The 57,671-nt window shown below is 55.6% G+C and carries 49 protein-coding genes and 2 pseudogenes (2 of these 51 running past the window's edge); 34 read left to right on the forward strand and 17 right to left on the reverse strand.

Annotated features, from left to right (window positions below; all coding sequences use genetic code 11):
- A protein-coding gene (locus QMX93_RS00550; protein ID WP_042561909.1) for a thioredoxin domain-containing protein crosses the window boundary here: on the forward strand, positions 1 to 387 show its 3' portion. It extends 258 nt beyond the left edge of the window; only the last 387 of its 645 coding nucleotides appear in the window; its start codon lies off the left edge, out of view; its stop codon occupies positions 385 to 387.
- A gap of 81 nt (positions 388 to 468) precedes the next feature.
- On the opposite strand, the gene QMX93_RS00555 is transcribed toward QMX93_RS00550, so the two are convergent.
- Positions 469 to 993 carry a hypothetical protein gene (locus QMX93_RS00555; RefSeq protein WP_162184570.1) on the reverse strand — a complete coding sequence of 175 codons (525 nt, stop codon included), beginning with the start codon at positions 991 to 993 and terminating at the stop codon, positions 469 to 471.
- Between QMX93_RS00555 and QMX93_RS00560 the strand changes: the two genes are divergently transcribed.
- The 4 genes from QMX93_RS00560 (at position 935) to QMX93_RS00575 (ending at position 5,212) form a co-directional block, all read left to right on the forward strand.
- Entirely contained in the window at positions 935 to 3,028 is a 2,094-nt protein-coding gene (locus QMX93_RS00560; RefSeq protein ID WP_042561908.1) for a heavy metal translocating P-type ATPase, read from the forward strand. The two genes, QMX93_RS00555 and QMX93_RS00560, sit on opposite strands and share 59 nt — an antisense overlap.
- A gap of 177 nt (positions 3,029 to 3,205) precedes the next feature.
- Positions 3,206 to 3,562 carry a zf-TFIIB domain-containing protein gene (locus QMX93_RS00565; RefSeq protein WP_080896081.1) on the forward strand — a complete coding sequence of 119 codons (357 nt, stop codon included), beginning with the start codon at positions 3,206 to 3,208 and terminating at the stop codon, positions 3,560 to 3,562.
- 158 nt (positions 3,563 to 3,720) lie between these two features.
- The gene (locus tag QMX93_RS00570; protein ID WP_042561907.1) at positions 3,721 to 4,635 is read left to right on the forward strand and encodes a cation diffusion facilitator family transporter; all 915 of its coding nucleotides are present in this window, start codon (positions 3,721 to 3,723) and stop codon (positions 4,633 to 4,635) included.
- A gap of 61 nt (positions 4,636 to 4,696) precedes the next feature.
- Entirely contained in the window at positions 4,697 to 5,212 is a 516-nt protein-coding gene (locus QMX93_RS00575; RefSeq protein WP_155401179.1) for an ATP-dependent zinc protease, read from the forward strand.
- Between the two features lie 239 nt (positions 5,213 to 5,451).
- On the opposite strand, the gene QMX93_RS00580 is transcribed toward QMX93_RS00575, so the two are convergent.
- Together QMX93_RS00580 and QMX93_RS00585 are read right to left on the reverse strand one after the other, a co-directional pair.
- Positions 5,452 to 7,137, reverse strand: a complete 1,686-nt coding sequence (locus QMX93_RS00580; RefSeq protein ID WP_042561906.1) for a phosphoethanolamine--lipid A transferase — start codon at positions 7,135 to 7,137, stop codon at positions 5,452 to 5,454.
- Positions 7,138 to 7,193: 56 nt separating this feature from the next.
- Complete coding sequence (locus QMX93_RS00585) at positions 7,194 to 7,337, reverse strand: hypothetical protein (RefSeq protein ID WP_155401178.1); 144 nt, start codon at positions 7,335 to 7,337, stop codon at positions 7,194 to 7,196.
- A 952-nt stretch (positions 7,338 to 8,289) separates the two neighbouring features.
- Here QMX93_RS00585 and QMX93_RS00590 point away from each other — a divergent pair.
- The gene (locus QMX93_RS00590; protein ID WP_042561905.1) at positions 8,290 to 8,967 is read left to right on the forward strand and encodes a heavy metal response regulator transcription factor; all 678 of its coding nucleotides are present in this window, start codon (positions 8,290 to 8,292) and stop codon (positions 8,965 to 8,967) included.
- Between the two features lie 596 nt (positions 8,968 to 9,563).
- Here QMX93_RS00590 and QMX93_RS00595 read toward each other — a convergent pair.
- Positions 9,564 to 11,003 carry a heavy metal sensor histidine kinase gene (locus QMX93_RS00595; RefSeq protein ID WP_042561904.1) on the reverse strand — a complete coding sequence of 480 codons (1,440 nt, stop codon included), beginning with the start codon at positions 11,001 to 11,003 and terminating at the stop codon, positions 9,564 to 9,566.
- Positions 11,000 to 11,674 carry a heavy metal response regulator transcription factor gene (locus QMX93_RS00600; RefSeq protein ID WP_080896080.1) on the reverse strand — a complete coding sequence of 225 codons (675 nt, stop codon included), beginning with the start codon at positions 11,672 to 11,674 and terminating at the stop codon, positions 11,000 to 11,002. Before QMX93_RS00600 ends, QMX93_RS00595 begins: the two co-directional genes overlap by 4 nt.
- A 409-nt stretch (positions 11,675 to 12,083) precedes the next feature.
- Between QMX93_RS00600 and QMX93_RS00605 the strand changes: the two genes are divergently transcribed.
- The 5 genes from QMX93_RS00605 (at position 12,084) to QMX93_RS00625 (ending at position 18,643) form a co-directional block, all read left to right on the forward strand.
- Positions 12,084 to 13,313: a TolC family protein gene (locus tag QMX93_RS00605; protein WP_225138954.1), complete on the forward strand. Its 1,230-nt coding sequence runs from the start codon at positions 12,084 to 12,086 to the stop codon at positions 13,311 to 13,313.
- A gap of 88 nt (positions 13,314 to 13,401) precedes the next feature.
- Positions 13,402 to 14,625, forward strand: coding sequence for an efflux RND transporter periplasmic adaptor subunit (locus QMX93_RS00610; RefSeq protein ID WP_042561903.1), 1,224 nt, complete (start codon positions 13,402 to 13,404; stop codon positions 14,623 to 14,625).
- 26 nt (positions 14,626 to 14,651) lie between these two features.
- The gene (locus tag QMX93_RS00615; RefSeq protein ID WP_042561902.1) at positions 14,652 to 17,819 is read left to right on the forward strand and encodes a CusA/CzcA family heavy metal efflux RND transporter; all 3,168 of its coding nucleotides are present in this window, start codon (positions 14,652 to 14,654) and stop codon (positions 17,817 to 17,819) included.
- A 142-nt stretch (positions 17,820 to 17,961) separates the two neighbouring features.
- Positions 17,962 to 18,159 carry a co-regulatory protein PtrA N-terminal domain-containing protein gene (locus QMX93_RS00620; protein WP_042561901.1) on the forward strand — a complete coding sequence of 66 codons (198 nt, stop codon included), beginning with the start codon at positions 17,962 to 17,964 and terminating at the stop codon, positions 18,157 to 18,159.
- A gap of 151 nt (positions 18,160 to 18,310) precedes the next feature.
- Positions 18,311 to 18,643, forward strand: coding sequence for a DUF2790 domain-containing protein (locus QMX93_RS00625; protein WP_042561900.1), 333 nt, complete (start codon positions 18,311 to 18,313; stop codon positions 18,641 to 18,643).
- A gap of 373 nt (positions 18,644 to 19,016) precedes the next feature.
- On the opposite strand, the gene QMX93_RS00630 is transcribed toward QMX93_RS00625, so the two are convergent.
- Entirely contained in the window at positions 19,017 to 20,342 is a 1,326-nt protein-coding gene (locus QMX93_RS00630; protein ID WP_042561899.1) for an OprD family porin, read from the reverse strand.
- A gap of 326 nt (positions 20,343 to 20,668) precedes the next feature.
- Between QMX93_RS00630 and QMX93_RS00635 the strand changes: the two genes are divergently transcribed.
- From QMX93_RS00635 to QMX93_RS00665, 7 genes and pseudogenes are all read left to right on the forward strand, one after another.
- Entirely contained in the window at positions 20,669 to 20,842 is a 174-nt protein-coding gene (locus QMX93_RS00635; protein ID WP_230679402.1) for a hypothetical protein, read from the forward strand.
- A 141-nt stretch (positions 20,843 to 20,983) separates the two neighbouring features.
- Positions 20,984 to 21,543 (forward strand): annotated as a pseudogene (locus QMX93_RS00640) (arsinothricin resistance N-acetyltransferase ArsN1 family B).
- A 107-nt stretch (positions 21,544 to 21,650) separates the two neighbouring features.
- Complete coding sequence (locus QMX93_RS00645) at positions 21,651 to 22,043, forward strand: hypothetical protein (protein WP_140396033.1); 393 nt, start codon at positions 21,651 to 21,653, stop codon at positions 22,041 to 22,043.
- Between the two features lie 383 nt (positions 22,044 to 22,426).
- Positions 22,427 to 23,626, forward strand: a complete 1,200-nt coding sequence (locus QMX93_RS00650; protein WP_282351446.1) for a Fic family protein — start codon at positions 22,427 to 22,429, stop codon at positions 23,624 to 23,626.
- Between the two features lie 11 nt (positions 23,627 to 23,637).
- Positions 23,638 to 24,564, forward strand: coding sequence for a LysR family transcriptional regulator (locus QMX93_RS00655; protein ID WP_282351447.1), 927 nt, complete (start codon positions 23,638 to 23,640; stop codon positions 24,562 to 24,564).
- A 104-nt stretch (positions 24,565 to 24,668) separates the two neighbouring features.
- The gene (locus QMX93_RS00660; RefSeq protein ID WP_282351449.1) at positions 24,669 to 25,295 is read left to right on the forward strand and encodes a glutathione S-transferase; all 627 of its coding nucleotides are present in this window, start codon (positions 24,669 to 24,671) and stop codon (positions 25,293 to 25,295) included.
- Positions 25,296 to 25,340: 45 nt separating this feature from the next.
- Positions 25,341 to 27,371, forward strand: a complete 2,031-nt coding sequence (locus QMX93_RS00665; protein WP_282351451.1) for a pyridoxamine 5'-phosphate oxidase family protein — start codon at positions 25,341 to 25,343, stop codon at positions 27,369 to 27,371.
- A gap of 137 nt (positions 27,372 to 27,508) precedes the next feature.
- Here QMX93_RS00665 and QMX93_RS00670 read toward each other — a convergent pair whose 3' ends face one another.
- Genes QMX93_RS00670 through QMX93_RS00705 form a run of 8 tightly spaced genes read right to left on the reverse strand, consistent with a single transcriptional unit; the run spans position 27,509 to position 36,519 of the window.
- Entirely contained in the window at positions 27,509 to 28,639 is a 1,131-nt protein-coding gene (locus tag QMX93_RS00670; protein ID WP_282351453.1) for a glycosyltransferase family 4 protein, read from the reverse strand.
- A 1-nt stretch (position 28,640) separates the two neighbouring features.
- Positions 28,641 to 29,771 carry a glycosyltransferase family 1 protein gene (locus tag QMX93_RS00675; RefSeq protein WP_282351455.1) on the reverse strand — a complete coding sequence of 377 codons (1,131 nt, stop codon included), beginning with the start codon at positions 29,769 to 29,771 and terminating at the stop codon, positions 28,641 to 28,643.
- Entirely contained in the window at positions 29,755 to 31,131 is a 1,377-nt protein-coding gene (locus QMX93_RS00680) for a glycosyltransferase family 1 protein (protein ID WP_282351458.1), read from the reverse strand. Before QMX93_RS00680 ends, QMX93_RS00675 begins: the two co-directional genes overlap by 17 nt.
- Positions 31,128 to 32,393, reverse strand: a complete 1,266-nt coding sequence (locus QMX93_RS00685) for an ABC transporter ATP-binding protein (protein ID WP_053125265.1) — start codon at positions 32,391 to 32,393, stop codon at positions 31,128 to 31,130. The genes QMX93_RS00680 and QMX93_RS00685 overlap by 4 nt, the downstream gene beginning before the upstream one ends.
- Positions 32,393 to 33,190: an ABC transporter permease gene (locus QMX93_RS00690; protein ID WP_053125263.1), complete on the reverse strand. Its 798-nt coding sequence runs from the start codon at positions 33,188 to 33,190 to the stop codon at positions 32,393 to 32,395. Before QMX93_RS00690 ends, QMX93_RS00685 begins: the two co-directional genes overlap by 1 nt.
- The gene (locus QMX93_RS00695; protein WP_053125261.1) at positions 33,191 to 34,633 is read right to left on the reverse strand and encodes a mannose-1-phosphate guanylyltransferase/mannose-6-phosphate isomerase; all 1,443 of its coding nucleotides are present in this window, start codon (positions 34,631 to 34,633) and stop codon (positions 33,191 to 33,193) included. It lies immediately after the preceding gene.
- A 3-nt stretch (positions 34,634 to 34,636) separates the two neighbouring features.
- Entirely contained in the window at positions 34,637 to 35,608 is a 972-nt protein-coding gene (gmd, locus tag QMX93_RS00700) for a GDP-mannose 4,6-dehydratase (RefSeq protein ID WP_011336673.1), read from the reverse strand.
- Positions 35,605 to 36,519, reverse strand: a complete 915-nt coding sequence (locus QMX93_RS00705) for a GDP-mannose 4,6-dehydratase (RefSeq protein WP_282351471.1) — start codon at positions 36,517 to 36,519, stop codon at positions 35,605 to 35,607. Before QMX93_RS00705 ends, gmd begins: the two co-directional genes overlap by 4 nt.
- A gap of 427 nt (positions 36,520 to 36,946) precedes the next feature.
- On the opposite strand from QMX93_RS00705, the gene QMX93_RS00710 reads away from it, so the two are divergent.
- The 7 genes and pseudogenes from QMX93_RS00710 (at position 36,947) to QMX93_RS00740 (ending at position 45,156) form a co-directional block, all read left to right on the forward strand.
- On the forward strand, positions 36,947 to 38,581 hold the full coding sequence (locus QMX93_RS00710) for a glycosyltransferase (RefSeq protein WP_282351473.1): 1,635 nt from the start codon (positions 36,947 to 36,949) through the stop codon (positions 38,579 to 38,581).
- The gene (locus QMX93_RS00715; RefSeq protein ID WP_282351475.1) at positions 38,575 to 39,879 is read left to right on the forward strand and encodes a glycosyltransferase; all 1,305 of its coding nucleotides are present in this window, start codon (positions 38,575 to 38,577) and stop codon (positions 39,877 to 39,879) included. The genes QMX93_RS00710 and QMX93_RS00715 overlap by 7 nt, the downstream gene beginning before the upstream one ends.
- Positions 39,876 to 40,751, forward strand: a complete 876-nt coding sequence (locus tag QMX93_RS00720; protein WP_212545412.1) for a class I SAM-dependent methyltransferase — start codon at positions 39,876 to 39,878, stop codon at positions 40,749 to 40,751. Before QMX93_RS00715 ends, QMX93_RS00720 begins: the two co-directional genes overlap by 4 nt.
- Positions 40,748 to 40,837: pseudogene (locus QMX93_RS00725) on the forward strand (hypothetical protein); the annotation flags it as partial. The gene QMX93_RS00720 and the pseudogene QMX93_RS00725, both read left to right, overlap by 4 nt.
- A 32-nt stretch (positions 40,838 to 40,869) precedes the next feature.
- Positions 40,870 to 41,709, forward strand: a complete 840-nt coding sequence (locus QMX93_RS00730; RefSeq protein WP_282351478.1) for a class I SAM-dependent methyltransferase — start codon at positions 40,870 to 40,872, stop codon at positions 41,707 to 41,709.
- Between the two features lie 137 nt (positions 41,710 to 41,846).
- On the forward strand, positions 41,847 to 43,031 hold the full coding sequence (locus QMX93_RS00735; protein ID WP_282351480.1) for a DUF3142 domain-containing protein: 1,185 nt from the start codon (positions 41,847 to 41,849) through the stop codon (positions 43,029 to 43,031).
- Positions 43,018 to 45,156, forward strand: a complete 2,139-nt coding sequence (locus tag QMX93_RS00740; RefSeq protein ID WP_282351482.1) for a hypothetical protein — start codon at positions 43,018 to 43,020, stop codon at positions 45,154 to 45,156. Before QMX93_RS00735 ends, QMX93_RS00740 begins: the two co-directional genes overlap by 14 nt.
- Here QMX93_RS00740 and QMX93_RS00745 read toward each other — a convergent pair.
- Positions 45,153 to 45,782 (reverse strand): LysE family translocator, encoded by a 630-nt coding sequence (locus tag QMX93_RS00745; protein WP_282351485.1) that lies wholly within the window; start codon positions 45,780 to 45,782, stop codon positions 45,153 to 45,155. The genes QMX93_RS00740 and QMX93_RS00745 overlap by 4 nt on opposite strands.
- A 144-nt stretch (positions 45,783 to 45,926) precedes the next feature.
- On the opposite strand from QMX93_RS00745, the gene QMX93_RS00750 reads away from it, so the two are divergent.
- A complete protein-coding gene (locus tag QMX93_RS00750) occupies positions 45,927 to 46,400 on the forward strand; it encodes an Lrp/AsnC family transcriptional regulator (RefSeq protein WP_053125245.1) in 474 nt (157 codons plus the stop codon).
- Between the two features lie 84 nt (positions 46,401 to 46,484).
- Here QMX93_RS00750 and lpdA read toward each other — a convergent pair whose 3' ends face one another.
- A complete protein-coding gene (lpdA, locus tag QMX93_RS00755; RefSeq protein ID WP_282351491.1) occupies positions 46,485 to 47,885 on the reverse strand; it encodes a dihydrolipoyl dehydrogenase in 1,401 nt (466 codons plus the stop codon).
- A 211-nt stretch (positions 47,886 to 48,096) separates the two neighbouring features.
- Between lpdA and QMX93_RS00760 the strand changes: the two genes are divergently transcribed.
- The 8 genes from QMX93_RS00760 to cfaB all read left to right on the forward strand — a co-directional run bounded on the left by QMX93_RS00760 (position 48,097) and on the right by cfaB (position 57,365).
- Positions 48,097 to 50,058: a protease modulator HflK gene (locus tag QMX93_RS00760; RefSeq protein ID WP_282351493.1), complete on the forward strand. Its 1,962-nt coding sequence runs from the start codon at positions 48,097 to 48,099 to the stop codon at positions 50,056 to 50,058.
- The gene (locus QMX93_RS00765) at positions 50,055 to 51,095 is read left to right on the forward strand and encodes a protease modulator HflC (RefSeq protein WP_282351495.1); all 1,041 of its coding nucleotides are present in this window, start codon (positions 50,055 to 50,057) and stop codon (positions 51,093 to 51,095) included. Before QMX93_RS00760 ends, QMX93_RS00765 begins: the two co-directional genes overlap by 4 nt.
- The gene (locus tag QMX93_RS00770; RefSeq protein WP_282351497.1) at positions 51,092 to 52,141 is read left to right on the forward strand and encodes a protease modulator HflK; all 1,050 of its coding nucleotides are present in this window, start codon (positions 51,092 to 51,094) and stop codon (positions 52,139 to 52,141) included. The genes QMX93_RS00765 and QMX93_RS00770 overlap by 4 nt, the downstream gene beginning before the upstream one ends.
- The gene (locus QMX93_RS00775; RefSeq protein WP_282351499.1) at positions 52,138 to 54,045 is read left to right on the forward strand and encodes a heavy metal translocating P-type ATPase; all 1,908 of its coding nucleotides are present in this window, start codon (positions 52,138 to 52,140) and stop codon (positions 54,043 to 54,045) included. Before QMX93_RS00770 ends, QMX93_RS00775 begins: the two co-directional genes overlap by 4 nt.
- Positions 54,046 to 54,156: 111 nt before the next feature.
- Positions 54,157 to 54,408, forward strand: a complete 252-nt coding sequence (locus QMX93_RS00780; protein WP_053125233.1) for a hypothetical protein — start codon at positions 54,157 to 54,159, stop codon at positions 54,406 to 54,408.
- Between the two features lie 62 nt (positions 54,409 to 54,470).
- Positions 54,471 to 55,316, forward strand: coding sequence for a DUF692 domain-containing protein (locus QMX93_RS00785; protein ID WP_282351504.1), 846 nt, complete (start codon positions 54,471 to 54,473; stop codon positions 55,314 to 55,316).
- Positions 55,307 to 56,092, forward strand: a complete 786-nt coding sequence (locus QMX93_RS00790; RefSeq protein WP_282351506.1) for a DNA-binding domain-containing protein — start codon at positions 55,307 to 55,309, stop codon at positions 56,090 to 56,092. Before QMX93_RS00785 ends, QMX93_RS00790 begins: the two co-directional genes overlap by 10 nt.
- 85 nt (positions 56,093 to 56,177) lie before the next feature.
- The gene (gene cfaB / locus QMX93_RS00795) at positions 56,178 to 57,365 is read left to right on the forward strand and encodes a C17 cyclopropane fatty acid synthase CfaB (protein ID WP_282351509.1); all 1,188 of its coding nucleotides are present in this window, start codon (positions 56,178 to 56,180) and stop codon (positions 57,363 to 57,365) included.
- A gap of 31 nt (positions 57,366 to 57,396) precedes the next feature.
- Here cfaB and cls read toward each other — a convergent pair whose 3' ends face one another.
- Positions 57,397 to 57,671 carry the 3' portion of a cardiolipin synthase gene (gene cls / locus QMX93_RS00800; protein ID WP_053125224.1) on the reverse strand. It continues 1,165 nt past the right edge of the window, so the window shows 275 of its 1,440 coding nt (coding positions 1,166–1,440); its start codon lies off the right edge, out of view; it ends in the stop codon at positions 57,397 to 57,399.

Raw genomic sequence — 57,671 nt, forward strand, 5'->3', positions numbered from 1 at the left:
CCAGGCGATGTTCGCTTAGTGCTGCGCTATGTGAAGCTTCACGTAGGGTCTGAAGAAGCCATACGTCTGCTCGAGGCTTCACGTAAGCAGGGTGTTTTTGTGCCGGTACTTGAAGCTGTCCTCGCTGCTCAACCGCAGTGGCATGACGATGCGAAAGCATCAGCAGCTTGGGACGTAGCGGCCCAAGCGGGCTTGGACGTGGCTAAGGCTCGTGAGGACATGATGTCGCCGGAGATCACCGCCACGATAGAAAGAGATGCCGCTGATGCCAAAACTGTAGGTGTGAAGGGAACACCGACATTTTTCGTTAACGGTAAACCCCTGACTAACTTCGGCGCTCAACAGCTCTACGATCTGATTTGGAGCGAAATCAACCAAGCTCGTTAATAAGGGCGCGTGCGGAATGCGGAATGAAAAAAGCTCACCGGGCTCGACAATCCGCTTGACCTTATAGTGGCTATAGGGTGTTCACTCTTCACAATAAATTGTGGAGAGTGCCTTTATGAAAAGCTGTTGCGGTGATGAACAAACACCGAAAAGTGACGCCGCCGTTGAGGTATTTGACCCGGCAGCACCGACCGGCTGCTGTGCACCTGCCGCGACTATGTGTAATACAACTACAGCACAGTCCAACAGTAGTTGCTGCTCCGCGAAAACTTTGGACGTCAGCTCAGCGCCTTCTTCAGTAAAGGGCGCGGGTTGCTGCTCCCCTGGCTCCGATATCAGTAAATCGAACTGCGCTGTCGTAGCACCGCCATCTGCCCTGTACAGCCTTGCCGAGCCGAGCCAGCCTGCTGCTACGGTTGATAATGACCTTTTTATCGATGCTTGCTGCCCACCATCTGCTGCGGGTAGTCCCAAAGTCGGCATCGAAAACGTGTCTCCCACCAATACCGACGAAGCGACTCGTTTCAGCAGTTTCAGGATTGGGCAGATGTGCTGTCCTTCCGAGCAGACCATGATCGAGGACAAGCTCGCGAAGATGAGCGGCATTCAAAAGCTCGAGTTCAACATGATGAACCGCACGATGGCTGTCTGGCACGAGCTACCCGACACCTTGGGTATCGAGGCAGCAGTGCTATCGCTGGGCATGCACGCCGAACCTTTGACGGCTAATGGCAATGCAACCAGCGCAGATACGCCAGAAGTCCTTCCCCAGGCGGAATCACCTAAGAGCACATGGTGGCCATTAGCGCTTTCCGGTGTCGCTGCCGTGGGTGCTGAAGTCCTGCACTTCACTAACTCCGCGCCTGAATGGGTGATAGCGGTCATAGCCTTGTTCGCCATCGTGCTCTGCGGGCCTACGACCTACAAGAAGGGTTTGATCTCGATCAAACACCTCAACCTGAACATCAACGCGCTGATGAGCATCGCGGTTACCGGAGCGGTGTTGATCGGACAGTGGCCAGAAGCCGCGATGGTCATGTTTCTCTTCACCGTTGCGGAAATGGTCGAAGCGAAATCGCTGGATCGTGCGCGCAATGCGATCAAGGGGCTGATGGACTTGACCCCTGAACGAGCTACCGTGCGCCAACCCAACGGTAGTTGGCTGGAAGTCGATGTAAAAACGGTCGAGATTGGGGCCTTGGTTCGTGTCCGCCCCGGCGAACGAATTGGCCTGGATGGTAAAGTCTCTTCTGGTAACTCTACTGTTAACCAAGCGCCCATCACGGGCGAGAGCTTGCCCATCGAAAAAGATGTCGATGATCCTGTCTATGCCGGCTCCATTAACGAATCCGGCTCCTTCGAGTATCGAGTGACAGCTGAGGCCAACAATACGACCCTTGCTCGAATCATTCACGCGGTTGAAGAAGCCCAAAGTTCGCGAGCTCCAACCCAGCGGTTCGTTGATAAGTTTGCCAAAATTTATACGCCAGGGGTGTTCTTTTTCGCCGTCGCGATTGCGGTATTCCCACCACTGTTTATGGGCGGATTGTGGACTGACTGGATCTATCGTGCACTGGTGCTTCTGGTGGTTGCTTGCCCTTGTGCGCTGGTCATTTCCACTCCGGTGTCCATCGTCAGTGGTCTGGCGGCAGCGGCTCGCAAAGGCATTTTGGTTAAAGGCGGCATCTACCTGGAAATAGGCGCCAAGCTGAGTTTCGTCGCGCTCGATAAAACCGGCACCATTACCCATGGGAAACCGGTTCAGACAGACTACATTCCGGTAGCCGAAGACTCAGAGGTACATCCTCAGATTGTTGCCGCCAGCCTCAGTGCACGCTCGGATCACCCCGTATCACAGGCAATTGCCAAGTACGAAGGCTCGGACGCATCAACGTTCCTGCAAGTGGAGAGTTTTGAGGCCCTTCCCGGTCGCGGGGTAAAGGGGATGATTGAAGGCCAGCTCTTCTACCTGGGCAATCACCGACTGATCCAGGAGTTGGGGCTCGGTACTTCGCAGTTGGACGAATCTCTGACTAGCCTGGAGCGCCAAGGCAAAACAGTCGTAGCCTTGACCAGCGCCAGTCAGGTTTTTGCGTTGTTTGCTGTAGCCGATACCGTAAAGGACTCAAGCCAGACAGCGATCAAGGAGCTGCATGCATTGGGTATCAAGACCATGATGCTTACAGGCGACAATTCGTACACGGCTGATGCGATTGCCAAACGAGTTGGGATAGATGAGGCGCGGGGAAACTTGTTGCCCAGCGACAAGTTTTCAGTAATTGATCAATTGAAGGGCCGTAAGCACGTGGTGGGGATGGTCGGTGATGGGATAAACGATGCACCTGCATTGGCCAAGTCTCAGATCGGATTCGCCATGGCCGCGGCTGGCACGGGAACCGCTATTGAAACGGCTGACGTTGCTTTAATGGATGATGATCTGCGCAAGATTCCGGCCTTCGTCCGCCTGTCACGCGAGACAGCTGTGATTCTTAAGCAAAACATTTTGTTCGCCTTAGGTATTAAGGCCATTTTCCTTGTGTTCACCCTCATGGGTTTGGCCACCATGTGGATGGCTGTTTTTGCAGACGTTGGAGTGAGCATACTTGTCGTGCTCAATGGACTTCGATTGCTAAAGAAGTAGATCGCGAGGTGAGGATGAAAGATAAAAGCGTCTTCGCCCGGCCAAGCAACTTTGTGGATGGCTCTTTTCGCCGATATGGGGACGAGCCCGCTTGTGGTATTCAATGGACCACAACTATTGCGGTATTGATTCGAAAGCTACATTGTCAAAATTGATTACTCACATAAGGAATTAAATATGCAATGTCCTATCTGCAAAGATATAGCTTTAGTAATGACTGAGCGCCAGAGCATAGAAATTGACTATTGCCCGCAATGCCGCGGTGTCTGGCTTGACCGAGGTGAACTCGACAAGATTATTGAGCGTAGTCAGCGACAAGAGACCGTTAGATTGCTTCCACAGAACCTCACATCACCTGTCCAAAGTTCGACGCCAGCAGAACAACCTGGTTACAACCAGTACGGGAATAAGCATGGTCATGGAGATCGAGGGAGCCACAGCGGTGGATGGAAAGAAGGTGGCCATCAAAGTCAAAGTGGGCATCAGGGACAACCGAGTCGCAAAAAATCGTTTTTGCAGGAACTATTTGATTAAGATGGCGATTTCTCGCTTATGATCTGAATACTACATCAAACCAGTATCCACCTTTGAATGATTGGTTTGATGATATGGAACGGTTTGGGTGCTAGTAGGTCTTTATATTCTACAGTCCACTCGTTGGATCTTCATTAGGCTACATTTGGGGAAAAATCATGAGTTCAGGGCACAGTCACGGTCAAGTACGTGCGGGTCATGAAAAGATGTTATGGATCGCACTCGCCCTGACGACAAGTTTTATGATTGCTGAGGTCATCGGAGCCTTTGTCACGGGCAGCCTAGCCTTACTGTCGGATGCTGCGCATATGCTGACAGACGTTGTGGCTTTGGCAATATCCTTGCTGGCTATTCATATTGCCAAACGCTCTGCTGACAGGAAGCGCACGTTCGGGTATGCACGATTCGAAATACTTGCAGCCACATTCAATGCTGTCTTGTTGTTTTTAGTCGCTATATACATTGTCTATGAAGCGTATCTTCGACTTAACGCCCCCGCAGAAATTCAGTCGACGGGCATGTTAGTAATTGCAGTGATGGGACTGATAGTTAACCTCATTTCAATGCGTCTGTTGAGTGCCGCTAGTGGGGAAAGTCTCAATGTGAAGGGCGCTTATTTAGAGGTTTGGAGCGATATGGTGGGGTCTATTGGCGTCATCATTGCAGCGCTTGTAATCCGCTTCACCGGTTGGAGTTGGGTTGATTCACTTGTTGCAGCAGGTATCGGATTCTGGGTGCTGCCTAGGACTTGGTCACTGCTCAAGGAAAGCATGAATATATTACTGCAGGGCGTTCCAGAGGGCATCGATATTCAAAAGGTGGAGGCGAAAATATACGGAATCGTAGGAGTAAAAAATGTGCACGATTTGCATATATGGGCTTTAACCAGTGGTAAGAGTGTAATGAGCGTTCACCTGGTCGCTGACTATACCTCCCGCAGTGAACAAGATATTTTAACTGAAGTCACGTCGCTTATGAGTGAAGAGTTTCAGATCAGTCATACTACTGTACAAATGGAAAAAGCAGATTTCCATAGCCAATTAGTTGACGATTATGAAGGCAAGGTCCACTAATTGAGTTCCATTTTTAAGACAAGTTGTTATTTCGGGGATCCACCCCAGAGGGCTAGTTAAAATGAAAAAAATTATTTTAAATTGTGCTCTGCTGATAATGCTTTTGTCTCTAACAGTAGAGCCGGTTTTGTCGAGCCCGGCTAGACCAGAAAAGGTATTCGGGTGGATTGAAGAAGGGATACTTTTACCAGAAAATATCGCCGTGAAAATAAAGTTGGATACTGGGGCTCTTACGTCATCCATGGATGCGAAGGACTTAAAAAGATTCCAAAAAGATGGAGAAGAATGGATTCGGTTTAACGTTAAAGTCAAAGACACCAAAACTAAGAAGGTGAGTAGCGCACTCTTCGAACGACGGATTGAACGAAATGTAAAAGTTAGAGGTGCCGGCGGCGCTGAACATCGTCCAGTCGTCATGATGACGATGTGCATAGGAGATAAAATTTATAAAGAGGAATTTTCTCTGAAAGATCGAGGCGAGATGAACTATCCCGTACTGATAGGACGCCGAACATTGGAAGCTTTGGGAGCGGTCGATGTTTCGCGCAAATTCACCGAGGAACCCCACTGCAGTTAATTTTAAATATATTTATATTATAGTTTTAGAGTTACTTTATTTGCAAAGCACCTGGAAGGCATACTCGTATTGAGTGTTGCAAAGGCCGACTGAATCGTCAAATAAAAAGACGGACAGTCGGTCGCAGTTTTTTTAGATGCTTGAAAACTTACCATTCTAATATGAATGGCTCTGAGTGGAGTGTGCGTTAATTTTAATGATGATCTTTAGACTTCATTCTTGCCACTAGTTGGCTGCTATTACTGCTGCTGGCCAGTCATTGAAGTAAGTTTTAATGAGGCCAAGGCTTTGGATTGACATGCGCTAAACAGATCAAGCTCAGGTCGATATGCCGAAGTTTGGATATTCATCAATCCTAATATCGAATGGAATAAGTTGTCATGGGATAGTGATGCGCCTCGCTGTTCCCTCAAGCATTGAACGTCTAGTTTTTGACGAGATTGCATGTTTTTGGAGATCCAGAGAACCATGGGAATGCTAGTCTGCTCTTTGGGCGCCATAGCATAAGGCAGTCCGTGCAAGTATATCCCGTTCTCGCCGAGAGACTCACCGTGATCAGAGACGTAAAGCATAGCCGTATCAAAGCGCTCAGCGTTGCGCTTTAGCAAGTCAATCGTTTGTCCAAGTACATAGTCTGTATACACGATACTGTTATCATAGGCACTGACTATGCTCTCGCGCGTACATCGCTCTAGTTGGTTATTATCACAAACGGGACCAAATCGCTCGAATTCGCGTGGGTAGCGCTTGTAGTAGGATGGGCCGTGACTACCTTTCATGTGGAGAACCACGACTGAATCACCCTGTTGTTGATCCAAGTAAGCTTGCAGGTCTTGCAATAAGACTTCGTCGTAACACTCGCCTGCTCTGCATAATCCTGATGTTTTCTGATTGTTCAATTTCTCATTTTTTACTCGGTCACAAATACCTTTACAACCCGAATTGTTATCTCTCCAAAGTACCGATACTCCGGCCCGCTGCAACACGTCTAATAAGCCTTCTCTCCGTAACGCCATACCGTCTTTATAGCCTTGTTTACCCGCATCCAAGAACATGCAAGGTAAGGAGATTGCCGTAGCTGTTCCACATGAACTGACATTGGTAAAACTTAAGACACCACGCCGAGTCAATTCCGGATTGGTATCGCGTGTGTAGCCATTAAGCGAGAAGTTCGCGGACCTAGCGGTTTCACCCACAATTAACAACGTCAGGCGTGATTTTTTTACACTCGCAGTAGTTTCTCCTTGGCGGGCATCAGCACCAATGATTTTTAGTTCTGTGGGCTGTGCTAGCTGGCGACGCATATACCCATGGATTGCCGAAACCACATTCGAAGGAACTAACATCAATCTGAGTTCGCGATGGTTACGTACGAGCGATGCATAAGATTGGTAAAGCGTAAATACGATGATTGCCAAACAGGTAAGTGCTACCGCCAGCCCCATCAATCGATGAGCAAGCGCGCGGGTGCGCGATCGTTGTATCAAACGGACTCGGGTGATAAGCAGCACCGGTAGAACACCAAAACCCAGCATCCATCGCAGTAACTCCCAGTTCAGCAGGTCCGTGGTCTCAGAGATGTCTGTTTGAATAACATTCGTTAGCATGCTGTAGTCAATTACAATGCCGTAGCTATTCATAAAGTAACTCGCTGCTGCCGCAACCAACAGAACAATGGCTAGCACAGGCTTTATGAAGCGTCCCCAAGCCATCGCGCTGAGTAACACGTACAGCCACATCAACACGAACCAAGGCAGGCTAAGCACAAATAAGATGCTTCCGTCTTGTAGGCCTCCCACGCTTTTCCAAACAACTCGCCAAAATGGCCAGTTACTGAACAACAGAAGCCAAGTTGAAACTGCAATAATTAATTGATTGCTACTGAGTATAATTTTCGTACTCAGAATTGGTATTTTTTTATTCATGGGTATCTCGGAATATCTCGACATGATCGTGCGCGCAAACTGTCACTGGACTGCCGCTACGTTTTAGGGAAGAAAAAATCAGCAACAGAGCGATGTAATTCATGGATGCACCAGTGACCCTCAACGCTTTCCTCGGTTGGTTGAAGCTCCACGATTAGCCAAACCGCCAAAACGCCAAAACCGATGAGGATTTTTTTCATGAGATGCCCCCCAAGTAAGTGTTGTACTGATAGATCCGCTCGACTTGACTTAAAAAACAATTTTTTTTGGAGCGAAATGATGGTGGTTGGGTCGCGGGGGTATGGTTTTCTTGCTGACGTTGCGCATCTGTCTTAGTATCGAAGGCATAGGTGATGAAATTGTTTAGATCACTATTCTGATAGGCGCGACTAGTTGTCTAAAAAGGAATTCTAGTTGCGGATGAGAGACCAAAGCGGTCTTGATGCGCTTACCAAGTTCACCACTTTCGAATGCCGATAATCCTCATTGCGCGAAACATCGCCGTACTCGCATAACGCACACTCCTCGGAGTCAGGCGACGCCTTGCAGTTGATTTCAAATATTCGTTGAAAGCTTTGGCAGCCGTTTTTAGTACGGCATCGGGGTTCAAACTCTGTTAAAGCCTGGCTGCGCTATTCTGTATTTCCCGCTCGGCGTCTGCGAGTCTTGGCTCATTTGATAATACGGGTTGGTGACTGTTCCTCGTCTTACATTGGCTGGCTCATGCGCGGTCGTCATCAATGATTCCCGAGGCAGGGAATCAGCCGACCACAACATTTTTCTAATGCGAGATGGCATCACAAAATTTTCGCCCCCAAGGCGCGCCGTTTTCATCGTTTAACAGTAGGGACATCTGCAGCGTCTAGAGTGTTTAGATATATTGCATGCTCAATGTACTGCATAAGAGTTATCGCGAGGGTGACTGAAGAATTACAAATTTGTAATAAGACCATCTATCGTCATCAAGTAGTCTAAAATCCATTTGCCGTATGGTCGTGTGTCTCAATTCACTCATTTAACAGATACTGAAAAAATGCGCGATATTCTGTAATGGCTTAACTCATCCAGTTGAGATGCTAAAGTGAACCGGTGAGTAAAGTTGCCTAAATGAGTGTTGTGGTATTTTCAATTAGTATCGAGACTTTATAATAAATGCGTATCTTGATAATAGAAGACGATCCGAAAACCGCTCATTATTTGCGCCAGGGTCTGACTGAAAGCGGCTTTATCGTTGATTGCATACAAAACGGAATCGATGGCATAAACTTAGTCTCCCAACAGGCTTATGACCTTGTAGTACTAGACGTAAACCCCCCGCAAAGTGACGACTGGGATCTACTTGTAAGTATTCGCGAGGTAATTATTACCCCGATCATGATGCTTACCGAGAAAGGTAGTGTTGAGGATAAAGTCTTGGGTTTTGATCTAGGCGCTGACGATTACATGGTCAAACCAATTGAGTTTCCTGAGTTGTTAGCTAGAGTCCGTACTTTAATGCGTCGAACTGGGTCGTCGGCATCGCTAAATGTGCTTCGCGTTGGCGATTTGGAGCTCGATCTGGGTAGGCACAGGGCCTTTCGCGCTAACCAGCGAATTGACCTGACTAACAAGGAGTTCGCCTTGCTACACTTTTTGATGTGTCAATCAGGCACGACGCTATCGCGCACGCAGATTAAGTCTTCTGTCTGGGGTCTGAGTAGTGATTGCGACACGAACGTTGTTCAAGTAGCAATGAGGAGGCTTCGAGCTAAAATTGATGATCCTTTTGACGACAAGCTTATCCATACATTGCGAGGTGCTGGATATGTCCTTGAGTCGCGTGCCCATTAACCCCGTTTAGCCATTCTTATTTTGATATTGTGCGAAATAATTGGATTGCACTAAATTAAACGCGCTGAAAATATTGATTATAGAAAGGCAGTTATGTAATCTCTAAAATTGTCTCAGGAAGCGGAATGGTTCTGCAGTAGGTATTTAATTTTGCACCAAGCGCTTAAGATAACGTTAAAATCTAGATTGCACGAAAGTCTATACGATTTGCAGTTTAGAATAAACATGCTGAATTTAGCTTAATTCCGAAGTAGGGGGTTGCGACGCTATATCTGCAAAACCACACACTCTCGAGTGATTATCCATGAAGGCATGATCAACCTGCGTAATAGGTGGGTGTCACAAAGATCGGTACCAATAGATGTTCACGTTGGATTGCTCTTGGGCACTAGTAATGTATCTTGACGAAGGTTATATTTTGCACAGGGCTATTAAATCTTCACTATCCATTGGTGAGTCATCGGTTTCATCTCTGGCTGAGCAAAAAGAGTAATGTTGTCTTTGGGTTTTTAAGCATCGATCCCCACTTATATATTACCTAGTGATCTGACTCGTGCAGCCAAGCTGTTTTATATTGCTTTTGATTAAATTAAATCCTAACTAAAAACCTCCCCCGGTCTTTGAGAGTTTAAGTTACTAGTTGAAATGTTCTTCGGGAATGTAATTCTGAAGGTTGTCGGATGCCCTGGTATACTAAAGACATCTGCTGTTCCATGATGGAGGCTCATGATAGATCGGACAATAGCCAATCCTAATCCAGTGCCACCTTCAGCTCGTGAGCGACTATTATCCACTCGATAGAAACGATCGAAGATATTAAGCAAGTGATGGCGTTCAATTCCCACTCCGGGATTGCTTATTGAAAGGGAGACTTCTTCGGTTCGCGTTTCAATGGAAATAACAACCGACTCTTCTATCGGGCAGTGACGAATGGCGTTTGATAAAAGATTCGAAATGGCGCGCTGAATCATGAGTCGATCGCCTGAAACTTTGCCCTGACCACTGACGGTTATGCCGACGCACTTTTCTTCAGCCGAAAGAGAAAAAAGATCAATTACTTTTAAAGCTTCGTCTTCCAGCAAAATGTTTTCGAATGGTACAAGTGCGGCTGGGTGACTTACTTGGGCTAAAAAAAGCATATCAGATATAATTCTAGTGACTCGCCCCAACTCTTCGGTGCAAGACTCTAGTACAGACTTATACTCCTTTACTGAGCGATCACGAGAAAGAGTTACCTGTGCTTTCCCCATAAGGTTCGTAATCGGTGACCGCAACTCATGCGCCAAATCATCTGAAAACTGAGTGAGTTGTTGGACTCCGCTATCAAGTCGGTGAAGCATGAAATTTATGCCATGAGCTAGCTCACTGATCTCTTGGGGCATATTGACAACGGAGAGTCGGTGACTGAGATCTTGGGTTGATACCATTCCCGCAACTTCACAGAATTCCCGGAGTGGGGACAATCCGCGTTGCACTATCGCCCAAGCACTGATACCAATAAGGATCAACAACAGCGGAACCGCTACGATGGTTGAACTCAAATAAGAGCTTAACAGTGATTCATCATTCGAGCGGTCCATAGTCAGCAAGACTGATACGAATTCACCATCTTTTAGCCTCATGAGTTTCGCTGCTGTGAGGATGTGATTTTCGCTTTCCTGTGCCGAGGAGTAGTAAGAAATCTTAGTGCTATCGGTTGCTCCGATTTTGCTCCTAGAAACTACGGTTATATCTGCTCCAAAACTCAGGACAGGGACACTCAGATTTTCATCATCAAAAATAGTGAGATTAAGATTGTCATGCCCTAGCACTTGATCTAATAGTGCGTGTGGCTTTAGGCTCATGTTGCTAGTACTGATATCCATCAGTAAACTGTGCTCAATTTGATTCATTTTCTTTTCTAAGCTGTTTTTTGCACGCAAATCAAGCTCGTGGGTAAGCGCTAAATAGGCCAGAATCGCTAAAGAAACTACTAGTACTGCTCCCATTATACTTACTGTCAAACCCAATCGCATTGACAGGCTGACTTGCTTCATTTTCTCTCCTCCAGTACATAACCTACGCCGCGGAGCGTATGGATTAATTTAGTTTCAAATGGGTCATCTATTTTAGCTCTGAGCCTACGTATCGAAACTTCGACAACATTGGTGTCGCAATCAAAATTCATGTCCCAAACCAATGAAATGATCTGAGTACGAGATAACACCTCTCCAGATTGACGCATTAATAGATGGAGCAGTGCGAATTCTTTCGTCGTCAAATCTATGCGTTGTTTTCCGCGAAATGCGCGATGCCTTCCTTGATCAAGTTCAAGATCAGCAACTTTTAACACTTCTTGAATTGGTATGTGTTCGCTACGACGCATTAGAGTGCGTACTCTTGCCAGCAACTCTGGAAATTCAAATGGCTTGACAAGATAGTCATCAGCCCCCAGATCCAATCCTCTAATTTTATCTTCTAAGCGTCCTCTTGCAGTAAGCATCATTACCCTAGTACTGCTAGACCGCCGAATATTTTCAAGAACGTCCCATCCGTGCATTTCAGGAAGATTTACGTCAAGTAATACCAGATCATAAGCTTGCTGCCGTGCCAGATGGAGTCCATCAGCTCCTGTCGATGCGCAATCTACAATATAGCCACTTTCAGTTAGACCCTGATGTAAGTATTCAGCAGTCTTTGGCTCGTCCTCTATCACAAGAATACGCATAGGAATTAACCCTTCTTAAAGTGGTTCGTAATGGCTCTTTTCGTAGAATCTGTTTAAAGTTAACCATCTGTTTAAACGTTGGATTCTGGTTGCATTTTTAATTTTCTGGGATCATAGAGTTTAAAACTAACAAGGTTTCGTGCGACCCTCGTCACCCTGTAGTACAAGAGCCGCCTCCCGTTTTTGTCTAGGGATGTCGCTTGGTGCGAGCACTTATTGCCCTAATCCTAATGCATTAAGTGAGGCTTATTCGTTAGATAACGTATTTGTAATTCTTCAGTCACCTTGTTGATAGGTGTACGGAATTATATTTGCCTCATGGGAAATTCTTTTTGTATAAAGGTTTTGGGGAATGATGGAATTACTTCGGTTTAGAAAGTTTATTGCTCACCCAATCACGCATAAAACCATGCTACAAGCAGGTCTTATTTCGATCCTTGCTCTTTTGAATGCTCCTTTGTTAGCCGCAAACGCTCAAATGCTTACAATGGATCAAGCGCTTGAAACTGCATTTTCCAACAACCCAGACCTAGCGGCCGCTCAATGGGAGACAGGTATTGCTCAGGGAGAGCGACAGCAGGCTGGATTGATTCCAAACCCTGAGGTTTCCTGGGAGGCTGAAGATACTCGGCGAAACTCGCGCACCACGACGGTAATGATCAGCCAGCCGATAGAGCTTGGCGGTAAGCGTGGAGCTAGGATTGAAGTGGCCAATAGAGCTCAGGACGCAGCGGGGATTGAGTTGGAGCGCAAGCGTAACGTTCTGCGTGCCGATGTCATTCAGGCTTTTTATAGTTCCTCAACGGCTCAGCAAAGACTGCTGCTGTCACGTCAATCACTTGAGCTCGCCGAGCGCGGTTTGCGTGCAGCGCAAGGTCGCATCAAGAGTGGCAAATCCTCACCCGTTGAAGGTACGCGCGCAGAGGTTCAGCTATCAGAAGTGCGCCTAGAGTTGAGGCGGGCTGAGCGGGATGAGGCCAGTGCCTACCAGAGACTCGCTCAGGTCATGGGGGCGCCTTTGCCTGCATTTGTGTCCGTGGGTGATCCAAATCGGTCGATGCCAACCGTGCCCGATTCGTCGCTGCTGTTTAGCCGAATTGGTGAAACTGCAGAGCTACGATTAGCAAAACTGCAAATAGATCAGCGGGAAGCCTCTCTTGGTCTTGAGAAGGCTCGTCGAATTCCGGACCTGACCGTGAGTATCGGGAGTCAATACGACGAGCGTGAGCGCGAGCGGGTGAATGTCGTAGGGCTATCTATGCCCATCCCGTTGTTTAACCGTAACCAAGGCAACGTACTGGCCGCAGCCCGCCGTGCCGATCAATCTCGCGACCTTCGGAATGCCAGTGAGTTACGACTGCGCACAGAGATCCAAACCACCTTAGATCAGTGGCTGACTGCTAACACTGAAGTGGCGTCGTTCAATCAAACCATCCTGCCTGCAGCGCAAAGTGCCGTCGATACCGCTACCCGAGGTTTCGAAATGGGTAAGTTTAACTTTCTCGACGTGCTCGATGCTCAGCGCACATTGATTAGCGCTCGCACGCAATACATCCAAGCCATCGCCGAGGCGACAGACGCCTGGGTGCGTATCGAGCGAATTTTCGGTGATGTTGCCATTCTCACTCGTACCCCGTGAATTTCATATAACGCTTTTTTTACCGCTGCTCAGTATCGCAATACCACGTTAATCCGTGAATGCCGACTGGGTTGCGCAGGGAGTCTCCATGGATAAAAAACTAATCCTCGTCTCGGCACTAACCTTGGCAATAGGTATAGGCATCGGTTCGTTTTGGATGACAAGCCCATCGGTGCCTTCAGCTGAAGCTCAGACTCAGGAGGGCAAAGGCTATGACGATCACGGCGATGAAACTGCTGACGGAAAACCGGCCGAGGGCGAACACGCAGAAGGCGAAGCTGAAGAGGGTCATTTGACTCTGAGCGAAGAGCAGATCAGCTCTGCCGGCATCCAACTGGTTGAAGCGAAAGCGCAGAGCATCAGCCTTTCATTGCCCTTTCCTGGAGAAATCCGTTTTGATGAAGACCGCACTGCGCACGTGGTGCCCCGCGTACCTGGTGTCGTTGAGTCGGTTCATGCCAATCTTGGTCAACCAGTGAAAAAAGGTCAGTTGCTGGCCGTAATCGCTAGCCAACAAATTTCTGATCAGCGCAGTGAACAAGCCGCTGCGCAACGTCGTCTTGAGTTGGCGCGTACTACCTACGAGCGAGAGCGACAGTTATGGCAGGACAAAATCTCTGCAGAACAGGACTTCCTGCAAGCCCGCCAGGCTTTGCAAGAAGCTGAAATTGCTCTCAGCAATGCTCGGCAAAAAATTAGCGTACTGAGTGGTAGCTCGGTCGCCAGCGGGGGTAATCGATATGAATTGCGTGCGCCGTTTGACGGGGTTGTAGTCGAGAAACATTTGGCCCTCGGTGAAGTTGTCAGCGAAACCACCAATGCCTTTACGCTCTCCGACTTGTCGCGTGTGTGGGTGACCTTTGGAGTCTCACCAAAGGATTTGAACAAGGTACTCGTAGGCAAATCGGTCAAGGTCAGTGCGCCGGAGTTGAATGCTGAAGTCACTGGAACCGTGGCCTATGTCGGCAGTTTGTTGGGCGAGCAAACCCGTACAGCCACGGTCCGCGTGACATTGGAAAATCCACAAGGTGCATGGCGTCCGGGGCTATTTGTGACCGTGCAGGTTGACACCGGTACTCGGCAGACAAAGGTCGCTGTACCAGAGGCGGCTCTTCAGACGGTCGAGGACAAGCAAACTGTTTTCGTTCGAACGGAGGACGGGTTTAGAGCTCAGCCAGTGGAGACAGGTGGTCGTTCGGCGGGTCTGGTCGAGATCAAGGAAGGCCTGGAGCCCGGAGCTCAAATCGCCGCCGCCGGTAGTTTCATTTTGAAATCAGAATTGGGTAAAGCCTCGGCTGAACACGCCCACTGATCCGCCATTTCCACGAGAAGGTTCTCATGTTCGAACGCCTGATCCAATTTGCCATCGAGCAGCGCATTATCGTACTGCTCGCGGTTTTCCTCATGGCCGGCCTCGGTATAGCAAGCTATCAGAAGCTGCCGATCGACGCGGTTCCCGATATCACCAACGTCCAGGTGCAAATCAACACGGGGGCAGCAGGTTTTTCACCACTGGAAACCGAACAACGCATCACGTTCCCCATCGAAACAGCAATGGCTGGTTTACCGGCTCTAGAACAAACTCGTTCGCTGTCACGCTCGGGTTTGTCGCAAGTTACTGTTATTTTCAAAGAGGGCACGGACCTCTTCTTCGCTCGGCAATTGGTCAACGAACGATTACAGGTGGCCAAAGAGCAACTGCCAGAAGGTGTGGAAGCTGTCATGGGACCGATCTCAACCGGTCTTGGTGAGATTTTCCTGTGGACGGTCGAGGCTGAAGAGGGGGCTGTCAAGGAGGACGGCAGTCCCTATACGCCGACCGACCTGAGGGTGATTCAAGACTGGATCATCAAGCCTCAACTGCGCAATGTTCCTGGGGTCGCCGAAATCAATACCATTGGCGGGTTTGCCAAGGAGTATCAGATTGCGCCCGATCCAAAACGCTTGGCCGCTTACAAGCTCACGCTGACTGACCTTGTTACAGCGCTGGAGCGCAACAACGCTAACGTCGGTGCCGGTTACATCGAGCACAGCGGCGAACAGTTACTGATTCGTGCACCTGGTCAAGTAGCAACCACCGACGATATCGCCAATATCGTCATGGCCAATGTCGACGGTACGCCAATACGTGTGAAGAATGTTGCAACCGTGGATATCGGCCGTGAATTGCGCACGGGAGCAGCGACCGAAAACGGTCGTGAAGTGGTGCTCGGCACAGTGTTCATGCTAATCGGCGAGAACAGCCGCACCGTGGCGCAGGCCGTTGCCAACAAGCTTGAGCAAATCAACCGTTCACTGCCAAAAGGGGTTGTAGCAGTCACTGTCTATGACCGTACCAATCTTGTGGACAAGGCGATTGCCACGGTAAAAAAGAACCTGATCGAAGGTGCAATCCTAGTGATTGCGATTCTATTCCTGTTCTTGGGAAATATACGTGCAGCGCTGATCACTGCCATGGTTATCCCGCTCGCTATGTTGTTCACATTCACCGGCATGTTTACCAATAAAGTTAGCGCCAACCTGATGAGCCTTGGGGCTTTGGACTTTGGCATCATCGTCGACGGTGCGGTGGTAATTGTTGAAAACGCCATCAGGCGTTTGGCCCATGCGCAGCAACACCACGGGCGCATCCTCACTCGCTCTGAACGTTTTCACGAAGTATTCGCTGCTGCCAAGGAAGCACGCCGACCATTAATTTTCGGTCAGTTGATCATTATGGTCGTGTACCTACCGATTTTTGCGCTTACTGGCGTCGAAGGAAAAATGTTCCACCCGATGGCCTTCACCGTAGTGATCGCCTTACTGGGGGCGATGTTGTTGTCAGTAACTTTTGTCCCTGCTGCGATTGCGATGTTCGTGACCGGCAAGGTCAAGGAAGAAGAAAACGTCATCATGCGTGGCGCCCGCCGGATGTATGCTCCAGCTTTGGACTGGGTCATGGGCCATCGATCGTTGGCATTCGCCATGGCATTAGGCGTGATCACAATATGCGGTGTGGTCGCAAGTCGGATGGGTAGTGAGTTTGTGCCGAGTCTCAGCGAAGGCGATTTCGCGTTGCAAGCATTGCGTGTCCCAGGTACCAGCCTGACGCAATCGGTAGAGATGCAGCAACGCCTTGAAACCCTGGTATTGGCAAAAGTACCGGAGGTCAAACGGATGTTTGGTCGTACAGGTACTGCCGAAATTGCCTCCGATCCAATGCCTCCAAACATTTCTGACAGCTATGTGATGCTCAAGCCGAAGAGTCAATGGCCTGATCCGAATAAATCAAGGGAGGCATTGATAGACGATATTCAAAAAGCTGCAGCTGCGATGCCCGGAAGCAACTATGAGCTTTCTCAGCCTATTCAACTGCGTTTCAACGAGTTGATTTCAGGCGTACGTAGTGATGTGGCGGTCAAGGTATTCGGTGATGACATGGCGGTGCTCAACGGCACCGCTGCAAAAATCGCCGCATCAATGCTGAAGATCAATGGTGCCTCCGAGGTCAAAGTTGAGCAAACGTCGGGACTGCCGGTACTGACCATCAACATCGACCGCGACAAAGCCGCCCGTTACGGACTCAACGTAGGCGACGTGCAAGACACCATTGCGGTGGCAGTTGGCGGTCGACAAGCCGGTACGATGTATGAGGGAGACCGCCGATTTGACATGGTGGTGCGTTTATCCGACGCGATGCGTAAGGATCTCGAGGGATTGTCCACATTGCTAATCCCGGTACCGGCGTTGCTCAACACCAATGCTGACCAGATCGGATTCATAGCTCTTTCAGAGGTGGCGACCCTCGATCTAGTGTTGGGACCTAACCAGGTCAGCCGAGAAAACGGCAAGCGTCTGGTGATCGTCAGCGCCAACGTGCGTGGGCGTGATATCGGCTCTTTTGTACAGGAGGCCAGTAGCGCCATTGATAAGGAAGTGCAAATCCCATCCGGTTACTGGACCACTTGGGGAGGGCAGTTCGAGCAGCTCCAATCCGCTGCCAAGCGACTACAGATTGTAGTGCCGGTTGCCCTGCTTCTGGTGTTCGCACTCTTGTTCATGATGTTCAACAACCTCAAGGATGGCCTACTGGTGTTTACTGGTATTCCGTTCGCATTGACAGGGGGTGTCATGGCTTTATGGCTGAGAGACATCCCGCTATCGATCTCGGCAGGTGTTGGTTTCATCGCGTTGTCGGGAGTGGCGGTGCTAAACGGTCTGGTGATGATCGCTTTCATACGTAATCTACGCGAGGAAGGACATTCTTTAAGTTCCGCAATTAATGAAGGGGCTCTCACACGTTTACGTCCGGTGTTGATGACAGCTCTCGTGGCCTCTCTTGGGTTTATTCCGATGGCACTGGCAACCGGAACGGGGGCAGAGGTTCAAAGACCCCTAGCTACCGTAGTAATCGGGGGAATCCTATCCTCAACTGTGTTGACTCTGCTGATACTGCCTGCTCTTTATCAATGGGTGCACCGCCGAGACGAGGAAGAAACCAAAGACGACAAAATAGCATCCATATAATTTAGTTTTCTCAAAGCCTCCTATCGAGATTCGATGGGGGGCTTTTTTATGTGCGCAACATAACGAATCTGTAATCTAGGCGCCACCGTGTTGATAGGTTCGAATTGATACCCTAAGAGTGTCAACTAGATGAGGTGTCAGTATGAAAATTGCTCAAATTTTTGCTCTTGCGAGTGCTTTAGTCCTTTCTTCAGTTGCTTTAGCCGAAGGTGGCGGAGACAGAACCTTTGAGAAAATGATGGTCGCAAATGATCTAGCAATGGAGAAGTACGTGGCTAAAGAAGGAAAAATCGAGCCAGTAGTGTCAAGTGATGCTAAAGATGAGACTGATGAAATGTAAATGTAGCAGTACGCTGAATAAAAAAAACCGCTTCCGGTTTCCGGTTGCGGTTTTTTTTGGATGGCAGATTGGACATCGGTAATCCTGGCGCCACACCTACGCAATGTTCTAGTTGATATTCTGGTAACTGTTAATATATGAGGTACTCAATATGAAATTCATGAGCATTATTACTCTCGCTGGAACTCTGGCGTTATCCTCTCTTGTCTCTGCTGAAGGGGGAGGAGACAAAACCTTTGAGAAAATGATGGCGGCTAATGCTAAAGCTATGGAGCAGTATGCTATTAGCCAAGGGAAAAGCGCACCTGTAGCGAAACAATACGAGTACGGAATGAAGATGGATGTTGTGAAAGTGATCAGTGTGGTGCGGCCTGCAAAAGTCTGCGCGGTGGTGCCAGCCGCCATGACTTATGAAGATTCAAATGGGCAGCTAAATACGATTAGGTACACTGTGGCTGGAGAGTGTCGCAAACGTGGTGGCTAGTAGCTATCCTACTATCTGAACAATCTATAACGCTCGACTGATATGAAAAATAGGAATCGGGCGTTTTTTAGATTCGCTTCGAACAGGTATAAAAAAGACGTCCCGAGGGACGTCTTAAAAATTCACCCTTTTCCGAAGGAGCTTCTAAAGGTGAAATTGTAGCTTTAACTGAACAACAATGAGTTTCCAGATTTTCACAGGCTTGCTACTTGTCTGTAGAGATCTAACCAGATGCGCTAGCTAGATTCCTAATAACTCCCACTCACTATAAGCAATCCTAGTTAACGTGGAGATGATTGAAAAATTACAATTTTGAAATTTTCAATCAAAAATGGGACAATTTAGAAGAACCGAGAATTTTCCCGTTTAGGTATTACAGAATGGCGAGTGGGTACTCAACAATCACACGGACCTCATCCAGATCCGATTCAAAAGCGGTTGCGCGAGTATTCGCTTGCCGCAAGCGGAAAGACATATCTTTCAAGGAACCTGTCTGAACGACGTACTTCACCTCAATGTCGCGCTCCCAACGTTTCTGATCTGTCAACGGGTTCCCGTCTGCATCGCGCCTCATGTATGTTGCGTTAGCGTTGGAATAGTCAGCGTCGGTGCCGCGACCATAACGTGTCATAAACGACAGGCCTGGTACGCCGTACGAGCTCATGTCGAGGTCGTAGCGAACCATCCACGAACGTTCTTTTGGCGAGTTAAAATCGCTGTATTGGATCGAGTTGTCGAGAAAGATAGAGTCCGACTGACGCAGATAGTCGAAGTCGTCATTACCATTATTTCGCTGGTGAGAAAGTGCAAGTGAGTGCGCACCATACTTCACGCCAACTTTAGCGCTCCAAATATTGTTGTCGAATTCTCCCAGCAGTTTCTTTCCTTCATCAACGGCCTTGTAGTAATTCACGCCCCCGAATACAGAAAGCTGATCAGACAGTGAGTAATTCAATCCCGTGCCCGCATAGTATTGATTCCAAGCGTCTTTGAGGCGACTGGAATAGAGACTAACGATGATATTTTTGTTAACGTTGTAGTCGCCGCCGAAATAGCCTACCCAAGGTGAATTAACAGGCCCTGCATAGAATGTCGCGAAGTTGTCGCGCATATTGCTGGAGACTGGTTGGCTCATGGCGTGCAGGCGACCACCTTGAACAGTCAGTCCTTCAATGCTGGTATTGGTCGCGGTTACACCGCGGAAACTTTCGGGTAGTAGTCTTGAGTCGCCAGAAGCCACGACGGGGTTCGCTGGAAAAACATCACCAACTTTCACTACTGTGTCAAAAGCGCGAACCTTTGCTGCCCCACCGACTTTTGTGTACTCATCTCGAGCCTCACCATCGCCATTGACAGGCAGTACATCGAACGAACTACGACCACCATTTCGACCGTCACCCGTATCAAGCTTCAACCCAATCATCGCGAAAGCATCGACGCCCACACCGACAGTGCCTTGAGTAAAACCGGATTCAAATTTACTGATGATCGCGTGCGACCAAGTCTCTGAATAACCATTGCCTGTGGGGCTTGATTGCCCGTTACGATGGTCACGATTGAAGTAGAAATTTCGATTTAGCACGGAAAGACTACTATCTTCGATAAATCCCCCAGTCTTTTCCTCTGCGAATGCCATGGAAGGCCCAGAACTGACAACCAACGCTAAAGCGGCCATTGAGAATTTTGTATTGTTATCCATTAATCACTCCTTAGGTTTGGCAGAACTAGTAAGTTCTTCGGCTGGAATTATTGTTTACGGAAAGCGCGTTGCGCTTTCGTATCGTCGCCGACTTGTATCGTTGCAATTTGAAGATAACAGGGAGATGATTGAAGAATTACAATTCTGTAATGTCTGTATTTTTTTTCAAAAAAATATTTCTGCGGCACATACCCACCGATGAGTGGCTCCTATTTACAACGAATCTTCGCATGTGTCTCCTGACGGGCGGCATGATTTAAACTTGAAGCGCATGCGTAGGGTCCGACTGGTTTTTAAGTGCGAATCCGGCGGTGACGATTGCTCGCGTGTTCACCAATACATTCTCGGGGATACGGATGTCAGACGTAGCGCTGTTCATCATCGCGCAGTTTTTCGGTGGGTTAACGGCGCTGTTCCTGGCGAAGGTTCTCGGTGCTAAAGACGTTGTCGTGGATATCCCGCAGCCTAGTCCCCATGAGCAAAAGCTCACAATTCACTGAACGGTGCTCTCTACGGTTCGTGGATGCGGTAAGCCCGCTCAAGGCGTAGTTCACGTTCCTATCGCGACATCCTGAAGGGCTAGGCCTTAAGGTGGTTCAGCCTTTCAAACGCGATTTTTTAAAGGGGCAGTAAGGAAAGACATGAATTACAAAGTGAGGGTTGCTACACCATCTGATGCCCCTGCCATCCAGATTATCTATGCTCCAATGGTTTGAACTCAGTCATCTCGTTCGAGCTGATACCACCGACTGTTGATGAGATGGCATCAAGAATAACCGCAACACTACCGCCGCATCCCTATCTGGTAGCCGAGGTGGAGGGCAACGTCGTTGGATACGCTTACGCAAGCGAGCATCGAGCGAGAGAAGCCTATCGATGGTCGGCGGATGTCACCGTGTATGTTGATCCGGCTGTGCACCGAAAAGGGGTTGGTCGTGCGCTTTATCAGCAGCTTCTACCAGTTCTAGAGAAACAGGGGATTCATGCAGCCTATGCCGGCATTGCCTTACCCAACGCAGGAAGTATAGGTATCCATGAAGCACTCGGGTTCACCCACATCGGCACCTACCCAGAGGTTGGGTTCAAGCACGGCCAATGGCATAGCGTGGATTATTGGCGTAAACCGATTTGTGCTGTGACGCCGCCAATAGAAATCATCCCGTTCAGTGAGATAAAGGGAGAGTTGAGAAACCAGGTGTGAGGCGACCTGGCTACTATTCGTCGCCATCGGTACCAGGCTGTTCGCTGAGAGCTATGCTTATGGATGATTCACGTTCGAGTCAGTTTACCGACCGGCTGGAGGGATGAATGAATTTGGCGGCGTTTACCTCGCTGCTTTCCGCAGGCGAAAACATAAACGGGTGCCCACTCCCCGATTTAGATGCAGTGACATTCGCAGGTCTGCATTTTCCTTCCCGTGCATATTGCCTTGTTGCTGATTGGGTAATCTTGGATCTCGAAGTTACAACACGTCAACGAATAGCCATCACCGATAGAGGGCTTATCCCTGCCTTGGTTTACGCATTGACGGTTATCCAAGATAGAAAAGGTCGTTTTGCGCCTGGTGATTGGGTCAGATCAACGTTGGGGGTTTCCTTCACTCACAACTGCTTGTTTGAGACGAAAAATACGGTTTATGTGCTTATGGGAGCCGGCCGTAGGTTGCGCACAGATTTAGACATCGCACTGAGCTTGTGCTGAAGACCGCAGATTATGCTGCTCCCCTCCTGACCGCTTACTTCAGTTGTTGGTGTCACACTATGTTGGGAGCAGCCCGGCCCTGTATTTGAAGCGCAGCCCATCTGTGTCAATCTATGTTGCTGTTGTCTTTATCGCGAATCATCCTACAGACCCCGATTTACGCGATGGGTTGTGTCAAACTATGTTGTTGGTACCCAGAATTTTCTTGCTCCTGCGTTACTTTGTAGACTCCACACTCTCGCTATTTATCTTCATAAAATCCGCAAATAAATCCGCGTACTACTCGAACTTCCGACTATTCCTACATTACCTATAGCTAGGTAAACCGGGGATTGTGGCGTACTCTGAAAACCGCGAAAAAATCCGCGAATCTTGGAGGTCGAATGAGCGCTGAAGCTATCTTGGGGAATCATTGGCTGGAACCGCTGGTTCCGACATTTCCCAGTGAAATTCTGCAATTGGCAGAGCAAGTGCCATTTCAGGCAGGAAAACTCAGCGCCATCGTTGCTCCGCAAATGGTTCGGCGAGTGGGTGGATTGCTGCGGGTCACCAGCAGCTTTTACAGCAATTTGATTGAGGGCCAATTTACTGAGCCGGTAACGCTTGCGCCGACAGCCCCGAGACGTAATCCCAAAGAGCTGACTGAGCTGGCGGTGACGCATATCGGTACACAGCAAGCTTTTGAACGAGCACTGTCACTGCACAACAAACTGCCTTGGGAGGCAATGTTCAGCAGCGCATTTGTCTCCCGGGTACATAAGCGCCTGTTTCAGGGGGCCAGCGGTGACCAATTGCATTTGCGCGACGCAAGTCGATTGGTGCCTGGCCAGCTTCGAGATGTAGCGGCCCAGGAAGTTCTCGTCGGCAATCATGCCGCGCCGTCCAGTCAATCCGTAACACCGATGCTCAATCGTATGCAGCAGGTCTACGGCCGCTTGCCCGATGCACGGAGCCGCTTGCTCGCGGTCATGGCTTATCACCATCGATTAGCCTGGGTGCATCCTTTCGTTGATGGAAACGGTCGCACCGGCAGGCTGATCACCCACCTGCAACTGCAGAAACTGGGACTGGTATCGCCCTTGTGGTCGTTATCGCGAGGACTTGCTCGCCAGCAGGACACTTATTACGCGCGTTTGGCCAATGCGGACAAATCGCGTCGCGGTGATCTGGATGGGCGTGGTCAACTCACCCAAGCGGGGCTATTCGAATTTGTCGGTTTCATGCTGGAGACCTGTCTGGATCAGATGCGCTATACCGAGCAGGCACTGAACGTCTCCAACATGCGTGAAAGACTTCACACCATTTTTGCGTGGGACGAGCGTATTAAAAGGGCCGGTCTCAAGCCCGAGGCAGCACGTGCTTTGCACATTCTGCTGACTCAGGGCGTGCTGAGTCGGGCGGATTTCAAGATATTCACCGGACTGTCTGACCGGGTCGCGACTGATCAACTTAGAAGTCTTGTGCAGCTGGGACTTGTGGAAAGTGCTACGCCTAAAGCCCGAGATCTTTATCCGGGATTGCCCGTGTGGTTTGCACAGCTTCTATTTCCGGACTTGCATCAACGAATGATGGCTGCAAGCTAAGGAGTTGTTGGATGGATCGCTTCCAGGAAATGCACATCTTCACCACCGTTGCCCAAGAGCAAGGCTTCTCCTCGGCCGCGCGGCGTTTGGGCCTTTCCGCGGCCAGTGTGACGCGGGCAGTGGCGGCGCTGGAGTTGCGCATTGGTACGCAGTTGTTGATTCGTACCACGCGCAGTGTGCATTTGAGCGAGGCGGGGCAGCGTTATCTGGAGGATTGTCGGAGGATTCTTGCGGAGGTGCAGGAAGCCGAGGATTCGGCGGCGGGCAGTCATGCGCAGCCGCGTGGGCAATTGACGGTGACGGCGCCGGTGTTGTTCGGCGATCTGTTTGTGACGCCGGTGATGGCGGGTTTTCTCGCGCAGTATCCGGAAGTCACGATCAACGCGGTGCTGGTCGACCGGATCGTCAACATGGTCGAAGAGGGTATCGATGTGGCGGTGCGCATCGGTGATCTGCCCGACAGCAGCCAGCATGCGATCCGGGTCGGTGAGGTGCGTCGGGTGATTTGTGGTTCGCCGGCCTATTTCGCCAGGCACGGTCGGCCGATTCATCCTCATGCGCTGGCAGGCGTGCCCGTTGTGGCGACTTCAGCAATTGGCCAGCAACGCACCTGGCCGTTTCTCGATGGCGGCGAACCGTTCAGCGTGCGACCTGAACCGCGTCTGATCGTCACGGCCAATCAGGCTGCGATTACGGCAGCGGCCATGGGCTTGGGGATGACGCGGGTTTTGTCTTATCAGGTGGCGAGCAAGGTGGCCGCCGGTGAACTGGAAATCGTCCTCGCCGAATTCGAACTGCCCGCATTACCGATCCATGTGGTCTATCAGGGAGGGCGGAAGGCGCCGGCGCGGATCCGCAGTTTTGTCGATTTCGCGGTACAGGCTTTGCGCGAACATCCCGCGTTGAAAAATGCAGCGTTATTGCACGAGCTGAAATAATCGTTTGCAGTTACTGGTGATTCTGTTGTTTTCGCGATCAGGGGAAGATGGCCCCCTCGGCGCGCTCATCCCCGCAGCGGCGCCCCTGTTCAGCGGAGTCGACCATGCAAGCGATCAAACTCTACAACTTCCCGCGTTCTGGCCACGCTCATCGCGTCGAGTTGATGCTGTCCCTGCTGCAATTGCCGACCGAGCTGATTTTCGTCGATCTGGCCAAGGGTGAGCACAAGCAGCCCGCGTATCTGGCCATCAACAGCTTCGGCCAAGTCCCGGCGATTGATGACGGCGGCGTGGTGCTCGCCGATTCCAACGCTATTCTGGTGTATCTGGCGCAGAAGTATGGCAGCGGACGTTGGCTGCCTGCTGACCCGGTCGGTGCCGCGCATGTGCAGCGTTGGTTGTCGGCAGCCGCCGGGCCGATTGCTTTCGGCCCTGCTGCTGCACGCTTGGTCACGGTATTCGGCGCGCAACTGAATGCTGATGAAGCCATCACCCGTGCGCACAACCTGCTGAAAGTGATGGACGTCGAACTGGGCAAAACTCCGTATCTGGCCGGCGAAGAACCGACCATCGCCGACGTCTCGGCCTACAGTTACATCGCCCATGCGCCGGAAGGCAATGTGTCGCTGGATGATTACGGCAACGTTCGCGCCTGGCTGGCCCGGGTCGAAGCCTTGCCCGGTTTTGTCGGCATGCCGCGCACCGTCGCCGGCCTGCAAACCGCAGTCTGATTCCCGCAATCCACACTGTGCCGACGGTGCAGGGGAGAGGTCGTGATGGAACGTTCACCGTGGCACGCTGGCGAGCAACAGTTGCAGGCGAAAGTCGGGGTTGCCGAACGCATGGAGGCGTTCGGGCGTAAGGTGATTCGCACGTGGATGCCGGATCAGCACCGTGAGTTCTATCAGCAATTGCCCTTCATGTTGTACGGCGCCGTCGATGCGCAGGGCCGGCCGTGGGCCAGTGTGCTTGAAGGTGCGCCGGGGTTTGCTCATTCGCCGGATCCCGAGCACCTGCATTTCGCCAGCCAAACCTCGGCCGATGACCCGGCGCAACTGCGCAATGGCGAGCCGATCGGTTTGCTCGGCATCGAACTGCACACCCGCCGGCGCAATCGCCTCAACGGTCATGTCGATAATCTGACCGCGCAGGGATTCGACGTCAGCGTCGATCAGGCTTTCGGCAACTGCCCGCAATACATTCAGTTGCGCCAGTTTCAGCGCGTGCCACTGACGGATCCGCAGACCCGCCCGGCTCAGCATCTGGACGCTCTCGATGAGACGGCCACGGCGTTGATCGAAGGCGCCGACACGTTCTTCGTCGCCAGTTATGTCGATGTTGATGGTCAGCGCGCGGTGGATGTTTCCCACCGAGGCGGCCAGCCAGGTTTCGTACGGGTGGAAGGGAATCGTCTGACCATCCCCGACTTTGCCGGCAATCTGCATTTCAATACCCTCGGCAATTTATTGCTCAACCCCAAGGCCGGCCTGCTGTTCATCGACTTTTCCACAGGCGATGTACTGCAACTCAGCGGGCGCACCGAGATCATTCTCGAAGGCCCGCAAATCGAGGCGTTTCAAGGCGCGGAACGCCTGTGGACATTTGATGTGGAAAACCTGGTGCGGCGCCCGGCGGCATTAGCCTTGCGCTGGCGCTTCGACGGCATGTCGCCGACCAGTCTGTTGACCGGTAACTGGGCCGAGGCGGACGCACGTTTGCAGGCGCAGGCACTCGGCAATCAATGGCGGCCTCTGCGGGTGGCGAAGATCGAAGCGGAGAGTCAGCACATTCGCTCGATCTATCTGGAGCCTGCCGATGGCGCCGGTTTGCCGGTGTTTCTTGCCGGTCAGCATTTGCCGCTGCGTTTCACCGTGGATGGCGAGGTACACATTCGTACTTACAGCCTTTCGAGTGCGCCATCGGATGGTTTCTATCGGATCAGCGTCAAGCGCGAGGGCCTGATTTCGTCGCATCTGCATGAGCAGATTAATGTCGGCGATGTTCTCGAAGCGCGTGCGCCGCAGGGGCAGTTCACAGTGGCGCCGCTGGAGCAGCGACCGTTGGTGCTATTGGCTGCTGGTGTGGGAATCACGCCGTTGCTGTCGATGCTGCGCGAGGTGGTGTACCAGGGCTTACGGACGAGGAGGATTCGTCCGACGCTGTTGTTGCAGAGTTCACGCAGCCTGGCCGATCAACCGTTTCGCAAGGAGCTGGATCGCTTGCTGGAAACGTCTGGCGATGCGGTGCGGGTGTTGCGTTTGCTCAGCCAGCCGGAAGCCGATGTGCAGGAAGGTGCGGACTTCGATTTGCCGGGGCGGATTGACGGCGAGGTGTTGAGGAATGTGCTGGAGGTCGATGATTTCGACCAGATCGATTTTGTCCTGTGTGGCCCCGGTGGTTTTACCCAAGGGCTGTACGACACCCTGCGCGAACTGGATGTACGCGACGCGCAGATTTATGCGGAAACCTTTGGCCCGTCGACACTGAAACGTCAGGCCGATCCGGATGCAATCGTGATTGAGCAACCGCCCGTAGCGACCACTTCGGTTCCGGTGGTGTTCGAGCGTTCGGCGAAAGAAGCGCGTTGGCAGCCGGATGGTGGCAGTTTGCTGGAACTGGCGGAAAGCCGTGGATTGCGTCCGGAGTTCAGTTGCCGGGGTGGTTCATGTGGAACCTGCAAGACGCGGCTGGTCAGCGGCGCGGTGAATTATCCACAGGTGCCGGCGGATATGCCGGAGGCGGGGCATGTGCTGATTTGTTGTGCGGTGCCGGCGCAGAGCAGCCAACCTTTGGTGCTCGACCTCTAATCCCGAACCCACCACAAACCCCCTGTGGGAGCGAGCCTGCTCGCGAATGCGTTGGATCAGTCGACATCATTTTTGCTGACGGATTGCTTTCGCGAGCAGGCTCGCTCCCACAGTTGGAATGCGTTCCAAAACAGGGATCAGGCGTAGGACAGGGATTTTTCTTCGAGCAATTCCTGATACAGCTCCGTCCATTTGCGGCCCATTTCATCGGCTGTGAATAACTGCCGATACCGCGCTTCCGCTTTTACCCCCATCGCCGCCGCGCGCACCGGATCATCCCAGAGCGTACGCATCGCCTCGCGAAATGCCTGTGGATGACTCGGCGGCACCACCAATCCGGTCTCGTTGTGAATATTGATGTAACTGGTACCCGTGCCGATCTCGCTGGAGATCATCGGTTTGCCGTACATCGCGCCTTCCAGCAGCGAAATACCGAACGCTTCCGAGCGCAGGTGCGACGGGAAGACGATCGCGTAGCTCAATTGCAGCAAGGCAACTTTGTCTTCATCACCCAAGCGCCCGAGGAAATGAATGTTGCGCAGTCCCAACGCAGCGGCTTGCGCATGCAGCTCCTGCTCGAGCGGGCCGGCGCCGACGATCACCACCGGGTAATCCACGTCTTTCAGCGCATCGAGCAGGATGTGCAGGCCTTTGTAATAACGCATCACCCCGACGAACAGGAAAAACTTATCCCCAAGCTGCTGGCGCCAGTGGTTCATGCGCTCAGTATCGGCCTGTGGATAACCGGCCTTGTTCAAACCGTAGGGGATGACTCGAGTCTTGTCCTGAAACTGCTGCAGCACATCGCTGGTGTGCAGGTAGTTCGGCGACGCCGCGACAATACGGTCGGCGCTGGCGAGGAAGCGGTTCATCAGCGGCCGGTAAAGTTTCAGCAGGTGCTTCTGGCGAATGATGTCCGAGTGATAGGTCACTACGCTGGGTTTTTGCATGCCGCTGGCGAAATGCACCAGATCCATGAACGGCCACGGGAAGTGATAGTTGACCACGTCGGCCTCGGCGGCCATTTCGCGAAACTGTTTGAACACGCTCCAGGAAAAACCGGTGGAGGCGAACTGAATGTCGAGTTTGGCGCGGTGCACTTCGTGGTGACCGAGTTTGACCACGGGCGGTGTCGGGTCGCTGCTGAGTGTCAGCACCTGACCATCGATACCGTGCTGGGCGCCGCTTTCGCAGAGCTGGAAAATCACTTGTTCGATGCCGCCGACCGAGTCAGGCAGGTACGTTTTGAAAAAGTGAAGTACGCGCATATCAACCTCCCATGGCCTGGCGGTAGGCACCGGCCGTGGCCTGTGCACAACGCTCCCAGGAAAAAAGCCGTGCCTGCTGCAATCCGGCTTCTCGGCATGCCTGCCAATGCGCTTGATCGTCGATCAGAAGGCTCATTGCATCGCGCAAGCCTAGTGCATCGTCAGCTTGAATATAGTTGCCGGCCGGGCCTGCCACTTCCGGCATCGCCGAAGAACCGGTGACCACCACCGGCGTGCCGCTGGCCATCGCCTCCAGCACTGGCAGGCCGAAACCTTCGTACAGCGAAGGAAAAATCAGTGCCCGTGCACCGGCGAGCAATTGCGCCACGTGTTCATCGGGCAAGTAACCGAGCAGGCACACATGACCGCTGGCCAGGGCCTGACGCAACTCGTCACTGAATTGATCGCGCTGCCAACCGGCCATGCCGACGATCAGCAGCGGAAAGCGCTCGCGCACGGCTTCTGGCAACAAGGCGTGGGCGCGCAGGGCCAGCGTCAGGTTTTTGCGCGGCTCCAACGTGCCGACACAGAGGAAATACTCACGCGCCGTTACCGCGTGCGTTTTGAGCACCGCGTCGATCGCCAATGGCTCACGCGGATGAAAGCGTGCCGCGACGCCCAACGGGGCGACCACAAAGCGCTCGGCCGGCAAGCCGAAATAATCCTGAGCTTCATCGGCGATGGCTTGCGAGTCGGTGAGAATCAGCTGCGCCTGCGCAACGCCGATCGCCAGTCGCCGCTCGATTTCCTTGAGCCGCGCGGCGGGCTGCGTGTCGGGGAAGTGCAGGTGCGTGAGGTCGTGCAACGTGATCACGGTCGGGCCGTCGAAGGCCAGCGGCCACAGGCTCGGCTCGTGGTACAGATCGATGCCTTGCGCGCGACCTTGATCGAAACGCTTCTGCTCCAGCCAGCGCCGCGCCTGATAGGCCCCGGGGATTTGCCGCAGCAGTGGCGTCAAACGCGAGTAACCGGGCATGGCCGCTTCCGGCAACGCCGAACTCCAGCCCCAGCCGTGGAACAGCGTGACTTCGACGTCGGGTTCATTGCGCAAGGCGTTGACCAGTTCGGCGACGTAGTGGCCGATGCCGGTGCGCGGCGCCTGCAGAATTCTGGCGTTAAGCGCTATGCGCATGCTGCTTCTCTTCGGTAGGCAGCGATGTGTTCAGGTTGCGCTCGATCCGCTGAACCAATTGCGCGCTCGCTTCGCGCCAACTGAGCCAACGCCATTGTTCAAGGCTCAGGGCGGCCGGAAACTTGCCGGAGTGCTCCATACCGGTCACCAGATCGGTCAGGCTTTGCGGGTCTGCCAGATCGAAATAGGCCATGTAATCGCCGCCGATTTCGCGGAACACCGGAATATCGCTGGCCATTGCCGGTAATCCACGTTGCATGGCTTCCACCAGTGGCAAGCCGAAACCTTCGACGTAAGACGGGAACACCAGCGCGGTGGCGTGGGAGTAGGCATGTTCCAGACTTCTGTCGGACAGTGAGTTGTACATGAACAAGCGGCGGTTCAGTTCAGGGTGCTTGCGAATGCGCTCGACCAAGGCATCACACTTCCAGCCAATTTTCCCGACAATGCACAAGCGCGCCGTGGATCCCGTGGCCCAGGCGCGTTCGAAGGCATCCAGCAGATAAGCGTGATTTTTGCGCGGCTCGATGGTGCTGACCATGAGGAACACCGGCTCTGCCGTTTTGAACATCTGCAGCAAGGCTCGATCCACCTCGGCACCGGCATCGCTCAGATCCAGTTCCGAGCCCAGGTGGAAGTAATCAAACCAGCGTAGTTCGACTTGTTGCGCGCCAATCCGGCGCAGCATCTCCTCGCGAACCTGATCACGGATGGTGGTCGAAATCGCCACGTAGCCATCGGCCGTGCGGGCGATCCAGTCGAACCAGTCGTTGAAAACCTTGACCAGGCCGGCATCGCAAAACTGCGGATGGGTCAGGGGGATCAGGTCGTAAATCACCGAGATGATACCGACGCCGTCGCGCTTGAGTTGCTCGGCCAAGGGGAAAAAATTGGCGTGCCATGAAGAGTCGAGCAACACCAATTGATCGCCCGCCCGGTGGGCTAACGGGACGCAACGTTCGGGAATGGTTTTGCCTTTCAGGACTCGTTCGAGCACGCGCATAGGCAAACTGAAACAGGCAAATGCGCTGAGCCGGCAGCCGACGTAGAGCACTCGGCGGGCGAAATGCGACTGGCTGAACGGACGGCGGCGCTCCAGTGCACGGTGGCGCAGCCAGAAGGCGTTGGCCCATTGCTCCAGCTTCACGCGCAGGCTCACCAGGTCGAGCTTGGGTGATTTCAGCGGGGCCAGACTTTTCACTTCATAGAGACCGCCATCAATCATCACCACCGGGATGCACTCGACAGTTTCATCGGCCGCCGGCAGTTGCTGGATGACGTTGCGCACCACGCGTTGAATGCCGGAGTTGGCGGTCGGGTGTTCGAAAACGTAAGTGCACTCCACCAACAGTCGCGTCATCGCAAGATCTCCATATCAGGCGTTTGTACAAGGGGTTCACTGGAGCGGGTGATGTCGGTTTGCGCTTGCAGCCACGAGCAGCCGACGAAGTCTTCCTGGCGATTGTTGATGACGTGGAAGACCAGGCCGTAATCGCGCCATTCGAAGTTGCGATCCAGGTGCGAGTCCAGACGTGACAGGCTCAACGCGACCGAATAACTGCCCTTGCCCAGACGCATGTCGAAGGCGAAGCGGAAGGTCACGCGCTCGCCGGCGCTCAGGTCGGTGACGGCTTTGTCGAGGCGATGGGTGTTGATCCCGTAGATGGCCTGACCCAGCCGATCCTTGATCATGAAACCGAGAATCAGCCGTTCGATGTCTTTACGAACTTCGGTCTGCACCTCCAGCACCACAGGCTGACCGACTTCTGCGACTTCGAGGCTGCGCCCGCGTGCATCGAGCAGGCGCACGCTGATAATCCCCGCTTCGCCGGTGCCGGAAATGGTTTGCACCTGACCGTTGGCAAGCATTTCCTGGCGTACCGTCTGCCCCTCGCGCTGAGCGAGCATGGCGTTGTAATAGTCCATGACTTCTTCGGGTTTACCGCGCATGGCCAGACGCCCGTTTTCGAGAAGAATGGCGCTGTCGCAGATCGACTGAATGGCCGAGCGGTCATGGGAGACGATCAGCAGAGTGGTACCGGCCGCGCGGAAGCTGCGTATGCGTTCGAAGCTTTTGTGCTGGAAGTAGGCATCACCGACCGACAAGGCTTCGTCGACGATCAGAATGTCCGGGCGTCGCGCGGTGGCGACACTGAACGCCAGACGCATCTGCATCCCGCTGGAATAGGTGCGCACGGGTTGATCGATGGCTTCGCCGATTTCGGCAAAGCTTTCGATTTGCGGCATCAGTTGTTCAATCTCTTCGACTTGCATGCCCAATAACTGACCCGACATGAAGGCGTTCTGTCGGCCGGTGAAGTCCGGGTGAAAACCCATGCCCAGTTCCAGCAGCGCGGCAACCCGGCCTTCCAGTTGAATGTGGCCACAGGTCGGCTGGGTGGTGCCGGTGATCATTTTCAGCAGGGTGCTTTTACCGGCGCCGTTGACGCCGACGATGCCGACGGCCTCCCCGGGTTTGATCTCGAAGTCGACGTCTTGCAGGATCCAGTGCTGGTGGTGGCGGGTTCCGGAAAACGGCACCAGCCATTCAAACAGGCGGCTCCAGCGGTTCGGATACTGTTTGTAGGCCTTGCCCAGGCCGGTAACGCGTATATGTCCCATCAGAGCTCGTCCACCATTTCACCGACGCGATGACGAAACAGCCGCAACGCCATGGCGCAGAGCAACAGACCGATGATTAACAACGGAATCAGCGAGGACCAGTCCGGCCATTGGTTATAGAGAAACACATTCTGGTAACTGGTCATCAGGGGGGTCATCGGGTTCAGTCCGATAACGTGTTGAATGCCCGGCGGCAGAATCGACAGTGGGTAAACGATCGGTGTCAGCCAGAACCAGAATTGCAGGCAAATTCCGAACATCTGACCGACGTCGCGAAAGAACACGTTGAGAATGCCAAGCAACATCCCGAGCCCGGCGGCGAAGATCACTTGCAGGATCAGCAGCGGGATCAACGCCAGCAGAGCCATGCCGGGCAGGCGTCCGCTGATCAGCAGGAAGCCGAAAAACAATCCCAGAATGATCGCGAAGTTGATGCCGGCATTGAGGAGCGCAATCACCGGCAGGCAGATACGCGGGAAGCTGATTTTTTTCAGCAGGTTCGCGTTTTCGAGGAACATGCCCTGGCTGCGCGAGGTGATTTCGGCGAACAGTCCCCAGGTCAGCAGGCCTGCACACAGGTAGACGCTGTAAGCCAGGCCGTCATCAACACCCGGCAGGCGCGCGCGCATGATCTGGGAAAAAATCACTGTGTAGACCACGATCATCGACAGCGGGTTGAGCACAGTCCACAGCGCACCGAACAGCGAGTTGCGATACCGCGATTGAAACTCCCGCTTGACGCTACCGAGGATGAATCCCCGATAGCTGTACAACGAGCGGTACAGGGAAAGCAGCATTTAAACCGTCCTGCCGTATTGGTCTTCGAAGCGGACGATGTCGTCCTCTCCCAGGTATTCGCCGCTTTGCACTTCGATGATCACCAGATCGATCACCCCGGGGTTTTCCAGGCGATGCTTGTGGCCGGCGGCAATAAAGGTCGATTCATTTTTCGCCACCAGCGTGGTGCCGGTGCCGTTGTTGGTGACCTTGGCCATGCCTTCGACGACCACCCAGTGTTCGTTGCGGTGATGGTGCATTTGCAGGGACAGCTTGCCACCGGGTTTGACCACGATGCGCTTGATCTTGAAGCGTGGGCCTTCTTCGAGAACCGTGTAAGTCCCCCACGGGCGGCTGACGGTACGGTGCAACCGATAGGCTTCGTGGGATTTGTCCTTGAGTTGCTTGGCCACCCGACGCACGTCCTGCGCCCGGTCGGCGTGGGCCACCAGCACCGCGTCGGCGGTGTCGACGATGATCAGGTTATCCACACCCACCGTTGCCACCAGCCGGTCTTCGCTCTGCACGAAGTTATTGTGGCTATCAATGAAGATCGCGTCGCCGCTGGCGCGGTTGTTGTCGGCATCGGCGGGCACCAGAGCCGCGACGGCGCCCCACGAACCGATGTCGCTCCAGTCAAAACCGGCCGGCACCACCACGACTTTTTCCGAGCGTTCCATCAGCGCGTAGTCGATGGAGATGTCGGTGATTTCCGCGAACAGCGCCGGCGACAGCTCTTGTTGCAGGCAACCGACGGTTTCGATCGGTGCGCTGGCGGCCATGCAGGCGCGGGTCTGTTCCAGCAGTTCAGGCGCGTGCAATTGCAGTTCGGCAATCACCGCCGCCGTGGTGAAGCAGAACATCCCCGAGTTCCACAGGAAGTTGCCGCTTTCCAGGTAATGCGTGGCGGTTTGCAGATCGGGTTTCTCGACGAAACGCTGCACTTTCGCCGCGCCTTTGGCGTCCAGCGGCGCGCCGGTTTCGATGTAGCCGAAGCCGGTTTCCGCTGCGGTCGGGATCACGCCGAAGGTCACTAGATAACCGTCCTTGGCCAGATTCACTGCGTGCTCGACGGCGGTCTTCAGCGCGTCCTGATTGACGATCAAATGGTCGGCCGGCATCACCACCATGATCGCGTCATCACCGTGCAGCGCTTGCAGCGACAACGCTGCGGCAGCAATCGCCGGCGCGGTGTTGCGCCCGGTTGGCTCCAGCAGGAAGTGCCCGCGATGGCGCGAGACGTGGGCGGCGCAATAGTGATCCTTGCTCTGGAAGTAGTACTCGCGATTGGTCACCGTGACGATGTCGCCCCAGCCGTCGAGCAAAGCTGCCGCGCGCTGGTATGTCTTGCCGAGCAGCGACTGGCCGTCGGGCAAATTCATGAACGGTTTCGGATGGCCCTCGCGGGACACCGGCCACAAACGAGTGCCGGCACCGCCGGACAAAATCACGGGGATCAGCATGGCCTACTCCTTGGCGACGCGTTTCATGTCCGCATCCATCATCATGCGGATCAAGGTATCCAGGTCGGTTTTCGGCTTCCAGCCCAGCACACGCTGAGCCTTGGCCGGATTGCCGAGCAGCACTTCAACTTCGGCCGGGCGGAAAAACGCCGGGTCGATTTTCACGTAATCGCGGTAGTTGAGGCCGACGTGATCGAAGGCGATGCGGCACATCTCGCGCACCGTGGTGGTGACGCCAGTGGCAACCACGAAATCGTCAGGCTTGTCCTGTTGCAGCATCAGCCACATGGCTTCGACGTAATCGCCGGCAAAACCCCAGTCGCGTTTCGCATCGATGTTGCCCAGCGCCAGCTCCTGCTGTTTGCCTTGCTTGATGCGAGCAGCGGCGTCGGTGACCTTGCGGGTGACGAACTCGATGCCGCGCAGTGGCGATTCATGGTTGAAGAGGATGCCGCTGCTGGCGTGCAGGTTGAAGCTTTCGCGGTAGTTGACGGTGATCCAGTGACCGTACAACTTGGCCACGCCGTACGGGCTGCGCGGGTAGAACGGGGTGTTCTCGTCCTGCTGCTCGGCTTGAATCAGGCCGAACATTTCGCTGGTCGAAGCCTGATAGAAGCGCGTGTGCGGGCTGAACTGACGAATCGCTTCAAGCAAGTGCGTGACACCCAGACCATCGACAATGCCGGTGGTCACCGGTTGATCCCAGGAGGCGGCGACAAAACTTTGCGCGGCGAGGTTATAGACTTCGTCCGGCGCCGATTTGATGACCGCGCGCTGTACCGAGCAGGCATCGGCCATGTCGCCGTCGAGATAAACGATGTCGGCTTCGACACCCATCTCGCGCAGGCGCCAGCGCGAATCGCTGCTGCGTCGTGCGACCAGGCCATGAACCTTGTAGCCCTTGTCGAGCAACAGTTTCGCCAGATAAGCGCCGTCCTGGCCGGTGATCCCTGTGATCAGTGCACTTTTAGTCATTCTTGTTTTACTCGCTTCTCCCAGTCGGACAGGATCGCCCGCAGGGATTGTTGTGTGGTGATGTCAGGCGTCCATCCTGTGGTTTTGGTCAGCCGTTCATGGCTGCCGCAAACGCGACGCTGATCGGCGCGTCGCATACGTGCCGGATCCTGAACCAGTTGCATGGTTACTTCGGCCAGATCGGCCAGTTGTTCAATCAGACTGCGGATGCTCTGCTCCCGCCCCGAGCAGATGTTGTAAACCTGTCCTGCCTGGCCCTTTTCCAGCAACGCGAAATACGCCGAGACCACGTCGCCAACATCGAGAAAATCGCGGCTGACGTCAATATCGCCGACTTCCAGTTGTGGTGCTTGCAGACCTTGCTTGATGCGAATGATCTGTCGCGCCGCGCTGGCGATGACAAAACTGTCTTTCTGCCCGCTGCCGATGTGGTTGAACGGCCGCGCGACCAGTACCGGCCAGCCCTCACTCAAACCCCATTGCAGGCTGAGAAACTCGGCCGAGATTTTGCTCACCGCGTACGGGTTGCGCGGGCAGGGCGCTTGTTGTTCGGTGATTGGCAGATCGTTCTCGCTGACCTGACCGTAAACGTCGCCAGAGCTGACATACAGAAAGGTGCCCTGAAAACCACGGGCCTTGAGGGCCTGTAACAGGTTGAGGGTGCCGAGCAGATTGATGTCGATGGTGCGGGCCGGGTCGCGGAAGGCTTCAGGGACGAATGTCTGGCCAGCCAGATGAATGACCGCGTCAGGCATGTGCGGCCACAGGTCGATGAGGCTGTGCGGATCCGTCAGGTCGAAACGTGAAGCCGCAGGCAGCAGTTCCCACGCAGCGTCGGGCGAGGCCAGACGTGACTGAATATGTTGTCCAACGAATCCACTGAGACCCGTGACGAACAGACGCTTTTTCAAACAGCGACCCCTTGGTCTTGGTTTTCGCAGCACTTCCTACAGGCTTTAGAGAAGGGTCTGTCAGATCGGTTGGAAAATCCGCTAAGACGACAGGCGAAAACGTTGTTGTAGTTATTTGCTGTCAATCTGTGCCAATTGCCGAGCAATTTCAACCGGCCAAACCGTGACCGGTCAGTTCTCGTCAGCGTAGCCAAATTTATTCTCGCCGGGCGGTTCACGAATCCTTGATGGATGTGTTTAGAATGCCCCTCGCCGCCATTCTTCAAAGTTTGTCGCAAGGGTCGCGAGCCAGAGTGAAACCAACCACTAAAACAAGAACGAAGACGTCTCCCATGACGAAGGACGAAAGCCGGTAAAGCCGATTCGATCCGACGCTTGGCCGTCATAGCATGAGACTGCCGGGATGGTGGTTTCATCGTGGAATGCCATGAATTTCATTCTTTACTCGGACGTCAACGACCGCTCCATCAGCCAGAGTCTTGGGCGTCCCGAATACAGCTATTACTTCGTGCTCAAGGCCTATCGCCCTGTGCTGGAAAGCCTTGGGCGGGTGCATGTCGTGGCATCGGCGGCTGAAGTCGATCCGCTGTATCGACACCTGCAAGAGGCCGGTGAAGAGTGTCTGTTTCTTTCGTTCTCGCCACCGCATAAAACCCCGACTGACCTGCAATGCCCGACGGTGTGCGTGATCGCGTGGGAGTATGACTCGATCCCTTCCGAGTGCCACCCCGATGATCCCCGCCAGGACTGGAGCCAGACGCTGGCGCGGCATGGCCGGGTGATCACGCTGTCCAGCCACACGGCCGAAGCGATCCGCCGCACCTTGGGTGAAGACTTTCCTGTACTGGTTCTGCCCACGCCATTGTGGGAAGGTTTTGCCGCTGTGCGTCAGCAATTTCCGCCCGCAGCGGTGAACGCCGGAGCGACGTTGCAGATCAAGGGTTGCATCATCGACAGCCGCGCTCTGGGGTTGTCTGCCGACGGTCTGATCGCGCCCATTCACAACGAGCAGGAACTGGAAACCCGTGGCCTGGCCGAGCCGGTCGAGGAGACGCCGGCAGAACCTCTGCCACCTCCCGAGCTGACCCCGCGCCGTCGGGCATTCATCACCAGGCATTATCTGCGTGAAGGCGTTCGAGCCTTCACCCGTCCTTCCGAGCATCGGCCGCTGTTTCTGCTCAAGCACAACCTGCTGATGTGGTATCGCGAAGCCGTCAGCGATTTATTGCCCGATGCGCTGCGCCAAAAGCTTTCCGGTCTGCGTACGCCGGCCCCCGAGCCCTTGCCTCTGGCGACGACGGTCGCGCAAGCCATGGAGCAAGTCGAACATCCTCAAGCGGTGTTGCCCGATACCAGCGAGTACGCACAGATCGACGTCAGTGGCGTGGTCTACGTGAGCGTGTTCAACCCTGATGACGGGCGCAAGAACTGGCATCACTTGATCACGGCATTCTGCTGGGCCATGCGCGATGTCGAAGACGCGACGCTGGTGCTGAAAATCACCCAGAACGACCTGTCGAGTTACTACGTTCATCTGATCACGTTGCTGTCGCAACTCTCGCCCTTTGCCTGCCGCGTGGTGGTCATGCATGGCTATCTGGAAGACGAGGAATTCGCCCAGTTGTATGGCGCGGCGAGTTTCTATGTCAACGCGTCACGCTGCGAAGGGTTGTGCCTGCCGTTGATGGAATTCATGTCGTGCGCCCGTCCGGTGATCGCGCCAAACCACACGGCCATGCGCGATTACATCGACGAGAAAGTCGGGTTCATTGTCAAGTCCAGCCGCGAGCCGACCATCTGGCCGGAGGACGTGCGGATTCTGTATCGCACGCTGCGCCATCGCCCGGACTGGGGCTCGTTGAAAACCGCTTACGAGGACAGCTACGCGATGGCTAAAAATCATCCGCAGGCTTACCAGACCATGGCCGCCGCCGCTGATCAGCGTATGCACGATTACTGCGGATTCGCGCCTGTGCAGCAGCGCCTGGCAGCGTTTCTCGGGCTGACACCTGTCCGTGACGTCGCTTCGCAGCCAATCGAAGCGGGGGCTGCCTCATGCTGATCATCATTCATTCGGAAACCAACAAGAGCAATATCCAGCAAAACCTCGGCCGGCCCGAGTACAGCTATTACTTCGTGCTCAAGGAATTCCGCCCGGTGCTGGAACGCATCGGTCAGGTCATCGAGGTGAGTAATCCCGACGAATTGGTCGATCGCCTGTATTTCGATTGCCTGAGCCGTGGCGAAGCATGTGTCTACCTGTCGTTCTCGCCGCCGCATCGCACGCCGATTCATTATGCGTGCCCGACCATTCCGGTATTTGCCTGGGAATTCAGCACCATTCCGACCGAGAGCTGGCAGGGTGAACCGCGCCATGACTGGCGTGTGGTGCTGGAGGCCTGCGGCAGGGCGATCACCCATTCGACGTTCACGGTCAATACCGTGCGCGATGTGATGGGGGCCGATTATCCGGTGTGTGCAATCCCGGCGCCGGTGTGGGATCGCTTCGCTGCGCGTGGTCAGTCATTGAGCAAAAGCTCAGTGGTGGACAACGTGCAGTTGAATTTGCGAGGTCTGTTGATCGACAGCCGCACCGTCGACTTGCGGCCGTATGGCCCAAGCGAGCTGCAAGAGGGGACGCCGATGTCGTTCAGCGGTCCACCGCAGGATTGCACGGTGCAACTTGAGGGCGTGGTCTACACCTCGGTGTTCAATCCCTATGACGGGCGCAAGAATTGGCATGACATGATCAGTGCGTTCTGCAGCACTTTTCGTGACGTGCCCGATGCAACGCTGGTGCTGAAACTCACCCACCATGACATCGCCAATGCGCTGTACGACATGGTGCATCATCTCTACAAGAATCAGACGTACCAATGCCGGATCGTGTTGATCCACGGCTATCTGGCTGATGTTGATTATGAAGCGCTGGTGCAGGCCACCAGTTACGTGGTCAACAGCTCCTACGGCGAAGGGCAGTGCCTGCCGTTGATGGAATTCATGTCGTGCGGCAAACCGGCGATTGCACCGCTGAACACGGCAATGGCCGATTACATCGACAGCGATTGTGCGTTCATCGTCGATTTCACTGAAGAGCTCACGGCCTGGCCGCACGATCCCCGCGCGGCGTATCGGACGATGCGCTACATGACCGACTGGGATTCGCTGTGTACGGCCTATCGCGCCAGCTATGACGTGGCGAAAACCGATGGTCAGCGCTACGCCAGAATGTCGGCCCACGCCGTCAGCAATCTGCAGCGTTTTTGCAGTCAGGCCAACACCGAACAGCGTTTGCGGGCATTTTTTGAACAACGTCTGCAATCGGCTCAGACGCCTCCTGCACAAGTCTCGCGCGCATGATTCGGCGACTGCTCGCACGATGGTTACCCGCGCCCCCACCGATGCCCGAGCCTGCGCCGCTCCCCAGCGTTTCGCCTGCTGATGTCGGTTTGCATGACGCCGTGCTCGACGGCTGGTTTTTAGGCGCCTCGGGCGAATTGCTCAAAGGTTTTGCAATCACGGCGGATGACACGCTGCTCGACGTTGGTTGCGGCGAAGGCGTGGCAACATTGTTCGCTGTCCGTCAGGGCGCCTCGGTGATTTTCACTGACAGTGAACACCACAAGGTGCGCGATCTTGCCCGGCAGGTCGACGCGCAAAGCCATCAACTGAACCTGGGCCTGGTCAGCAACAGCCTGCCGCTGCCATTGGCCGATGGCTGCGCCAGCAAAGTGGTGTGCATGGAAGTGCTGGAGCACATCGACCATCCGGAACCGTTCATGGCCGAATTGGTGCGCATGGGGCGCCCCGGTGCGCAATACCTGCTTAGCGTACCGGCACCGGTGGGTGAGCATTTGCAGAAGGGCATCGCACCGGCCAGCTATTACCAATCGCCCAATCATGTGCAGATTTTTACCCCGGAGCGTTTCGCCGCATTGGTAGAGGACGCGGGTCTGGTAATCGAGCATCGCCAAGCCAATGGATTTTTCTGGGTGATGGGGATGATTTTTTTCTGGGCGAGCGAGCGCGCGGCCGGCAGAGATCCCGGCGGCGCGGTGCGTGATCGTATTCAGGCGCCGTATCCACCGTTGATGGAAAGCTGGGCCCGCACCTGGCAAGACCTGCTGGCCCAGCCCGATGGCCATGCGATCAAACAGACCCTCGATCAATTGATGCCGAAAAGTCAGGTCATCATCGCCCGCAAACCTCTGGACGCAGGGCGTACGTCATGACCGGCAAACGGATCATGGCCATCGAAAAATTGCGCGCCATCGCTGTGCCGGGCGTTTTGTTCCATCACTTGCCAGGCAACCGGTTCGCCGATGCCAGCCGATCCTCTGGAGCGTTTTCATGCTGCAACTTTTGAAAAAATTATTGCCGACAGCACCGGCTCCAGTTGCCGAGCCGCCTGCCGCTGTGATCCCCGAGAAAAAAGATTCTTACATGGTCGGCCTGCACGATGCGGTGCTCAGCGGCTGGTACACAGAGGCGACCGGCGAGCTGTTCAAAGGTTTTGTGGTGAGCCCTGACGACGTATTGCTCGACGTCGGCTGCGGCGATGGCGGCAATGTGCATTTCTGCGGCATGCGCGGGGCGAAAATCATCATCGCCGACATCGACGCGGCCAAGGTCGAAGCGACCCGCCAGCGCCTGAGCGACACGCCGGCGCGCGATATCGAATGCCATGTCACGGACTGCAATCCGTTACCGATTGCCGACGCCACGGCAACGCGGGTGGTTTCCACCGAAGTCATCGAACACGTCGACGATCCGGCGCAATTTCTTTCTGAACTGGTACGGGTCGGCAAGCCGGGTGCCATGTACTTGCTGAGCGTGCCGCATTCAAGTTCCGAAAACCTGCAAATAGGCATCGCCGCCGATGAGTATTTCCAGAAGCCCAACCACATTCGGATCATCAGCGAAGAGCAGTTCAAGACGATGGTCAGCGATGCCGGGCTGGAGATCATCAGCCACAGCCAGCACGGGTTTTACTGGTCGGTGTGGATGCTGTTGTTCTGGGAAGCCAGGGTTGATTTGAACAACCCGGATCATCCGTTGCTCAATCACTGGGCGGATACCTGGCAAGCGTTGCTCAGCTCGCCACGTGGCGCGCAGATCAAACAGGCGCTGGACTCGGTGATTGCCAAAAGCCAGATCATCATCGCCCGTAAACCCGGAGTACCTCTGTAGGAGCTGCGGCACGCTGCGATCTTTTGATCTTGATTTTAAAAAACAGGATCAAAAGATCGCAGCCTCGTTTCACTCGACAGCTCCTACAGGGTTTTTGTGTAACCTTGCAGCCTTGTGGTGTTCGGGGGTTGGAAGGTATGCGGTTTATTGTGGGGCTGCTTTTGGGCATCGTGCTGTCGGGTTGCGAGCAACACGCCGCGCCGCCCCTCGACCAACAACTCTACATCTGGCAACGCCAATGGACGCCGGCCCATGAGTCGGCGTTGCGCGACAGCCACAATGAATTCTCGACGCTGCGCGTGTTAGCCCTGCAAGCCTTCCCCAACGCCGGGTGGAGCCGCGCGCGAATCGATGCGCCGTTGTTGAAAGCCGATGGCCGTGCGTTGATCGCGGTGATTCGTCTCGACGGCCAACTCAAGTCGCTGGATCAGGATCAGGTCACTGCACAGATTCTCCAAGTGCTCGCCGATTGGCAGGCGCAAGGCTTGACGCTGAGCGGCGTCGAGATCGATCACGACGCCGGTAACGCACGCTTGCCAGCCTACGCAGAATTCCTTAAACACCTGCGCTCGGCACTGCCGACGAACATCCCGCTGAGCATCACCGCACTGCCAGCCTGGCTCGACAGCGCGCAATTGCCGACACTTCTGCAAACCGTCGACAGCAGCGTGCTGCAAGTCCACGCCGTCAGTGACCCGCGTCGGGGATTGTTCGATTCTGCTCAGGCGTTGAAGTGGGCCAAGGCCTGGTCGCGAATCACCGATAAACCGTTTTATCTCGCGCTGCCGGCCTACGGAGTCGCGCTGTTGCCGGACGACGGTGGGGCGCCGGTGGTGGAAAGCGAAGTGCAACTCGAGCGCGGTGGCGAGCGTCAGGAACTGCTCGCCGATCCGCTGCAATTGAGCCAACTCGGCAAGACCCTGCGCGAAGACCCGCCGGCGCATCTGGCCGGGTTGATCTGGTTTCGCTTGCCGCTGGCCAACGATCGCCGCGCCTGGAGCCTGACCACGTTGCGCGCGGTGGCCCGTGGCGATCAACTCGTCAGCCAGCTCGGCGTGACGTTCAGCGAAAACGATGGTCTCTACGACATCAAACTCGACAACCCCGGCAACCTCGACAGTGCCTGGCCCGCGCAAATCACCTTGAAGGCGCAAAGCTGTGAAGGTGCCGATGCGCTCGCCGGTTATGCATTGCAACAAGGCCCGGATCTGCTTACCTTCACCCGCCTGCACGACGGCCGATTGCCGGCGGGCGGACAACGCGCCATCGGTTGGGCGCGTTGCGCACATATTGATCAAGGAGGTTCGCATGTTGACCCGTAACTGGCCCCGCCATCTGCTCTGCCTGAGCCTCTGCTTGCCATTGGGCTCGGCGCTGGCCTGCGGCCCGGACTTCCCGATGCGCCTGCTCGACAATCGCGGGCAAACCCTGGCGGATCTGCCGGAGGGCAACTTCAACTTCGAACTCAGCCGCCTCGGCAAAGCCATTGCCGGGCTGAAGAATGTCACGGCGGCGACGCACAATCCCAACGACCTGTACGGCGAAGAAAACGCAGCCGCCGACGCCCGCGATAAGGCTGAACAGCTGGGTTTGAGCGTCGATCAGCAAACGCTGGTCAAGCAACTGCGCGGCCTGACCGATGCGCATCAGGTCGAGGTGCAGGGCGCCAGCCTGCCGGCGGAAATCCGCTTGTACGTGGCTGGCGCAGTGGCGTTTGCCACGGGCGATCATCAACTCGCCGTCGAATATTTCAACAAGCTGCTGGCGCTGCCGGCGGATCAGCGTCCGTTGCGCAGCACTTGGGCTGCGTATTCTCTCGGGCGCACGTTGTTCGCCATGAGCAGCGAAGCCGGGGATAAGGTTGTCGCGCTGGAGCGATCGCGTGATGCGTTCCGTCAGGCTCGGCAACTGAGCATCGACGGTTTCAGCGATCCGTTGGAGCTGGGTGTCGCCAGCCTCGGCGAAGAGGCGCGGGTGGTGCGCGCGGCGGGCGACTGGAACGCCGCCATCGAATTGTATGAAGCGCAGAACCTGCACGGTTCCGCCGTGGGTTACACCTCGCTCAAGCAATTGATGAATGAGTTGGCGGAATTGCCCGAGGCCGAACTGGCCGAATTGCTTCAGCACACATCGGTGCAGCAACTGGTCACGGCTTCGTTGGTCAGCCGTCAGGGCTGGTCGTTTGGCGACGAACCGCCGAACGAAAAGAAACTGGTGAAGCTGCTGCAAAACAGCACCCGTGGCAGTCTCGAAAATGCTGATCGTCTGGCAGCGATGAGTTATCAACAGGGCGATTACGCGGGCGCCAAGGCTTTCTTGGAAAATGCCGGCGACGGCGGACTCGCGTGGTGGCTGCGCGCGAAACTGGCGGTACGTGACGGCGACAAAAATGCCGCCGCCGCAGCCTATTCGAAAGCCGCGCAGGCCTTCCCGCAGAAAGAAGATTGGGGTTATCGCCGTACCCCGGACTGGGCGTACGAAAGCCTGCAGCCGAAATGCCGGGTCGAAGGCGAAAGCGCGATCCTCGCCTTGCAGCGCGGCGAATACCTGCAAGCGTTCGTGCAGTTGTATCGCAGCAACAGCGCCTATTGGTTCGATGCGGCGACCGTGGCCGAACGCGTGCTGACGGTCGAAGAACTGAAAAAATACGTCGACGATAACGTCCCGGCACCGCCCGCATTGACCCAGCAGGAGCGCGATAACTACGTGCCGCTGCCGGTCGCCGCCAGCCTGCGCAATCTGCTCGGTCGGCGCTTGCTGCGCGAAGGGCATTACGCCGAAGCGGTCGCGTATTTCGACAATCCCGACCTGCAAAACAAGGCGCGGCTCTACGGTGAGCAACGCTTGAAAGCCGATTCCGCATGGTGGCCGACTAAACGCGCGAGTGCGCTGTACAACGCCGCGTGGACGGCGCGCGAGTGGGGCATGGACATCCTCGGTTACGAGATGGCTCCGGATTACGCCACGTTCGGCGGCAACTACAGCCTGGAATCCACCGAGCTGAAAGTCGGCCCGCTGGTCAGCGAAGCCGAAGTGCAGCGCCAGAAGGCCAGCGAAGCGAAACCGGATCAGCGCTATCACTACCGTTTCGTCGCCACCGAATTGGCCAGCCGCGCCGCCGACAACCTGCCGCACACCAGCCAGGCGTTTGCTGCCGTGTTGTGCAACGCGGCCGGATGGAACAGCAGCCTCGAAGAGCAGAGCGCGCTGTATCAGCGATACATCAAAGAAGGCCCGTACGTGTTGTGGGCGGTGGATTTCGGCAATCAATGCCCGTACCCGGATTTTGAAAACGCCGACAAGCGTTACGTCACCCAGGTCACGGACTCCGTACGCACGACGCTGCGACCGTACAAGTGGCCGGTGCAGGTTGGCGCGATTGTCTTGGTCACGGCCGCCGCGTTGCTGTTGATCAGCCGTCGTCAGCGCAAGGCCCGCAAAGGCTAAGCCTGCTGGACGAAGGTCAGGCGCACGGCGAAGCCGATCAACAGGCTGCCGAACAACCATTGCTGCACGCGTTGCGCCGTTGGACTGTGTTGCAGCCAACGGCCCAGCGCGGCGCCGGTCAGCGCATAGGCGCTGTCGAACAGCAGACCGACGCCGACCAGCAGCGCACCGAGCAGGGCGAACTGGCTCAGCACCGGCGCGCCGTCGGCGACGATGAACTGCGGCAACAGCACCGAGCAGAACAACAGGGCTTTGGGGTTGAGCAGGTTGGTCAGCAAACCGCGCCGGATCGCTTCGCGCCATTGGCCGTGGCTATCGGCAGTTTCACCTGTCGTCAGGTTCGGCAGCAGTGTGCTGCGCAGGCATTGAATGCCGATCCACAGCAGATACGCCGCCCCCGCCAGCCGCACCACTTCGAACGTCCACGGCGCTGCTTTGAATAGCGCCGCCAGCCCCAACGCCGCCAATGCCACATGACAACCTCGGGCAATCGCCAGACCTATCGCCGTGGCCAATGCTGCACCGCGACCCTGACGCGCGCCAGTTTGCAGGAGCAGGATCATGTCTGGGCCGGGCAGCAGAAAAACCACCGCCAATGCCAAAAAAAACAGCCAGAGACTCGCCACGGTTCAGTCCTTTCGTTGTCGATTCGGTAGCGCCAGTCTAGGGCTGAAGGGCGGGGCAGGTGCTTGCGTAGTCGGCTTCAAAAGCTTGTGCAATTGGCATAACCTGCTAGCTTTATGCGCGATAACTATCGGGATCTGCCAAACATGAAACTGGATGCCTTCGACCGCAAAATCCTCGCCGCCCTGCAACGGGACGGGCGCCTGAGCAACGTCGAGCTGGCGGATGAAATTGGCTTGTCGGCTTCACCGTGTTTGCGCCGGGTGCGCATGCTGGAAGAGGCGGGGGTGATTCGCGGCTATCAGGCCAATCTTGATCGCGATGAAGTCGGGCTCGGGCTGACGGTGTTTGTCGGGGTCAAGGTCGAACGCCACAACGACGAACAGGCCGAGGCGTTTTATGCGGCGGTGACGGCGCTGCCGGAGGTGATTTCAGCGTTTCTGGTATCGGGTGAATCGGATTTTCTGCTGCAAGTGGTGGTGCCGGATCTGCGCGCGTACGACCGCTTTCTCAGCGGCTGCCTGTTGAAGTTGCCGGGGGTGAGTGACATCCGCAGCAACTTCGCGATTCACACGGTGAAGACACCGGGGGCTTTGCCTTTGGGGCATCTGCCGGCCTGACAAGCAAAGATCGAAGCCTTCGGCAGCTCCTACAGGGGGCGCATTTCATGTAGGAGCTGCCGAAGGCTGCGATCTTTTGATCTTCTACATCTGCGTCGCCATCCCCTCGACATTCATCGCCGCCTGACGCAACGCCTCCGAGCGTGTCGGGTGCGGATGACAGGTCAACGCAATGTCCTCCGCCGACGCACTGAATTCCATCGCCACACAAAACTCGCCAATCATCTCACTCACGCTCGGCCCCACAAGATGCACGCCGAGCACTTCATCCGTGCGTTCATCGGCGAGGACTTTGGCAAAACCCTCAGTCTCATGGTTGATCTTCGCCCGGCTGTTGGCGGTGAACGGAAACTTGCCGACCTTGTAGGCGCGACCCTCAGCCTTGAGCTGCTCTTCAGTCTTGCCGACGCTGGCCAGTTCCGGCTTGGTGTAGATCACGTTGGGGATCAGGTCGTAATTGACCTCGCCAGCCTTGCCGTGGATCTGCTCGACGCAGGCCATCGCTTCATCCTCAGCCTTGTGCGCGAGCATCGGCCCGGACGTCACGTCGCCGATCACCCAGACGCCAGCCGCTTCGGTGCGATGCTGTTTATTGGCGAGCATGCCGCGCTTGTCGGTGCTCAGACCGACGTTTTCCAGGCCCAGGCCTTGGGTGTACGGACGACGACCAATCGCCACCAGCACGTAATCGGCTTCGAGCAGTTCCGCCGTGCCGCCCGCCGCCGGCTCGACGCTGAGCTGCACGCCGTTCTCCGAAGTCGTCGCGCTGGTGACTTTCGAACTCAACTTGAAGGCGATGCCCTGTTTGCTCAGCGAGCGTTGCAGGGTTTTGCCAGCTTCGGCATCAACACCAGGGCAGATGCGGTCGAGGTATTCGACCACGGTCACCTGCGCGCCGAGTCGCCGCCACACCGAACCCAATTCCAGACCGATCACGCCGGCACCGATGACCACCAGATGCTTGGGCACTTCGCTCAGCGACAACGCGCCCGTTGAATCGAGGATGCGTTTGTTGTCGATCTCGACACCGGGCAGGGGAGTGGGCTCGGAGCCGGTGGCGATGATGATGTCCTTGGCAGTCAGCTCGACCTTATTGCCCTGATCGTCAGTCACCGTAACCTTGCCCGGCCCGTCGATGTGGCCCCAGCCCTTGATCCAGTCGACCTTGTTCTTGCGAAAGAGAAACTCGATGCCTTTGGTCAGGGCGGTCACGCTTTCGTCCTTCTGTTTCATCATTTGCCGGAGGTTCAGCGTCGGTTTGACTTCGATGCCGAGGTTGGCGAATTCCGCACCCATGGCCGCGTCGTACAACTCCGAGGCGTGCAGCAGGGCTTTGGACGGCATGCAACCAACATTCAGGCAGGTGCCGCCGAGGGTCGCCCGACCTTCGACGCAAGCAGCTTTGAGGCCCAACTGGCCGGCGCGGATCGCCGCGTTATAACCACCGGGGCCGCCGCCCAGAATCACTACGTCATAGTTGCTCATGCGCTTGCTCCTGATGAATGGATGCGGATCGCTAAAAGTAGCTGTCGATAAAAATTACGAACGTAATATGTGCGTTTCCAGACATTTCGGTCAAGGCTTCAGGCAAGCGACAGGTTGGGCGTCTTTGAATACGGGTAATTGTGTACGAATATTTCACGCTTTTCGTTATATCGTAACGATATAAACCGCGAGCCAATGATTTTGGGGTGATATGCAAGTTGATCTGGAGGTGGATGGCACGCAGGTGACCGGACTGCCGCGTTTTCAGCAGGCGACCATGCAGGGCAGGCGACTGCGGCGTTGGGCGTTGGGCCTTGGCGGATTGGCCGGGGCGGGCTGGGTGTCGGCGTTTTTCGTCGGACTGTTTGCGCCGCAATCATTGTGGCTGCCGCTGCTGGTCAATCAGAGCGCGGCGTTGCTGGTGCTGGTCGCCGGGCTGCAATCGGCGTGGTGGGTGACGCAATGGCGCGCGCGGGTGATCAATCCTGTTGTGCTGACGCCGACTGCCGACGATGAAGCGATTGCGCCAGAAGGTTGGTACGAGCGCCTGCTGGATCGCCTCAGTCAGCGCGGTTTGTATGTGCTTGGCCAGATCGGTGCAGCGACGCTGTGGTTGGGCGGTTGGGCGTTGCTGGTGGCGCTGAGCATCGAACAGGTGTGGAACCTGACGTTGCCCGCCGCAACCGTTGGAGTGTCCGCCTCCGTCGGTGCGGCGTTGGCGTTGCTGCTGGCGTTCGGCTTGCTGGTACTGGAGCGGCAACTCGTTCAGGAAAATCCAGCGCAATGGCCAGAAGCCGGAGCGCTGGCGCAACTGACGCGCGTGGCGATCATCAGTCTGGTGCTCGGCGCGCTGTGTTTATTGTTCGCTGGCGACAACACGGTTTGGCCGGTTCGCGTGGCAGTACTCATCGGCATCTTGCCGGGATTGGTCGCGATCGAGCTGCTATTGCGCGCGGTACTCTCGGTCTTCAGCCCACGCCGCGAACAAGTCGAACCGACGCTGTTGGCGCGCAGTTTTGTCGCTGACATGCTGCGTTGGCCGCCGCAGCCGTTGCTCGCGTTGCAGCATGAATTGCACAACCGTTTTGGCATCGATCTACGTCAGATCTGGGCGTTCAGTTACATGCGCCGAGCGTTTCTGCCGGTGCTGGCGCTGGTCGCAGCGGTGGGTTGGTTGCTTACTGGCATCCATGAAATCCCGCTGCAGGGTCGCGGCATTTATGAGCGTTTCGGCAAACCGGTGCAGGTCTTTGGCCCCGGTTTGCACACAGGTTTGCCGTGGCCGCTGGGCCGCGTGTTGATCGTCGAAAACGGCGTGGTGCATGAGTTGGCAACCAGCGTCGGCGAAAACCCGGCGCCACTGCAAGCCGATCCCGCTGAAGGCCCGGCACCGATGACGGCCAACCGTTTGTGGGACGCCAGTCACGTCAACGACAAGTCGCAAGTGATCGCCAGCAGCCGTGGCGATCAGCAGAGCTTTCAAATCGTCAACATGGACGTGCGCTTCGTCTATCGCATTGGCCTGACGGATCAGGCGGCGCTGGCCGCGACTTACAACAGCGCTGATGTACCAACACTGATCCGCAGCACCGCCAGCCGGATTCTGGTGCACGACTTTGCTTCGCGCACGCTCGACGGTTTGCTCGGCGAAGACCGGGTAGGGCTGGGCGAAGAGATCGGTCGCGCGGTGCAAAGTGATCTGCAACAACTCAACAGTGGCGTGGAAATTCTCGCCACGGTGGTTGAAGCCATTCACCCGCCGGCCGGTGCCGCCAATGCTTATCACGCGGTGCAAGCGGCGCAGATCGGCGCCCAGGCGTTGATCTCCCGCGAGCGTGGCGCAGCGGCCGAAGTGAGTAATCAGGCGCAATTGCAGGCCAGCCTCGCTCGCGATCAGGCCAGCGCCAACGCCCGCGAAACCAGTGCCACGGCGCAAGCGGCGGATCTGAAATTCAGCGCCGAACAAAAAGCCTACGCCAGTGCCGGTCAGGCCTTTGTGCTGGAGCAATACCTCGCGCAGCTCAGCCAAGGCCTGAGCAAAGCCAAATTGCTGGTGCTCGATCATCGCCTCGGTGGCAGCAGCAATGCGCCGACCATCGACCTGCGTACCTTCACGCTGCCGGCTGACCCGACGCCCGCGCGCACCACCGCTCAACCAGGAGTCGCCCATTGAGCCAGTCGCACACGCACGAACCGCATGATCACAGCGGCCACGATCATGGCCACGGCGGACATCACCATCATCACGGGCATCATCACCACGGAGCGCCGGAAGAGGCGGGGCCTTTCCCGTGGCGGCGCATGGGCTGGGCGGTGCTGCTGGTGGCGTTCGCTATCGCGGCGGCAAGCCTGGTGCAAGTGCGCTCCGGTGAAGCCACGGTCATTACTCGCTTCGGCAATCCATCGCGGGTATTGCTTGAACCGGGTTTGAGCTGGCGCTGGCCGGCGCCATTCGAAGCGGCGATTCCGGTGGATCTACGTCTGCGCACTACCTCCAGCGGCTTGCAGGATGTCGGTACCCGCGACGGTTTGCGCATCATCGTTCAGGCTTATGTGGCGTGGCAGGTGCAGGGTGATCCGGACAACGTGCAGCGTTTTATGCGCGCCGTGCAGAATCAGCCTGATGAAGCGGCGCGGCAGATTCGTACCTTTGTTGGTTCGGCGCTGGAAACCACCGCCAGCAGTTTCGATCTGGCGAATCTGGTCAACACCGATGCCAGCCAAGTGCACATCGCTGAATTCGAAGCGCAGTTGCGTCAGCAGATTGATCAGCAATTGCTCGCGACCTATGGCGTGCGTGTCGTGCAAGTTGGCATCGAGCGTTTGACCTTGCCGTCGGTAACGCTCACCGCCACGGTCGATCGCATGCGCGCCGAGCGTGAAACAATTGCCACTGAACGCACGGCGATCGGCAAACGCGAAGCGGCGCAAATCCGTTCCGCTGCCGAACGCGATGCGCGAATTGTGCAAGCTGACGCCACCGTGAAAGCCGCAGAAATCGAAGCGCAATCTCGCGTTGAAGCCGCGCAGATTTACGGCCGTGCCTACGCCAGTTCGCCGCAGCTGTATAACTTGCTGCGCTCGCTGGACACCCTCGGCACCATCGTCACGCCGGACACCAAACTGATTCTGCGCACCGACGCCGCGCCATTCCGCGTACTGGTCGATGGCCCGCCGACACTCGACAGCAAATCCGGATCGCAGCCATGAGTGAAGAAGTTCCACGTGGAACACATTCGCTAAACAGCCCGTGGATTCAGGCCGGTCGTTTGGCATTTTTTGCCCTGTACGCGGTGACGGTGTTGGCCGCATTGGCGTGGGCATTCTCCAACGTGCGGCAGATCGACCCGCAGAATCGCGCCGTGGTTTTGCACTTTGGCGCACTGGATCGCGTGCAAAACGCCGGTCTGTTGTTGGCCTGGCCGCAGCCATTCGAACAGGTGATTTTGCTGCCCGCAGCGGATCGAGTCATCGAACGCCGAGTGGAAAATCTGTTGCGCAGTGATGAGGCGCTGAAGGCTGATCGCGTCGCTTCGTTCGCAACACCGCTGAGCGATGCGCTGGCCGGGTCTGGTTATTTATTGACCGGTGATGCCGGCGTGGTGCAACTGGATGTGCGGGTGTTTTACAAAGTCACCGACCCTTACGACTTCGTCTTGCAGGCCGATCATGTGCTGCCGGCGCTGGATCGTTTGGTCACCCGCAGCGCCGTCGCACTGACGGCCGCGCGCGATCTCGACACTATTCTTGTCGCGCGCCCAGAGTTGATCGGCGCTGACAATCAAGCCGCCGAACGCCGTGAAAGGCTGCGCGGTGATCTGGTGCAAGGCATCAACAAACGCCTCGCCGAGTTGAAGGCGAGCGGGCAGGGCATCGGTATCGAAGTGGCGCGGGTCGATGTGCAATCGAGTCTGCCTGACCCTGCCGTAAGTGCGTTCAACGCTGTGCTGACTGCCAGTCAGCAAGCCGATAAAGCCGTGGCCAACGCGCGCACCGACGCCGAGAAACTCACCCAGACCGCCAACGAGCAAGCCGACCGCACGCTGCAAGTGGCTCACGCGCAGGCGGGTGAACGCCTGGCCAAAGCCTCGGCCGACACCGCCACGGTGTCGAGTCTGGCCAGCAGCGCCGACCCGCAAATGCTCTTGCGCCTGTACCGCGAACGCATGCCGAAGATTCTCGGCCAGGCCGGATCGGTGACCACGGTCGATCCGAAAGACGATTCCCGCCTGATCATTCAGGGAGCCAGTAAATGACTGCGACGACTGCCGCACCGAGTCTGTTGTCCTCGGCCGAACAACGCCGCGCTGCCCGGCAACTGACCCTCGCCATGCTCGCGTTGGGACTGCTTGGACTGGGTTTGATCTGGCGTTGGCTGGTGCCGGAGCAAACCGGTGTCAGCCAATTGCTGCTGGGTTTTGCTTCTTTATTAGTCGCCGTGCCGGTAATGCGCTCGGCGTGGTATAGCCTGCGTTATCCAAGCCTGCACGGCATCACCGATCAACTGATTGCCTTGGCCATGCTCGGCGCGTGGGCGACTGGCGATCTGCTCACGGCGGCGTTGCTGCCGATCATCATGATCTTCGGCCACGTGCTGGAGGAGCGCAGTGTCATCGGTTCGCAGGAAGCGATCCATGCGCTTGGCCAACTGACGCGCAGTCACGCGCGCAAGGTTCAGGCCGATGGTTCGATCCTCGAAGTGGACAACGGCACGCTGAAATCGGGCGACACCGTTGAGGTGCGCGCCGGTGATCGGGTGCCGGCGGATGGTCGGGTTTTGTCCGGTCAGGCCAGTCTCGATACCGCTTCGATTACCGGCGAGTCGGTGCCGGTGGAGGCGGCTGTCGGCATGACGGTGTTCGGCGGCGCGATCAACCTTGATGGCCTGCTGCGTATTGAAGTGACTCGCACAGGTGATGAATCGACCCTCGGCAAAGTCATCGCCCTGATGCAAAACGCCGAGCGTTCGAAACCACCGATCACTCGTTTGCTCGAGCGTTATGCCGGCAGCTACATGGTGCTGGTGTTGTTGCTGGCGGCGGTGACCTGGTTCGTCACCAATGATGCGCAGGCGATGCTCGCGGTGTTGGTGGCGGCGTGTCCGTGCGCGTTGGTGTTGTCTGCGCCGGCGACGGCGATTGCCGGTGTCGCGGTGGCGGCGCGGCACGGGATTCTGATCCGCAGTTCGGCTTTTCTTGAAGAACTGGCTGACCTGACCTCGCTGGTCGTCGACAAGACCGGCACGCTGACTTATGGCACGTTGCGCTTGCAGTCGATCGACAGTTCCCACACAGACACCTCCGCGATTACCGCACTGGCTGCCAGCCTTGGTGCGGCGAGCAGTCATCCGGTGAGTCGAGCGTTGGCGGGGTTGGTCAGTCAGGAACAGTCGGTGGTCCTGAGTGAGATACACGAGCGTCAGGGTCTTGGTGTGGTTGCCATGACGGAGCAGGGCGAGGCGGCGCTGGGGCGACCGGAGTTGTTCGCGCAATTGGGCATCATTACTTCGACCGTTCCCGAGCACGACGGCCCGATTGCCGGGTTGTCCTTGAACGGTGAATTCCTCGCGTGGTTGTTGCTGGCGGACAGCGTCAAACCGGAGGCGCGTTTTGCCCTCAGCGAGTTGCGTGAATTGGGTTTGGGTCGGCAACTGTTGCTGACCGGTGATCGGCAGAGTGTCGCTCAGACTTTGGCGCGTGATGTTGGTTTGCAAGAGGTTCAAGCCCAGGCCTTACCTGAGGACAAACTCAATCGTGTGCTCAAGGAAATCGACAACGGTTTCCGGCCGATGGTGGTGGGTGACGGCATCAACGATTCGTTGGCACTCAAGGCCGGCGTAGTCGGTGTGGCGATGGGCGCCGGCGGTGCGGATATCGCGTTGGCCTCGGCTGACATCGTGCTGATCGGCAGCGATTTGCGCCGGCTCGGAACCTGTGTACGCCTCAGCCGCCAGTGTCGACGAACATTGCAGGTCAACGTGGTCATCGGTCTGGGCTGGACGCTGGCCATCGTTGTGTTCGCCGCATTCGGTTGGTTGGGTGCCGCCGGAGCGATGATCGCGGCGCTGTTGCATAACCTTAGTACGCTGCTGGTGTTGGGTAATGCCGGGCGCTTGCTGCGCTTTCAGGAACCCCTGCTCAAGCTCAAGGAAGAGATCTGAAATTAATTTTGCTCGTGTTGTAACGCCATCCTGGTCGCTCTCTCTAGTGCTATGTCGGGACTGAACAAATCGTTCAGCCGACATCCCTGACGATGACCGAGGAAAACAAAAATGACTATCAAGACCGCTGCTGCTGGTGCTGCTCTCGCTTTTGCCGCTGCTACGATGTTTGCCGGTGTTTCGACTACCGCTACGGCTGCTGATGCCAACGTTCACTGCTACGGCGTCAATGCCTGCAAAGGCCAGAACGACTGCAAGACCAAAGATCACGCCTGCAAAGGTCTGGGCACCTGCAAAGGCATGGGCTTCAAGGCCATGACTCAAGCGGCTTGCGAAAAAGCAGGTGGCAAGGTCGGCGAATAACTGACAGCAAGTGCCGCCGCAGTGGTTCACGCCACTGCGGCCACTTTTAGCAGGAGTCCGACATGTCCGCTTCGCTTCCTTTCCTGGGTTACGGCCTCGGTTTACGCAGCGCTTATTATCAGCAGATCCTCGAACAGTCGCCGGACGTCGACTGGTTTGAAGTGGTCTCCGAAAATTTCATGGTGCAGGGCGGCAAGGCTCTGTACTACCTGGACGCCATCGCCGAGCGCTATCCACTGGTGATGCATGGTGTGTCCTTGTCCATCGGTGGGCCGCATGCCCTCGATCCGGACTATCTCAAACAACTCAAGCAACTGGCCGACCGGGTCAAACCGGCATGGATCTCCGATCACCTGTGCTGGAGCCGTGGCAACGCCCATCAGTTGCACGACTTGTTGCCGCTGCCCTATACCGCAGAAAGCCTCGAATACATCGCCGGCCGAGTGGCGCAGGTGCAAGATGTTTTGCAGCGGCCGCTGGTGCTGGAGAACGTCTCCAGCTATGTGCGCGCCGCATCGGACGAGTTCAGCGAATGGGAATTTCTCGCGGCCCTGAGCCGGGAGAGCGGCTGCGAGTTATTGCTCGACGTTAATAATGTCTACGTCAGTTCGCGCAATCACGGCTTCGATCCATGGGCGTTCATTCAAGGTTTGCCGGCAGAAAAAGTACGTCAACTGCATCTGGCCGGGCACAACGATTACGGTGATTACGTCATCGACACCCACGACCATCCGGTGAGCGATCCGGTCTGGGCGCTGTATCAACGCACGCTGGAACACATCGGCCCGGTGGCGACGTTGCTGGAACGCGACGATCATTTCCCGCCGTTCGAAGAACTGCTCGCCGAACTGCACAAGGCCCGCGAGTTGGGTGACACGGTTCTGGCCGGGAGACAGCAATGCGCTTGAAGGAATGGCAACTGGCGTTCGAAGCGTTTCTGCTGGATGCCACGCCGGCCAATCGCGCCTTGGCCGACAACCTGATCGGTGGGCCGACGCTCGACGTCGGTACCGGCCTGGCGATTTATCACAACGCTTACGCGGCGCGTTTACTGGAAGTGCTGACCCACGATTTCCCGGCCATTCATTATTGGATGGGCGATGAAGAATTCGATCTGCTCGCCACCGCGTACATCCGCCAATATCCGTCGGCGCATTTCAGTCTGCGTTGGCTGGGCAAAGGTTTTGAAGCGTTTATCCGCGAGCATCTGGTGCCCGAGCAAAGTGCGCCGCTGGCTGAGCTGGCCGCACTCGAATGGGCGTTCACCCTGGCGTTCGATTCCCCGGCTGGCGAGCCGCTGACGATCAATGCGATGGCGATGCTGGCGCCGGAAGAGTGGCCGACCTTGCAGTTCAAACCGACGCCTTCGCTGCAATGGCTGGCGTGTGAATTCAACAGCGTCGCGATTTGGCGCTCGGTAAAAGATGAAGCGGATTTCCCGCACAGCGTTGCACTCGAAACACCCCAGGTCTGCGTGATCTGGCGTCACGACTTGGTCTGCAACTACCGCAGTCTGGACCGCGCTGAAGCGAATGCGCTGAATGGGTTGTTAAACGAAGGCTGGAGTTTCTCCGAACTGTGCGAAGCGTTAGCAGTCATCTATGGTGAGGGCGCACCGCTGCAAGCTGTTACGTGGTTGAAACAGTGGGTTCAGGATGGCTTGCTGGAGCGTTTGCAACGATAGTTTTGGCTAATTAAATCGATAGCCTGCTATTTTTCAAGGATGGTCTACCCTCAGATCTGACGGTCTGAAACAAGGGGGATTTTCCATGCTCGCGCAACTTCCACCGGCCTTACAGAATCTGCAGCTACCGCTTCGCTTGCGACTCTGGGACGGCCATGAGTTCAATCTGGGGCCGGCGCCCAGCGTCACCATCGTGGTCAAGGACCCGCAGATGGTCACCCAGTTCACCCATCCAAGCCTCGATGCGCTCGGAGCGGCCTTCGTTGAAGGCAAGCTCGAACTGGAGGGCTCGATCAGCGAGGTCATCCGGGTCTGCGACGAATTGAGTAACGCGTTGCTCGGTGACGATGACGACAATCAGCCGGTGCGGGCCTTGCACGACAAGGAAACCGACGCCAAAGCCATTTCCTACCACTACGACCTGTCCAACGCGTTTTACCAGCTCTGGCTGGACAGCGACATGGCGTATTCCTGCGCGTATTTCGAAACGGGCAGCGAAACCCTGGAGCAGGCGCAACAAGCCAAATTCCGTCATTTATGCCGCAAGCTGCGTTTGCAGCCGGGCGAATACCTGTTGGATGTCGGTTGCGGTTGGGGTGGTCTGGCACGTTTTGCCGCACGCGAATTCGGTGCGAAAGTCTTCGGCATCACCCTGAGCAAGGAACAACTGGAACTGGCGCGCGAGCGAGTAAAAGCCGAGGGCCTCGAAGACCAGATCGAACTGCAACTACTCGACTATCGCGACCTGCCGCAGGATGGCCGTTTCGATAAGGTGGTCAGCGTCGGCATGTTCGAGCATGTCGGCCACGCCAATCTCGCCGAGTACTGCAAAACCCTGTTCGGCGCGGTGAAGGAGGGCGGTCTGGTGATGAACCACGGCATCACCGCCAAACACACGGATGGCCGTCCGGTGGGACGCGGCGCCGGCGACTTTATCGAGAAATACGTATTCCCCAACGGCGAGCTGCCGCACCTGTCGATGATCTCGGCGGAGATCAGCGAAGCGGGGCTAGAGATTGTCGACGTCGAAAGCTTGCGCCTGCATTACGCGCGCACGCTGGATCACTGGAGCGAACGGCTCGAGGACAATCTCGAAGCTGCGGGCAAACTGGTGCCGGATCAGGCGCTGCGCATCTGGCGTTTGTACCTGGCCGGCTGTGCTTACGCCTTCGCGCGCGGCTGGATCAATCTGCACCAGATCCTCGCGGTGAAAGCACATCCGGATGGCAGCCACGAACTGCCATGGACACGCGACGACATCTATAACCCCTAAACCTTTTCCTCTCCTTAGGGAGAGGGGGGCTTTAGAGAATCGGTGAAATAAGCCGGGCGATCCGCATGCCGAGTTGTTGCAGGCGGTGGATCTCCCGGCTTTCTTCTTTGGCGACTTCATCAGACTGCGCGAAGTCGTCGTTAAGCATTTGTTCCACGTCGGCGGCGAACGCACTGTCGACCGTCAGCAACATCACTTCGAAATTCAGCCGGAACGAACGGTTGTCCAGATTGGCGCTGCCAATCGCGCTGATCTCGCTGTCGATCAACACCACTTTCTGATGCAGAAACCCTGGACGGTAACGGA

Origin of the sequence: Pseudomonas sp. PS01303, from assembly GCF_029959385.1 — a bacterium.
In the GTDB taxonomy this organism is placed as follows: Bacteria; Pseudomonadota; Gammaproteobacteria; order Pseudomonadales; family Pseudomonadaceae; genus Aquipseudomonas; species Aquipseudomonas rustica.

Excerpts from the sequence above, each read along its gene's own strand:
- QMX93_RS00620 (WP_042561901.1), top strand. The coding sequence starts at position 17,962 with ATGAAAATTGCTCAAATTTTTGCTCTTGCGAGTGCTTTAGTCCTTTCT.
- QMX93_RS00585 (WP_155401178.1), bottom strand. The coding sequence starts at position 7,337 with ATGAAAAAAATCCTCATCGGTTTTGGCGTTTTGGCGGTTTGGCTAATC.
- QMX93_RS00770 (WP_282351497.1), top strand. The coding sequence starts at position 51,092 with ATGAGTGAAGAAGTTCCACGTGGAACACATTCGCTAAACAGCCCGTGG.
- QMX93_RS00670 (WP_282351453.1), bottom strand. The coding sequence starts at position 28,639 with ATGCGCGTACTTCACTTTTTCAAAACGTACCTGCCTGACTCGGTCGGC.
- cfaB (WP_282351509.1), top strand. The coding sequence starts at position 56,178 with ATGCTCGCGCAACTTCCACCGGCCTTACAGAATCTGCAGCTACCGCTT.
- QMX93_RS00685 (WP_053125265.1), bottom strand. The coding sequence starts at position 32,393 with ATGGGACATATACGCGTTACCGGCCTGGGCAAGGCCTACAAACAGTAT.
- QMX93_RS00625 (WP_042561900.1), top strand. The coding sequence starts at position 18,311 with ATGAAATTCATGAGCATTATTACTCTCGCTGGAACTCTGGCGTTATCC.
- gmd (WP_011336673.1), bottom strand. The coding sequence starts at position 35,608 with ATGACTAAAAGTGCACTGATCACAGGGATCACCGGCCAGGACGGCGCT.
- QMX93_RS00730 (WP_282351478.1), top strand. The coding sequence starts at position 40,870 with ATGCTGCAACTTTTGAAAAAATTATTGCCGACAGCACCGGCTCCAGTT.
- QMX93_RS00580 (WP_042561906.1), bottom strand. The coding sequence starts at position 7,137 with ATGAATAAAAAAATACCAATTCTGAGTACGAAAATTATACTCAGTAGC.
- QMX93_RS00650 (WP_282351446.1), top strand. The coding sequence starts at position 22,427 with ATGAGCGCTGAAGCTATCTTGGGGAATCATTGGCTGGAACCGCTGGTT.
- QMX93_RS00555 (WP_162184570.1), bottom strand. The coding sequence starts at position 993 with ATGCCGCTCATCTTCGCGAGCTTGTCCTCGATCATGGTCTGCTCGGAA.
- QMX93_RS00595 (WP_042561904.1), bottom strand. The coding sequence starts at position 11,003 with ATGAAGCAAGTCAGCCTGTCAATGCGATTGGGTTTGACAGTAAGTATA.
- QMX93_RS00785 (WP_282351504.1), top strand. The coding sequence starts at position 54,471 with ATGTCCGCTTCGCTTCCTTTCCTGGGTTACGGCCTCGGTTTACGCAGC.
- QMX93_RS00575 (WP_155401179.1), top strand. The coding sequence starts at position 4,697 with ATGAAAAAAATTATTTTAAATTGTGCTCTGCTGATAATGCTTTTGTCT.
- QMX93_RS00695 (WP_053125261.1), bottom strand. The coding sequence starts at position 34,633 with ATGCTGATCCCCGTGATTTTGTCCGGCGGTGCCGGCACTCGTTTGTGG.
- QMX93_RS00710 (WP_282351473.1), top strand. The coding sequence starts at position 36,947 with ATGAATTTCATTCTTTACTCGGACGTCAACGACCGCTCCATCAGCCAG.
- QMX93_RS00690 (WP_053125263.1), bottom strand. The coding sequence starts at position 33,190 with ATGCTGCTTTCCCTGTACCGCTCGTTGTACAGCTATCGGGGATTCATC.
- QMX93_RS00565 (WP_080896081.1), top strand. The coding sequence starts at position 3,206 with ATGCAATGTCCTATCTGCAAAGATATAGCTTTAGTAATGACTGAGCGC.
- QMX93_RS00675 (WP_282351455.1), bottom strand. The coding sequence starts at position 29,771 with ATGCGCATAGCGCTTAACGCCAGAATTCTGCAGGCGCCGCGCACCGGC.
- QMX93_RS00630 (WP_042561899.1), bottom strand. The coding sequence starts at position 20,342 with ATGGATAACAATACAAAATTCTCAATGGCCGCTTTAGCGTTGGTTGTC.
- lpdA (WP_282351491.1), bottom strand. The coding sequence starts at position 47,885 with ATGAGCAACTATGACGTAGTGATTCTGGGCGGCGGCCCCGGTGGTTAT.
- QMX93_RS00655 (WP_282351447.1), top strand. The coding sequence starts at position 23,638 with ATGGATCGCTTCCAGGAAATGCACATCTTCACCACCGTTGCCCAAGAG.
- QMX93_RS00775 (WP_282351499.1), top strand. The coding sequence starts at position 52,138 with ATGACTGCGACGACTGCCGCACCGAGTCTGTTGTCCTCGGCCGAACAA.
- QMX93_RS00720 (WP_212545412.1), top strand. The coding sequence starts at position 39,876 with ATGATTCGGCGACTGCTCGCACGATGGTTACCCGCGCCCCCACCGATG.
- QMX93_RS00715 (WP_282351475.1), top strand. The coding sequence starts at position 38,575 with ATGCTGATCATCATTCATTCGGAAACCAACAAGAGCAATATCCAGCAA.
- QMX93_RS00615 (WP_042561902.1), top strand. The coding sequence starts at position 14,652 with ATGTTCGAACGCCTGATCCAATTTGCCATCGAGCAGCGCATTATCGTA.
- QMX93_RS00600 (WP_080896080.1), bottom strand. The coding sequence starts at position 11,674 with ATGCGTATTCTTGTGATAGAGGACGAGCCAAAGACTGCTGAATACTTA.
- QMX93_RS00760 (WP_282351493.1), top strand. The coding sequence starts at position 48,097 with ATGCAAGTTGATCTGGAGGTGGATGGCACGCAGGTGACCGGACTGCCG.
- QMX93_RS00645 (WP_140396033.1), top strand. The coding sequence starts at position 21,651 with ATGAATTTGGCGGCGTTTACCTCGCTGCTTTCCGCAGGCGAAAACATA.
- QMX93_RS00660 (WP_282351449.1), top strand. The coding sequence starts at position 24,669 with ATGCAAGCGATCAAACTCTACAACTTCCCGCGTTCTGGCCACGCTCAT.
- QMX93_RS00750 (WP_053125245.1), top strand. The coding sequence starts at position 45,927 with ATGAAACTGGATGCCTTCGACCGCAAAATCCTCGCCGCCCTGCAACGG.
- QMX93_RS00610 (WP_042561903.1), top strand. The coding sequence starts at position 13,402 with ATGGATAAAAAACTAATCCTCGTCTCGGCACTAACCTTGGCAATAGGT.
- QMX93_RS00590 (WP_042561905.1), top strand. The coding sequence starts at position 8,290 with ATGCGTATCTTGATAATAGAAGACGATCCGAAAACCGCTCATTATTTG.
- QMX93_RS00680 (WP_282351458.1), bottom strand. The coding sequence starts at position 31,131 with ATGACGCGACTGTTGGTGGAGTGCACTTACGTTTTCGAACACCCGACC.
- QMX93_RS00790 (WP_282351506.1), top strand. The coding sequence starts at position 55,307 with ATGCGCTTGAAGGAATGGCAACTGGCGTTCGAAGCGTTTCTGCTGGAT.
- QMX93_RS00735 (WP_282351480.1), top strand. The coding sequence starts at position 41,847 with ATGCGGTTTATTGTGGGGCTGCTTTTGGGCATCGTGCTGTCGGGTTGC.
- QMX93_RS00665 (WP_282351451.1), top strand. The coding sequence starts at position 25,341 with ATGGAACGTTCACCGTGGCACGCTGGCGAGCAACAGTTGCAGGCGAAA.
- QMX93_RS00605 (WP_225138954.1), top strand. The coding sequence starts at position 12,084 with ATGCTACAAGCAGGTCTTATTTCGATCCTTGCTCTTTTGAATGCTCCT.
- QMX93_RS00740 (WP_282351482.1), top strand. The coding sequence starts at position 43,018 with ATGTTGACCCGTAACTGGCCCCGCCATCTGCTCTGCCTGAGCCTCTGC.
- QMX93_RS00570 (WP_042561907.1), top strand. The coding sequence starts at position 3,721 with ATGAGTTCAGGGCACAGTCACGGTCAAGTACGTGCGGGTCATGAAAAG.
- QMX93_RS00780 (WP_053125233.1), top strand. The coding sequence starts at position 54,157 with ATGACTATCAAGACCGCTGCTGCTGGTGCTGCTCTCGCTTTTGCCGCT.
- QMX93_RS00560 (WP_042561908.1), top strand. The coding sequence starts at position 935 with ATGTGCTGTCCTTCCGAGCAGACCATGATCGAGGACAAGCTCGCGAAG.